Genomic DNA, 57,671 nt, shown 5'->3' on the forward strand with positions numbered 1-57,671 from the left:
ACCGCTGCTGCGACGGGAACGGCAGGAATAAATACGTGCCGCCAATCAGCGAGCAGCGTTCGTTTTCTATAGAGGATGAACCCCAGCCAGATAGCGAGCGTGAGTTTCAGAAACTCAGACGGCTGCGCTTGAAACCCGCCGATGTTGATCCAGTTTCGGTTTCCGTCGTTCTCAATTCCGAGCGGGGTGAAAACGAGGAGCTGAAAAAGCGTCGCGAAGATGAGCGCGGGCCACGCGATTCGCTTCCAGAACACGAGAGGAAGTCGCGAGCAGATGAACATCAAAGGCACGCCGAGAAGGGCGAACACCCCCTGCTTTAGGGCGACAACGTATGGGTCGGCAGCGGCTGATGTCGCCGACAGAATCATGACGAGTCCGAAACCCGTCAACAACAACGCGGTGGAGGCGATAAGCAAGAACTCGCTCGGAACGGGTGCGAAGACGCGCCCGAGAGAGACTCGGGCTGCCAGACCGCGTTTCGTCGGGGGCTCAGTCGATGAGGCCGGGCGTGGCGCTGTCGTCGTCACCGTCGGCCCCTCCCTTTCTTTCCTGCACCGCCTGCGCAAATCGTCGCCCACGGTCAGCGTAAGAAGAGAACTGATCGAATGAAGCGGCGGCGGGGGCGAGCAGAACTACGTCCCCATCTGCCGCAATTCCCGAAGCAAGTTCGACGACTCGCGCCATGATGTCCTCAGTCTCACTGTGGAACACCTCGAAAACCGGCACTGCGGGCGCGTGTCGCTCGAACGCCGCCACGATCTGCTCGCGATCGATTCCGATCACGATAGCCGCGCGAGCCTTTGAACCACGGTCCGCAATCAGTTGGGCGAGATCGACGCCTTTGAGGAGGCCACCCACCACCCAAATCGCACCGGGGTACGTCGCGAGCGACGATGCCGCTGCATGAGGGTTTGTCGCTTTCGAATCGTCGACCCATAAAACTCCGTCAGCGCGTGAGACCACTTGAATGCGGTGCGGGTCGAGTTCGAACTCGCGAAGCGCCGTGCGGATCGCCGCCGCATCAACGTCGAGGGTCCGGGCCAGCGCGCTCGCGGCAAGAATATTCGACACGATGTGCGGTGCCCCCAATCCTCGTTCGTCGAGTTCGGCCAATGTGGTGAGCTCCTGAGCGCTCGTTCTGCGCTCAGCGACAAAGGCGCGATCGACAAGGATGCCGTCGACGAGGCCCATATCGCTCGGCCCGGGAATACCGAGATCAAACCCGACAGCGCGCGCGCCTTCAACGACCTCGGCGTCCTCGACCATGAGCCGCGTTGCTTCGTCTGCTTTGTTGTAGACACAGGCGATCTTCGTGTTGTCGTATACGCGCGCTTTGGCATCACGGTATGCCTCAGCTGAGCCGTGCCATTCCAAGTGATCATCGGCAAGGTTGAGGCAGACACTCGCATGCGGTGACAAGCGATCCGGGCCGCTTTGGTGACCCAGGTACCAAAGCTGATGGCTCGATAACTCAACGACGAGCACGTCGAATCCACTCGGGTCGCGCACCGCGTCAAGCACAGGCACGCCGATGTTTCCGCAGGGCGCGGCTCTGAGGCCGCCCGCCGTCATCATCGTCGCCGCGAGACGCGTGGTCGTGGTTTTGCCGTTGGTGCCTGTGACAAGAACCCATGCAGCAGGCTCCCCCTGAGGAGTGAGTACTTTGTCACGCACGCGCCATGCGAGCTCGATATCGCCCCACAACGGCACCTGGTTTTCACCTGCCCACTGAATGAGCGGATGCCGCGGCGAAAAGCCGGGTGATGCGATGACTACGTCGGGTTCGAATTCGGTGAGCACAGCCGGCGGACACTCAAGGGACCCGAGCCACAGCGTGGCACCGATAACCGGCACGAGTCGTTCGTACTCCTCTGCCGCCGTCTCACTGATGACAAGAACGTCAGCGCCGAGTTCGGTGAGGGTGTCGGCAACGGAAAATCCTGTCACCGAAAGCCCGAAAACCGCGACCTTCAGCCCTTTCCAGTCGGAGTGCCAACTGGTGAGTTCAGAAAGGGGTGCGCTCACGTTCGCGACAACCATTCCACGTAGAACAGGCCGACTCCGGTGAGGGCAAGGAGGCCGGCGATGATCCACATTCTGACAACGATGGTGATCTCGGGCCATCCCCTCATCTCGAGGTGATGGTGAAGCGGACTCATGAGGAAGAGACGTTTACCGCGGGTGACCTTGAAATACAGTCGCTGCAAGATCACCGATCCGGAAGCGACGACGTACACACCTGCGACGAGCACGAGCAGCAGCTCGACGCGCATGAGGATCGCCATAGCTGCGACGACTCCACCGATTGCCATCGATCCAACGTCTCCCATGAAGACATCGGCCTTCGGAGCATTCCACCAGAGGAACCCAACAAGAGCGCCAACAAACGAAGCCGAAATGATAGCGAGATCAAACGGGTCGCGAACGTCGTAGCATCCTGGTTGGTTAACAGGATCAAGCGCGGTTCGAGCGCAAAGCTGCTGGAACTGCCAGAACGACATGAGGCTAAAGCCACCGACAACAAAGATCCCGGCTCCCGCAGCGAGGCCATCAAGGCCGTCCGAGACGTTTACCGAGTTGGATGCCGCTACCCCAATGAGCGTGATCCACACCGTGTAAAGAATCCATCCCGCGATCGCGCCGAGAGCCATGAAAGATAATGCCGGAATATCTCGGAAGAGCGAAACATAAGGGCTTGCGGGTGTGGACCCCGCGGCGTTGGGGAAATTCAGGGCGACAACCGCAAACGGCACCGCGACAACAATCTGGCCGAGAATCTTGCGCCAACCTGACAGCCCAAGGCTGCGTTGCTGACGGACCTTCATATAGTCATCGATGAAGCCGACTGCGCCGAACCCCACCATCATCCAGAGCACCAGGATCCCGGAGATCGTCGGTGGATTATTGCCAACGTAGGTGCCGATGAGATAACCGACGATCGTACCCGCGATGAAAATCGTGCCGCCCATTGTGGGGGTTCCCCGCTTGGCCTCGTGCGCGGGGATATTGCCGTCTTCGGGGGTGCGAATTACCTGGCCCCAGCCCCACTTGCGAAACAGGCGCAGGAAAGCTGGCGTGAGGAAGAGCGTAAACGCGAGGGAGATCGCAGCAGCAGTTAGGAGTGATCTCACGAGAAGAATTCTCCCAGACGATCGCCGAGAAAACGGAGCCCGGCAGAATTGGACGACTTCACGAGCACACGGTCACCGTCACGAAGCTCAGTGGTCAAGTAGTCGTATGCGGCATCAGCATCGGCAAAGTACACCGCTTCGCCGTCCCACGAGCCCTGCGCAACAGCTTCGAGGAACATGCGTCGAGCCGCGTCACCGATAATCACGATGCGCTCGATACCGAGTCGCACAGCCAGCAGCCCAATGCGGTCGTGCTCCTCTTCGGCATACTCGCCGAGTTCGCTCATCGCGCCGAGCACAGCGACACGGCGCTGGTCGGGTGTGGTGATCTGCGCAAGAGTCCGCAACGCCGCAGACATCGAGTCCGGACTCGCGTTGTAGGCGTCGTTGATGATGCGAACGCGGTCGGACCCGAGCGGCTGCATGCGCCAGCGCTCGGCAATCTCCACCTGTTCAAGTCTGTGAATGGCATCCTTCCCGCTCACGCCGAGCGCCGTAGCCGCCGCGAGGGCCGCAAGCGCGTTCATCACGTGGTGTGCGCCGAGTACGCGCAGTCGCAATTGGGCACTGACCCCATCAACTGAGACGGTACAGAGCGTGCCTTCGCCCGTGACTTCGACATCAGATGCGTGCACGTCGGCTTTCGCTGCGTGGCCGAACCAACGCACCGCTACGTCGTTCTCTTGCGCGATCGGACTCATCGCGACGACGCGGCCATCGTCGGCGTTGAGCACGGCGAGACCACCGCTTCGCACAGCACGCACAAGTTCTGACTTGGCTCGGAAAGTCTCTTCTATGCCGCCGAAGCCCCCGGCGTGCGCCATCCCCACCATCAACACGATGCCGACATCAGGGGCCACAAGGCCCGCAAGCTTCGCGATTTCTCCGGGTCCGCTCGCACCGAATTCGCTCACGAGATACTTCGTATCGTCGGTCACCCGCAGCATAGTGAGCGGCGCGCCCACTTCGTTGTTGAACGATGCGTGCGGCGAAACAGTGTCGCCATCGGCTGCCAAAATGTGCGCCAGCATGTTTTTGGTCGTCGTTTTGCCGTTCGAACCGGTGATGCCCACAACGCGCAATTGACCACGTGCGCGCACTCTTCCAACAACTTCGCGTGCGAGGTCAGCGAGAGCCTCGACAGTGTTCTGTACGACGATCTGCGAAATGGATGCCTCGACCACGTGTTCCACGATCGCAACGAGTGCGCCCTGCGATGCCGCAGTAGGCACGAACCGGTGGCCATCTGTGGTTTCGCCGGGCTTTGCGACAAAGATGTCGCCGGGCCCGATGTTGCGCGAATCAGTGTCGACGGTACCTTCGACCCGCGTGTCAGCCGTGGCAGATCCGTCAAGAACGAGCGAGCCGTTGATGACACCGGCAAGGTCAGTGAGTGTAAGAGAAATCATGATGGGGAGGCCACTGGTGTCAGCGCCGCTCAACCAAACTTCGAAAGAATGGTGGGCTGGGTGTCGCTCGGCATGACGCGGAAGGTCTTGAGAACCTGCGTCATGGCCTTCTGGAAGGCCGGCGCTGTGGCCGCAGATGACGTTACCTTAGTGGGCTCGTCGAGGGTGACAGCCACGACATATTGCGGGTCGTCAGCGGGGGCGAAACCGATCATCGTCGTGAAGTAAACACCAGCTTTGTAGCCGCCATTTCCATCTGACTTTTCACCGGTTCCGGTCTTGAACGCAATGCGATATCCCGGCACCTGAACCTGATCCGACAGATCGCCCTGGATTGCGACGTTCTCCATCATCTGCTGCACGTCCTCCGCGGTTTCGGAGCTGATGACCTGCGTTGTGTCGCTCGTATCCGGCTTCGTGACTGTGCCATCTGCACTCGTGCACGAATCCACGAGTGAGAGCGGAATCTTCACTCCATCATTCGCTATTGCCTGGTAGGCACCGACCAATTCGGGGACTGTCGTCGTGAGGCCTTGACCGAAAGCTGTGTTGTAAAAAGTCTGCGTGCCCCACTCGTCTGCGGGGTAGATCAGACCAGATTGTTCACCCGAGAACCCGATCGCACTTCCGATGCCGATTCCAAACTTCTTCAGGTAGTCATAACGCGTTTCTGCGCTTTCAAGTTCAGCAAATTTCGAGATACCCGCATTCGACGAATCCACCAAGACCCCGGTCAGGTGGTAGTTATATGCCGGATGCACGAAAGCGTCTCGCACGCGGGCACCGTCGGCGAAGTACTCGAGGCTGGACGCTGAGACAGTTGTCTCCATCGTTGCGGCACCAGAATCGAGCAGACTCGCAGCAGTCAATGGTTTGAACGTCGATCCGGGCTCGAACGTGTCTTTGAAGATGCGTGAATACCAGTCATCAGATGATGAGGCTTCAATGTCGTTGGGGTCGACTGTGGGGTACTCAGCGGCAGCCTTGATCTGGCCGGTTTTGACGTCAACGACCGTAATTGTGCCGCTTTGCGCGCCCATGTTCTGTGTCTGCTCAGCGATGAGTTGTTGCATGTACCACTCGAGATCACGGTTGATAGTGAGTTTGAGTGTTCCACCGTCAACGGCAGCTGTTTCAGTCTCTGTGCCCGGGATGACAACACCGTCGGCGCCCTTCTGATACAGAACCTCACCGTCTTCCGACGCGAGGCAGGAGTCCTCGGTTTTTTCCAGACCCGCGAGCGCTGCGCCGTCGCTACCAACGAATCCGACCAGGTTCCCGCCGACGGCACCATCGGGATATGTGCGCGAAGGGTGTGGTGAGAAAGTCAGGTATGAGTACCCGAGATCTGCGAGAGCACGGTACTGCTCTGTCGTGAGGCTCTGTGCAAGATAAGCGAACTGGGAGTTGGGATTTTCGGCAAGAGCATCCGTGATGATCTGCTCGATCTCGTCCGCGGTCTGCCCGGTGATTGCAGCCATCTGGGCCGCTTGGTCGGCCACGGATGTGGTGACTGTCTTGCCGTCCACTTCTTTCTTGATCGGAGCGACATTCATTGGCGAGAGCACACCGTCATACAGCAGAATGGAGCCCGCGAGGGTCTGCCCTTCATCGTCAACGATCTCGCCGCGCGCGCCGTAAAGTTTCTGCGCGCTTCCGAGGCTCAGTTCCATCGAGTCTTCGATGTGCTGGTCGGCATTGACGACCTGAATATCTACCAGCCGCACCACGAAACCAGAGAGCACAGCGAGAACTACAGCGAGCGCGACGACGGTTCGGCGTCTGGGACTACGGGTGCTTCGCGTCGTCATAGTCTCAGTGTGTCTGCGGCGTCGGCAGGCCGTCGGTCAATGCCGGGGGTGTCGCGGAATCGGATGCGGCAGAGTCGGATGCCGCAGAGTCGGATGCCGCAGAGTCGGATGCGGAACCGCTCTCTTCTTCGATCGTTGCCGCGGGAGGTCCCGTGATGGTCGCATCGGGGGAAGTCACAAGAGGCGTGTCAGTGATGAGTGCGTTGGGCACGGAGGCCCGCGACAGCGCGTCAACCGATGAAGAAGACACCGAGGCCTGCTGCATTCCGAGTATGGCGCCGTCACTCAACCGCAAATAGCTCGGCGACTCATTGATGACCATCCCGAGAGCCGAAGCATTCGCGGCAAGGTACTGCGGTGAGCTGAGACCCGCGACATCGTCGTAGACCATTTGCTTTTGATAAGTAAGGTCGCGCTCTTGCTGCGTGAGCGAAGAAAGCTGATAGGTCGTCTGCGTGGTCAAAATCGAGAGGGTCATTTGTGCGCCAGCAATAGCGACTGCTCCCGCAACCGCGACGATTCCGTAGAGCAGCCGTGGGCGACGGCGACGGTGAGGTGCAGTGACGACTTCAAGACGCCGCTGCGGGAACTCGTGCTCGAACTGTTCGAATTCGACCGGCGTCGTGATCGATGTCATCGCTGTGCTCATAGCGCCGGCCTCACTCGTTCTGCAGCGCGCAAACGTACTGGCGTTGCCCGTGGGTTCTCTGCGCGTTCTTTTTCCGACGCGAGTTCAGCGCCTCTGACGAGAAGCTTGAATTTCGGCGCGTGCTCAGCCAGCTCAACGGGAAGCCCCGGAGGTGTGGCCGAACGCACTGCATTCGCGAAGACCCTCTTGACGAGTCGGTCTTCCAGCGATTGGTAGGACATGACAACGATGCGCCCACCGACTCCGAGCGCACCCATTGCTGATGGAATTGCTGCCTCAACAGCGGCAAGCTCGGCGTTCACTTCGATGCGCAGGGCTTGAAATACCCGTTTGGCCGGATGTCCACTGCGCTGGAGAGCAGCGGGGGTTGCATCGTGCAAGATCTTGACGAGAGCACCGGATCGCACCAGCGGCTCCTGAGCACGAGCCGCGATGATCGCCCGGGCGTAGCGTCCAGCAAGTTTCTCTTCGCCGTATCGCTCGAAAATTCGGCGGAGATCACCCTCGCCATACGTCGCGAGGACATCAGCCGCTGTCATACCCTCGCTCTGGTCCATCCGCATATCGAGCGGAGCATCCTGCGAGTATGCAAACCCGCGATCGGCTTCGTCGAGCTGAAGCGACGAGACTCCAAGGTCGAACAGGATGCCGTCAACCTTCGACATCCCGAGGTCAGCGATCGCGTCGGCGATGCCGTCGTACACCGTGTGAACAAGAGTGACGCGCTCGTGAAATGGCGCCAGTCGCTCCCCCGCGATGCGGAGTGCATCGCGATCGCGATCAAGACCAATCAGCCGGATGTTCGGGAACCGTTCGAGCAGGGCCTCAGAGTGTCCGCCCATGCCGAGAGTCGCGTCAACGACGACGGCGCCGTCGGCCTGAAGAGCCGGTGCGAGAAGCTCGATGCACCGCTCCAGCAGTACCGGTGTGTGAATGTCACGAAGGTTCATGATGTAGCCGGGTGTCCGTCGGTCCTGATCCCCCTCCGCGTCGACCTGGCACCGGGGAAGTGTGTCAGGGCGGCCGGTGGGGTATCACGACCGAGGGCTCAGAAAAGTCCCGGAATCACCTCCTGTTCCATTTCTGCGTAAATCTCTTCGTTGCTCTCGGCGTAGGTGTTCCACGCGTTGGTATTCCAGATCTCGGCGTGGGCTCCCACTCCGGTCAAAATCAGTTCTCGCTCAAGACCTGCATAAGCGCGAAGCGGCTGCGGGATAGTGATGCGGTTCTGACTGTCGGGCTTTTCTGCGCTCGCACCGGAAAGGAACATGCGCAGGAAATCGCGGGTCTGTTTGTTGGTGAGAGGAGCTTCTCGGATGCGCTCGTGGATGCGCTCGAACTCTTCGGTGGAGAAGACGTACAGGCAGCGCTCCTGCCCACGCGTGATCACGACCCCCGACCCGAGATCGTCACGAAACTTCGACGGGAGGATGACTCGCCCTTTGTCGTCGAGTTTGGGAGTGTGCGTGCCCAGCAGCATTCGAGCTATCCACCCCCTTCGTCCGGCCCCGCGAGGATATTCACCACTTTACTCCACTCTCCTCCACTTTGCTATCAAATCGTGCTCTTTCGCCACTATTCGTGCGATTTGATGCCCCCTTGCGAACGCCACCGCGCGTGAAAACGCAAAAAAACACCGACCCTAAGGCCGGTGTTTTTAGAGAGGGAGGAAAGTGGAGGGTTATCGCCCTTCTTGGCGACGGTCCCATCGATCATTCATACGGTCCATGAACGAAGCGGACGCCTTAGCTTTGGGCGCTCGCGATGTCTGGGGAACAGACGACGACGTGCTCTTGGAGCGGGTTGGCGTGACAGCAAGCACAACTCCGCCCAGCATGACGACGAAGGCCACAACGCCCACAGCGATGATTTGCGACGACACACCGACAACAAGCCCGCCTAGCCCCACGAGGACCAGAATCGAGCCGTACACGATGTTTCGATAACTGAGCGTGCGGCTGCCGTTTGCGGTGCTCACGACGTCGGCGTCGTTGCCCATGAGATGGCGTTCCATCTCATCTAGCAGGCGCTGCTCCTGTTCGGAGAGTGGCATGCGTCCCCCTCGTTCTGTCTGACACGATAATTCTACCCGTGCGTTAGAACACTAGGCTAGGCCTGTGTCGAGCTTCTCGGATCCGAAAACGGTGGTTTCTCAGCGTCTCGACACCTTTGTCACATCTCAACGCTCACATACTCGCGAAATGGGAAGCGAAGCGGCACAATTTGTGAATGCCGCTGCAGCAGCGTTTGACGGTGGCAAGAGGTTGCGAGCACGTTTTTGCATTGCTGGTTGGAAAGCTGTCGCAGAAGCTTCCGGAAGAACGGTGCCTCTCACAGGCGCCGTTGTCAGCGCCGCGGCATCCCTCGAGATTTTTCACGCCGGTGCGCTCGTTCATGACGACATCATCGACAATTCGGACACACGTCGTGGCGGTCCGGCAGCGCACCGGGCGCTCGAGGCCGCGCACGTTTCGTCGGGCTGGGTGGGCAATGCCGCGTCTTTCGGTCGCGCCGGAGCAATTCTGCTCGGTGATCTCCTCGTCGCGTGGAGCGACGATCTCTTAGAAGAGGGTCTCAGCGACTCAGATTCCGTCACTGCGGCGAACGCCCGCGCCGAATACGCGCGGATGCGCCGCGACGTCACAGTGGGTCAATTTCTCGATGTGGCAGAGGAGTCAGCGTTTCACTCGGCCCCCGACTCCGAGCATGCCGAGCGCGCGCTGCGCGTGGCATCACTAAAATCAGCGCGCTACAGCATCCAGCAGCCACTCTTGATAGGCGCAGCTCTCGCCGGCGCCGACACTTCACAGCGACATGCGCTGAGCGCATTCGGTCATCCGGTGGGCATGGCCTTCCAGCTGCGCGACGATGTACTCGGTGTCTTCGGCGACGAGGCGATCACCGGGAAGCCCTCGGGAGACGACCTCCGCGAAGGAAAACGCACTGTATTGATTGCCTACATGCGCGAGGCACTCGATTCGGGTGCACGACGAGTGGTCGATGAGCTCATCGGGGATCCCGAGCTGACACCAGATCAGATCGCTTCACTGCAGCAAACAATCATCGACACCGGAGCGCTCGAGCGCACCGAGAAGCTCATTGCTCAGTTTGCGCACGACGCTGATCGATCACTTTCAGGCTCTCGGCTCAGCAATACCGCTGTCGGAGAACTACGCGACCTTGCGCGCGCAGCCACGGCACGCACGGCCTGAGCACATGAGTGTTGCACGTCCCCTCAGATGAGGAGACTGGCGACGTCCGGTTAGGCCAGCACCCGGGCGACGCGACGCACCTCGTGCTTGCGGCCCGCACGCAAGGCTTCGATGGGCGCAACGCCAAGGGAGTCTTCGGCCGTCAGCAGCCAATCGATCGCTTCATCATCACTTAATCCGGCATCATGCAACACGATCGCGGTGCCGCGCAGCGATGAAAGCGGCTGGTCGTCCAAGAGGAAGACCGCGGGAACACGCAACGCGCCATGCCGACGTGAGGCGATGAGCTGGCTCTCATCGAGACGACGCTTCACGCGCCCGAGTGTTTCGCCCAGAACCTCAACGAGTTCGGGGAGGCTCAACCATTCGGTCGGGGTCTGGGGACTGTTCTCGGCACTCACTCTGCCATGATCTCATCTCTTACTGACCGAACGCGACGCGAGATTGTGATTCGTGGGAGGTGAGGCGCTCCGCTTCTGGCGGCTGAGCATCCGTAGACTCTCCTCGTGAGCACGAGTCAGCAGGCGGACCCGCTGATCGGCCGTCTAGTTGATGGTCGATACCGTGTGCGCGCCCGCATTGCCCGCGGGGGCATGGCTACCGTTTACGTCGCAACCGACATGCGTCTCGAGCGCCGCATCGCGCTGAAGGTAATGCATGGCCACCTCAGCGACGATGCCGTCTTCCAAAGCCGTTTCATCCAAGAGGCGCGAGCCGCAGCACGTCTCGCCGACCCACACGTCGTGAACGTGTTTGACCAGGGTCAAGACGGCGACATGGCGTACCTCGTCATGGAGTATCTGCCCGGCATCACGCTTCGCGATCTTCTTCGCCAGCAACGACGGCTGACAGTTCCCCAGACCATGACCATCATGGACGCTATCCTTTCCGGCCTTGCAGCAGCCCATCGGGCCGGAATTGTCCACCGTGATGTGAAGCCCGAAAACGTGCTCCTTGCCGAAGACGGTCGCATCAAAATAGGTGACTTCGGACTCGCAAGAGCAACAACCGCAAATACCGCAACCGGTCAGATGCTGTTGGGAACCATCGCGTACCTCGCTCCTGAGCTCGTCACGCGCGGCACAGCAGATGCCCGCAGCGACATCTATGCACTCGGGATCATGCTCTACGAAATGCTTACGGGTGATCAGCCCTATAAAGGTGAGCAGCCCATGCAGATCGCCTACCAACACGCCACCGACTCTGTGCCGCGCCCGAGCGTCAAGAACCCCGACGTCCCGGAAGCGCTTGACGAGTTGGTGCTGTGGGCAACCGAACGCTCCCCCGATGGTCGTCCCGATGACGCCGATCGGATGCTGGAGCGCCTTCGCGATATCGAACGTGAGCTAGGCATTGCACCGCAGGTCGCGCGAACACTCGCTATCGGCACGGCCGTCGCCGACGCTGGGCTCGATTCTGGTGAGCTCACTCGCACCCTGCCCCCGGCGGTGACGTCGCCGTCAACCGTCGTCGCCGAAGTCGACAACGCGACACGACTTCGCCGCGCCGCTCGGCGAAGATCAGCAAAGGGCGGCTGGCTTTTCGTCCTCGTCATGTTGCTGACGGCACTCGCCGGCGGCGCTGGCTGGTGGTTCGGCTCGGGTCCTGGTTCTCTCATCTCGGTGGCACAGGTGGCCGGCCTCACCTACGACGAAGCAGCGTCCCGGCTCGCCCAAGATGGCCTTGTGGCGTCCGAAACTGGGCAATACACCCTCGATGTCGCAGCGGGTCAGGTGATTTCTACCGATCCTGGTGCGGGACGATTTGTCGAGAAAGATGCGGCGATCGAAGTCTTCGTTTCGCTAGGGCCAGCGCCCCATGACATCCCCTCGCTGACAGGAGTCACCGAAACGGATGCCCGAAATGCCCTCACCGCGGCACAGGTTGACGTTGGCGACAACGAATACATCTTCACCGATGCCGACAGAGACATCGTTCTGAGCGCAACCGTGACGCCTGGTCTTGGCGGCGATGCCTACGACTGCACAAACGGCTGCACTGTGCTCGAGGGCGACAGCGCAACGTTGACCGTGTCCGCAGGCCAGGTGCCCGGCGTTTCTGGACTGAGCGTCGGCAGTGCAACATCGACGCTGCAGGATGTCGGACTGCAAGTCTCAGAGAATCAGGTCACCACAACGAGCGATTCCATCGCCAAAGGCGACGTGATCGGAATCGGCGATCGCGACAGTGGCGGCGACTGGCGCCCAGGAGATACCGTGACGCTCATCGTCTCTGATGGGCCACCGCTGTTCCCGGTGCCCAACGTTGTGGGGATGACGCGCGACGAAGCTAGATCGGTGATCGAGAACGCCGGATTCGAAGTGAACTTCGCCGTGTTTTGGAATGCACTACCCGACGGCTTGACCGAGGTAACTGCGACCGACCCGACCGCAGATTCTCAAATCGTCAAGGGTGCGACCGTATATCTTCAGATCACGGCATCCGGCTAAGAAAAGAGCGCGCGGTCTGCGAAGGGATCTCACATGGTGACTGCAGCATTGACCGTGATTCTCGCGATTCTGTCGGGCCTGCTGATCGGCTTCGTCGCACGCACGGTATTGTCCACTCCCGCAGGTTGGCCACGCAGCATCATCGTGGGTCTGGCTGTTTTTGCTACGGGACTTCCGTTCGCGACGTGGATGCTCGATCAGACCGGGCTTCTCACAGACGGCGAAGTAATCGATGCACCGGCCGCCTTCGCGGCGCTCGCCGTCGTGATGCTTTCTACCGGCTGGGTATTCGCCCTCGGACTCGCGCTGCTCGTGGCGATCGAAACCATCTTTCCCACCCGTCACCTCCAAAACCCGATCGACATGGTGCGGGCGGCTATCAAGCAACGCAAACGAACACGCCGATACCTGCAGATCATCGGCATTGCGTCGCGTCACGGTGCAGGCTGGCTCGTAGAGGGCAGGTCACGCGTTCGCCAAGACTTGACGACGAGCGAACAGCGCGCTCGTGCCGTCATCGCGACGATCAACGATTCCGGCGTCACTTTCGTCAAACTCGGACAGGTGTTGTCTACGCGGCGTGATCTCGTACCAGAGCCCTATCTCAGCGCTCTGGCGACACTGCAGTCCGAAGCCACAACACTCCCCTGGGACGACATTCGCTCTGTCATTGAAACAGGTCTTGAAGCGCCCATCGACACAGTGTTCAGGTCGATTAACCCCGAGCCGCTTGCTGCCGCATCCGTCGCGCAGGTACACGAGGGCGTGCTGCACGACGGCAGTGTCGTCGTCGTGAAGGTGCAACGGCCCGCGGCCCGGGCACAGGTCGAAGCGGATGCCGACATCATCGTTCGCCTAGCCGAACGAGCCGAAACGCACACACGTTTCGGACGAGATCTCAATCTTGCCGCGGTAGCGCGGAGCTTCACAGCGACACTGCTCGACGAGCTCGACGAGCTCGACTACCGCGTCGAGGCCACAAATCTCGAGATGATCCGCCATACGCTCAAGGAGCAGCCGAATCATCCCGAACGGCTACAGATCGTCGTGCCGAAGGTCTACCCGAAAGCTTCGGGGGCCCGAGTGCTGACGATGGATCTCGTGGCCGGGCAACCACTTAGCCGAGCTTCGGCCCGCATTGCCGATATGCAGCGGAGCGAGCGGGAGTCCCTCGCACGTGGGCTCATGGAGATTGTTCTTGAGCAGATTTTGGTACACGGGGTCTTTCACGCCGATCTTCATCCCGGCAATGTCATATTGCGCCCCGATGGATCTCTCGGCCTGATCGACTTCGGCGCCGTCGGCGTCATAGAACGAAGCCGGCGACAGCGTCTCACAGCCGTTATGCTCGCAGCCATCAGCGAAGACGATATCGCCGCGACGGAAGCTCTATTGCTCATCGTCGATGTTCCCGACGATGCAAACGTCGATTCCCTCCGGCACGATGTCGGAATCGTCATCACTACCGAGCGACACCGGCCGCGTGGCAACGGTTCGATCTTCACGCGGCTCCTCGACGTCATCCGACAGCACCGCATTGCGCTTCCGGGCGACCTTGCTGCCGCTTTTCGGAGCTTCGCAACACTCGAGGGATGTCTGAAGACACTTGACCCCGATTTCGATATGTTCGATCAGGCGCTGCCGATGGTGCCTAAGCTCCTGCGCCGCTCACATTCGCTCCAAAATTCAGCGGTGAGCTTGCAGGCTCAAGCGAGCGTGACTGCGGCTCTTTTACGAGGCATACCGCGCCGCCTCGACTCGCTGCTGTCAGGACTTGAAAAGGGCACAGCGGGTGTGACGCTCCGCGCGCTCACCGACGAACCGGCGCAAAGTTTCTTACAGAAAATCACCGCCGAAATTGTGGGCACGTTCATGTCCATCGCAGCCGTCGTCATCTCCGTCGTGCTCATCGTCACAGACTCGGGCCCGGTGCTTTCGGGAGGGATCCGACTTTTCGACCTTTTCGGCGCCCTGATCGGCTTCTTCGGCTTCTTGGGCGTATTGCGAGTACTGCGACAGACGGCTATTAGGCGCCGAAGACAGCGCTAGTCCCACTCGAACATCGCAGGCAGATGCGTCTGAAGGTACGGGTTCTTCACACGCCGCAGCTTGCTCAGCGGTGTTCGAGTTCTTCGGCCACCAGAAACGCAAGCTCGAGCGACTGCATGTGATTCAACCGCGGGTCACACAGTGACTCGTAGCGGGTCGCAAGAGTTGCTTCGTCGATCTTCTCGGATCCGCCCAAGCATTCGGTGACATCGTCGCCGGTCAATTCAACGTGAATTCCACCGGGGTGAGTCCCCACGGCGCGGTGCGCCTCGAAGAAGCCGCGTACCTCGTCGACCACGTCGTCGAAACGTCGTGTCTTGTATCCCGTGGGAGTTGTGATGCCGTTTCCGTGCATCGGATCTGTCACCCACAGGGGCGTAGCTCCCGAGTCTCGCACGGCTTCAAGCAGGGGTGGAAGAGCATCGCGGATTTTTCCGGCGCCCATTCGCGTGATGAAGGTAAGGCGGCCAGGCTCACGTTCGGGGTCGAGTTTGTCGATGAGCGCGAGAGCCGTCTCCGGGGTCGTGTTCGGGCCGAGCTTCACGCCGATGGGGTTACGGATCTTGGAGAAGTAATCGATGTGCGCACCGTCAAGGTCACGAGTCCGCTCACCTACCCACACGAAGTGGGCCGAAGTGTTGTAAGGCGTTGCGGTGCGGGAGTCGATTCGCGTCATCGGACGCTCGTAGTCCATGAGAAGACCCTCGTGGCCCGTGTAGAACTCAACTCGACGCAGATCATCAAAATCAGCGCCGGCGGCCTCCATGAACTTGATCGCGCGGTCAATCTCCGCGGCGAGACCTTCGTAGCGCTGATTCGCGGGGTTCTTAGCGAATCCCTGGTTCCAGGAATGCACTTCACGGAGATCGGCGAAACCACCCTGCGTGAACGCGCGAATGAGATTGAGAGTCGAAGCGGCTGTGTGGTACCCCTTCAGCAGTCGCTGCGGGTCAGCCTGGCGAGAAGCCTCGGTGAAGTCGTAGCCGTTGACAATGTCACCCCGGTAGGCGGGAAGCGTGACATCGCCGCGAGTCTCGGTGTCGCTCGAACGCGGTTTCGCAAACTGACCTGCCATTCGCCCCATCTTGACGACCGGCATAGAAGCGCCGTACGTCAGGACGACAGCCATCTGCAGCACCGTCTTGATGCGGTTGCGAATCTGAGACGCTGTCGCGCCAGCGAATGTCTCAGCGCAGTCACCGCCCTGAAGCAGGAAGGCACGCCCACCAGCGGCCGCGGCAAGGCGGTCGCGCAACATGTCTACCTCGCCTGCGAAGACAAGAGGTGGGAGGGTAGCCAACTCGTCGGAGACGGCGGCGACAGCATCCTGCGATGACCACTGCGGTTGCTGCTTGATGGGGAGGGTACGCCAGTGATCGAGCGCGTCCAACGGCTGAAGCATCCGTTTAGTCTAGTGGCGCTCAGCCTCGAGCCGCGCCTTCGCTGTCGACGCATATACGTCCTTGTAGCGCTGTTCGCCCAAACGCTGCAGCGCGACCATAATCTCGTCCGTCACGGAGCGCAGTACATACCGATCACCCTCCATGCCCGCAAACCGCGAAAAATCAAGGGGCTCACCGATCACCATGCCCACACGGCCGATGCGCGGAATACGTCGCCCGATCGGCATAACGGTGTCGGTGTCAACCATTACGACAGGTATGACCGGCACGCGGGCTTCGAGGGCCATGCGCGCAATACCGGTACGGCCGCGGTAGAGAGTGCCGTCAGGGCTCCGCGTTCCCTCCGGGTAGATCCCGAGAAGCGCACCCCTACCAAGCACTTGAAGTCCGGTATTGAGGGATGCCTCCGAGGCCTTGCCGCCGGAACGGTCGATAGGAATCTGGCCAGTTCCTTTGAAAAACATGCGTGTGGCCCAGCCTTTAAGACCGCGCCCCGTGAAGTAGTCGCTTTTCGCAAGAAACGCCATCGGACGATCAATTACGAGCGGCAAGAAGACCGAGTCGGCGAACGAGAGGTGGTTGCTCGCGAGGATCGCCGCACCCTCTCGCGGAATGTTTCGACGTCCGACGATCCACGGACGAAAAATCGCTTTCACGATGGGGCCGATCGCGACGTACTTCATCAGCCAATAAAACATCGCTACACGCTTCCCGCGGCGAGATCCGCGACGCCGATGATGCCGGCATCATTCACGAGCGCTGCAATAGCGAACTCAGCGACGGGACGCTTCCCGTAACCGGGGAGCGACGTGCGGTAGGCGGTGCGCATAGGCGTCAGAAGATCCTCGCCAAGTTGCGCGACTCCCCCACCAATAACGAACAGCTCGGGATCAAGTACCGCCTGAAAACCACCGCATGCCTCGCCGAGCGCCGTGGCGACTCGCCCGAGCGCTTCACGCGCACCCGGATCGTTCGCCAACACGAGGCGAGAGATGGCGGGTCCTGGAATCGTCCCTTTTTCGGTGCGAAGCTCGGCCAGGGCACGCCCGATCCCACCCTCGTCCGCGATGGAGTTCGCTTCGCGCTGCAGTGCGCGACCCGAAGCATATTGCTCGAGGCATCCGCGTTGCCCGCACCCGCACGGAAGACCGTTCCGGATGAACCGCATGTGTCCGAGTTCACCCGCGACACCATGACCGCCGCGGTACAGCTCGCCGTTCACTATCACCGCGCCACCCACACCAGTGCCCATCGTCAACATGACGATGTCGCGGTATCCCCGGCCCGCACCAAAGCGGTATTCAGCCCACCCAGCGGCGTTCGCGTCATTCTCGATTGTGACGGGCATACCGATGCGCGACTCAAGCTTTGCCCGCAACGGCTCGTTCTGCCATGCGATATTGGGCGCGTGGATAACAGTCGCACGGTCGCGGTCGATGAACCCCGCGGCAGCGACGCCAACGGCACCAATCTCTCGATGAGCCGCGAAGTGACGCACCATGTCAGAGACCGCCTCGGCAAGCAGGTCCGGGTCTTTGGGTGTGTCTACTCGGGTCTTCTCGATGATGACGCCTCCGGGGTCTACAACGCCCCCCGCGATCTTGGTTCCACCGATATCGATTCCGACTGTGAGCACTGAGCTGTCCTTCCGCCACACCAAAAGCCTTGTGAAGTCTAGCTACCCGGCGACGGCGGGACTGAGTGTCATCAACTAGTACACTTGAGTCTCATCCACACGCTACGGTGCCAAAGGAGTTGCCGACATGAGCGCTTTACAGTTCGACGTCCCCGCAATCGTCCCAGCAGATCCGACGAGTAACGTCGCCGATCTTCTGGCCGAACGAGTTGCTGCCACCCCCGACAGGCCACTATTCGCTGTGCCCGACGGCGCAAACTGGCGCGATATTTCAGCATCAGAGTTCGAGAAACAGGTCATCTCGCTCGCCAAAGGCTTCGCCGCCGCGGGCGTCCAACCCGGCGAAAAGGTGGCTTTCCTCGCCCGGACGACGTACGACTGGACCCTGGTAGATTTCGCGCTTTTCTACACCGGCGCGATCATGGTTCCGATTTACGAAACCAGCTCATCAACCCAGATCGAATGGATACTCTCAGATTCCGGCGCAGTCGCCTGCATCGTCGAATCAGCAGAGCACTCCGAACGACTCGCAGCGGTGCGGGCGAATCTCCCGCTTGTTGAAAAGGTCTGGGAGATGCAAGCCGGCGATCTTGATCGAGTTTCGGCGGCCGGAACCGACATCACCGACGCCGAAATCGCACGTCGACGATCGATCGCCCAGGCTTCCGATATCGCGACCCTGATCTACACGTCGGGTTCGACAGGACGCCCCAAAGGCTGCGTTCTCACCCACAGCAACTTCGTCGAGCTCTCGCGTAACTCTGCGAAAGCACTCCACGAGGTCGTGGAAGTTCCTGGCGCCTCCACGCTCTTGTTCATCACAACGGCGCACGTATTCGCTCGCTTCATCTCGATCTTGAATGTGCACGCCGGCGTGAAAACCGGGCACCAGCCAGACACAAAGCAGCTGCTGCCCGCCCTCGGGAGTTTTAAGCCGACCTACCTTCTCGCTGTTCCGCGCGTGTTTGAGAAGGTGTACAACTCTGCCGAACAGAAAGCCGAGACCGGCGGCAAGGGCAAGATATTCCGCGCTGCGGCTCACGCAGCTGTGGAGCACTCGGCGCTTTTGCAAGAAGGCAAGCGGATCCCCCTTGGGCTACGTCTGAAGTTCCGGCTATTCGACAAGCTGGTCTATTCGAAGCTCCGCGAAGCTATGGGCGGGCGAGTTGTCTACGCCGTTTCGGGTTCTGCTCCACTGGGCCCGCGCCTCGGCCACTTCTTCCATAGCCTCGGCGTAACGATCTTGGAAGGCTACGGCCTCACCGAGACAACCGCGCCTGCGACGGTTAATCTTGCGCACACCTCAAAAATCGGCACGGTCGGACCGGTACTTCCCGGAGTGGGCGTGCGTCTCGCAGAAGACGGCGAGATCGAAGTTCGTGGTGTCAACGTGTTCAAGGAATACTGGCGCAATCCCGAAGCGACGGCCGCAGCATTCGACGGAGACTGGTTCAAAACCGGCGACGTTGGCACATTTGACGACGCCGGCTTTCTCACAATCACTGGCCGCAAGAAAGAACTCATCGTGACCGCAGGTGGCAAGAACGTCGCTCCCGCGGTCCTTGAGGATCCCATCCGCGCGAATCCGATCGTCGGTCAGGTCGTTGTCGTCGGCGACCAAAAGCCGTTCATTGCTGCTCTGATCACCCTCGACCCTGAGATGCTGCCGACATGGCTTGGGAACAACGGGCTTGCGTCAGACATGTCGCTGGCGGATGCAGCAACCAACAGCAAGGTCCGCTCGGAAATTCAGGCAGCCATCGATGTGGCCAACGGCCACGTCTCGCGAGCAGAGTCGATTCGTAAGTTCACGATTCTCGACAGCGAATGGACTGAAGCCACCGGGCACCTCACCCCGAAGCTCAGTATCAAGCGAAACGTCATCATGAGCGATTTCGCCGACGAGGTGGAGGAGCTCTACGCGGCCCCCATCAACACGACGAACATCTCGCTGCCGTAGGACGGCTTAGAACCAGTCACTCTCGCGAACCTCACGCATCGCCTCACGGCGCGTGGGAGGCGTGAGGCGATCGAGGTAAAGCTTGCCGTCTAAATGATCGGTTTCGTGCTGGAGGGCCTGGGCCAGCAAGCCCTCCCCCTCCAGCACGACCTCGTTCCCCTCGAGGTCGATGCCGACGGCTTTCGCCCAAGGGTAACGCGGGGTGTCATGCCACAATCCTGGCACCGAAAGGCATCCTTCGCCGATGGGCTCAGGCTCGCCGCGCACTTCTACGAGTGTCGGGTTAAGGATGTAACCAATATCGCCGTCGATGTTGTAGCTGAAAGCGCGAACGCCGACGCCGATCTGTGGCGCGGCAACACCGGCTCTACCCGGAAGCTCCACGGTGTCGAGCAGATCTCGCACCAAGGCATGGGTCCCGGCGTCGATCGTTGAAATCACGGCGCAAGCAGACTTTAAAACCGGGTCGCCGAAGATCCGGATACTTCGAACTGCCATTACGCGACCGGAGCACCAGCGCGGAGGCCGGTCACAACACTCGCTGCCAACGCGCGCGCAGCCTTCCGCGTGGTGGGCTGCAGGCCTCGGAACGAGATCGTCGTGCCCCGTGCGATGAGCGGATCGTACGGCAATCGAATAACGTCGCGCACGCGCGTGCGGAAATGAGCTTCCAGTTCGTCAGCGCGGATGAGAGGAACTCCGGGCCGGGCTGTGTTGAGAACCACGACAGCTTCGCGAGCCTGCTCTTCGAACCCGTTCGTTTCAAGCCATGTCAGAGTCTCGGATGCGAGTCGCGCCTCATCGACGCTGAGTCCCGCCACGACCACAATTCGGTCCGCGCGCTCAAGCGTTGCTGACATCACGGAGTGCACGATGCCAGTCCCCGTATCCGTCAAGACGATCGAGTAGTAATGAGCGGCGAGCTCGGCGACATCGTTGTAGTCGGTGTCGCTGAAGGCTTCATGGACTGTCGGGTCGGCATCCGACGAAAGCACGTCTAGCCGGGTCTCGTCTCGAGCCACGATTGTCGAGATGTCGTTGAAGCCACTGACATCGCTTCTCGTACGCGCAAGGTCTCTTACTGTGCGTCCGCTTGAGCGCTCAAGACGGTCAGCGAGAGTGCCGCGGTCGGGGTTAGCGTCGACCGCGATGACGCGATCATCCCGTGCATCCGCGAGAGCCATTCCCAACAGAGTCGTCACCGTGGTTTTACCGACACCGCCCTTGCGCGAAAGAACCGGCACAAAACGTGCACCGCCCGGCAGCGGCGCGCTGATCACGGCGTCTACCTCTTTTCGCGCACGCACAGCACGACTGTCGCCGAGATTGACGCGATGGCGAGTCAACGAGTACACGAGCTGGCGCCATGCTCCTTCTGGCTCGGGAGCGTTCAATTTACCGTGGTCAAGCAGCCTGTCGTCAGTAAGCAGGTCAGCGCTTTCACGGTCCGACGCACGATCGTCGATTCGCTTTGCGGCGAACGTCACAGCACTCGTGTTTTCAGGTGCGGCGTTCACACGCCTATCCATCGCAGTGGATGATTCAGGAGCTTTCTCATTTGCGGCCACAGTGGCCTCCGTTATGTGTTTGGGTGACGCGTCGAAGGGAGTGGCGTCGACAGCATCTTCGTCGTCTTCAAGGTCTTCTAGCTCGGCGGCAACTTCTGTCGCGGGGATCTCTTCTGATTCGAAGACATCGCCTGGCTCAACTTCGCCGTCGAGCACGCCTTCATCATCGGCATAGTCGTCATCGGAAGAGAACGGCATCGCGACGCTCACCTGCTCGGTCGTTGCCCCCAGCATTCCAATGCTTGTGGTGTCGATGATGGCTGGATCGTCGAGTACGCCGTGGTCATCATCGATGACGGCTTTCGAATCTGTGGGGTCGAGGGTCACTGCAGTTGCTCCAAACGGGCGACGAGAACGCACGTCGCCCGCCTCAGGTTACTGCGGTGGACGGACCACGAGCAAAAGATCGCCAGCTTCGAGCTGTTGTGTGCCCACCATTGCGGTGCGCTCAACGACACCATCTACGGATGTCGTGATGGCCGCTTCCATCTTCATCGCCTCGATTGAAGCGACAGCTTGGCCTGCGACAACCTTGTCGCCCACCGCGACCTTGAGCGTCACAGCGCCCGAAAACGGAGCTGCGATCTGTCCGGGTTTCGAGGTATCAGCTTTCTCGGCCGCGCGACTTTCGACTTCAATGCTTCGATCCCGCACGAAGACGGGTCTGAGCTGACCGTTGAGGGTCGTCATGACGGTACGCATGCCTTTGTCATCAGCTTCACCGATCGCTTCGAGACCAACGAACAGCTGCACACCGCGCTCGATCTCGACGACATGTTCAGCGCCCTGAACGAGCCCGTAGAGATAGTCAGAGGTATCGAGCACGCTGAGGTCACCGAACTGATCCCTCGCACTCTGAAAAGTGCGTGTCGGGATCGGGAAGAGAAGGCGGTTGAGCGTGGCGCGGCGCTTTTCGCTCTCACCGATGAGTTCTGCCGCGTCTTCTTCGGCGAGATCGACGAGACCGGTTTTCACCTCACGACCGGCAAGCACCTTCGAGCGGAATGGCTCCGGCCACCCGCCCGGCAGATCTCCCAGTTCACCCGCCATAAAGCCGACGACCGAGTCGGGCACGTCAAAACGCTCCGGGTTCGCTTCGAACTCCGCGGGGTCTGCACGGACCGCCGCGAGATGAAGAGCCAGATCACCAACGACCTTGGAGGATGGCGTCACCTTAGGCACACGACCGAGAATCTTGTTCGCGGCCGCGTACATGTCCTCGATCAACTCGAAGTCCTCGGAGAGGCCCAAAGCAATAGCCTGCTGCCGGAGGTTCGACAGTTGCCCGCCAGGAATTTCGTGGTGGTACACACGTCCTGTCGGTCCCGGAAGCCCCGATTCGAATGGGCGGTACATGTGCCGCACGGCCTCCCAGTACGGCTCCAGATCACAGACGGCGGCAAGGGAAATTCCGGTGTCACGCTCAGTGTGAGCGAGCGCTGCGACGAGAGCAGACAGCGACGGTTGACTCGTTGTGCCAGACATTGGCGCGGCGGCCGCGTCAACGGCGTCCGCTCCAGCGGCGCTCGCGGCCAGCAGCGTCGCAAGCTGGCCGCCTGCGGTGTCGTGGGTGTGAACGTGGACCGGAGCGTCAAACTCTGCCCGGAGGGCATTCACAAGACGACCAGCCGCCGCAGGGCGAAGCAGACCTGCCATATCTTTCACAGCAAGGATGTGCGCTCCCGCATCCATCATCTGCTCGGCGAGACGAAGGTAATAGTCGAGCGTGTAGAGCTCCTCGGTTGGGTCAAGCAGATCACCCGTATAGCAAAGAGCCGCTTCAGCGACAGCTGTGCCAGTGGCGAGCACGGCATCAATTGCGGGCCGCATCTGGGAGACATCATTGAGGGCGTCGAAGATGCGGAAGATATCGACGCCGCTCGCGGCTGCTTCGGCAACGAAAGCGTCTGTCACTTTCGTCGGATATGGCGTGTAACCAACTGTGTTCCGGCCCCGCAGCAGCATCTGAATAGCGACATTGGGTAGCGCTTGCCGCAGAGCGTCGAGTCGCTCCCAGGGATCCTCTCCGAGGAACCGCAGGGCGACGTCGTAAGTCGCGCCGCCCCAGGCCTCGACCGACAAAAGTTGCGGTGTCATCTGCGCCACGTAGGGCGCCACAGCTGCGAGGTCACGCGTCCGGACGCGCGTCGCTAGGAGCGACTGATGAGCGTCGCGGAATGTCGTTTCGGTGACTGCAAGAGGTGTTTGCAATCGCAAGTCAGCAGCGAAACCTGCTGGTCCTAGATCTTGGAGACGCTGGCGGGACCCGGCCTGAGGCGCCGTTGTCGACAGGTCAAGCGCCGGCAGTTTGACGCGCGGGTCGGTGCGAAGCGGATTTTCACCGTGCGGCTTATTGACAGTGACGTCAACCAGCCAGTTGAGAACTTTGGTGCCACGGTCTTTGGACTCACGGCCCTTCAAGAGGTGCGGTCGCTCTTCAATGAACGAAGTACTCAGATCTCCTTCGGCAAAGGACGTATCGTCGAGCACGGCTTGAAGAAAAGGAATATTTGTCGCAACGCCGCGAATTCGAAACTCAGCAAGCGCTCGCCGCGCACGGCGGACTGCTGCCGGAAAGTCTCGACCACGACAGGTGAGCTTTGCAAGCATCGAGTCGAAGTGCGGGCTGACCTGCGAACCGGCAGCTGTCGTGCCGCCATCAAGCCGGATGCCAGCGCCTCCCGGGGACCGGTATGTCGTGATCTTTCCGGTGTCTGGGCGAAAACCCTGCGTCGGATCTTCTGTCGTGATGCGGCACTGAAGGGCGGCGCCTCGCAAGTGGATGCTGTCTTGCTCAAGACCAAGTTCAGTGAGACTCTCCCCCGCGGCTATTCGCATCTGCGACTGCACGAGATCAACGTCAGTCACCTCTTCGGTGACAGTGTGCTCCACCTGAATGCGCGGGTTCATCTCGATGAAAACAACCTCGCCGGTGCGAGGACCTGCGGTCTCGAGAAGGAACTCCACGGTTCCGGCGTTCTCATATTTGATTGACTGCGCAAATGCGACGGCGTATTGATGAAGTGATGCGCGCGTTTGTGGATCAAGATTCGGAGCAGGCGCGATCTCGATGACTTTTTGATGCCGACGCTGCACTGAACAGTCTCGTTCGAACAGGTGCACTGTGTGACCAGACTTGTCAGCAAGAATCTGTACTTCGATGTGACGTGGGCGCTGGACTGCCTGTTCGAGAAACATGCGGCTGTCGCCGAATGCGCTCTCAGCTTCACGCATGGCTTCAGCAAGCGCCGGAGCAAGCTGTTCCTGCGACGCCACGCGACGCATGCCGCGGCCGCCGCCGCCCGCAACGGCCTTTGCGAAGAGCGGAAAGCCGATATCGCCGGCTTGATCGAGTAGCGTGTCGATGTCACCGGATGCCGGCGTCGAGCGCAGCACGGGCACACCCGCAGAGATTGCATGTTCTTTCGCTGTCACCTTGTTGCCGGCCATTTCGAGCACGCTGGCCGACGGGCCGATGAAAACAATGCCGTTCGCCGCGGCCTTCTCAGACAACTCCGGGTTTTCGGAAAGAAATCCGTAGCCCGGGTAGATCGCGTCAGCTCCGCACTCTTTAGCGATTCGGATGATCTCGTCAACGTCGAGATAGGCGCGTACCGGATGGCCCTCTTCTCCGATGCAATACGCCTCATCCGCTTTCAAGCGGTGCAGCGAGTTTCGATCTTCGTATGGGTAGACGGCAACAGTTCGAGCACCGAGCTCGTATGCGGCACGAAACGCCCGGATGGCGATCTCACCACGGTTGGCAACCAGGATCTTTCGGAACATACGGTTCGGCCCTTCGCTGGGCGCGCAACCGGCCCGAGCGGAGCCGTGCGCGTGGCTGAGTGTGCTCACAGCCTAAGGGAAGGTAACGTAGACCCTTGTGCACGTCCTTTCCGTCAGCTCGCTCAAGGGAGGGGTCGGCAAAACGACCGTAACTCTCGGACTCGCGTCAGCGGCTTTCGCCCGCGGTGTCCGTACGCTCGTCGTCGACCTCGACCCGCAGTCCGACGTCTCTACGGGGATGGATATTCAGGTCGCTGGGAGGCTTAACGTCGCCGACGTCCTCGCGAACCCGAAGGAGAAGGTGGTCAAACAGGCCATCACCTCCAGCGGTTGGGCGAAGGTTCATCCCGGAACAATCGATGTCATGATCGGCAGTCCGTCTGCGATCAACTTCGATGGTCCGCATCCAAGCGTTCGCGATGTCTGGAAATTGGAAGAGGCCCTCGCCACCGTCGAGGCCGACTACGACCTCGTGCTCATTGACTGCGCCCCGTCTCTCAATGCCCTCACCCGTACGGCTTGGGCTGCCAGCGACCGCGTCATCGTCATCACCGAGCCCGGGCTTTTCTCTGTGGCTGCCGCAGATCGCGCTCTTCGCGCCATCGAGGAGATCCGCCGTGGTCTCTCGCCCCGACTTCAACCGCTAGGAATCGTCGTCAATCGCGTGCGACCGCAGTCGATTGAACATCAGTTCCGCATCAAAGAGTTGCGCGACATGTTCGGTCCGATTGTTCTTGCGCCACAGCTACCCGAGCGAACCTCGCTCCAACAGGCGCAGGGAGCGGCGAAGCCACTGCACGTATGGCCTGGAGACTCAGCGCAAGAACTTGCAGCAGACTTTGACGCTTTGCTGGATCGCGTTATCCGGACCGGTCGCATCGAACTCCCTGAGGCCTAAACAAGGCCCGTAGGCGCAAAAAAGGCGCACTTTCCGGAATCGGGAAGGTGCGCCTTTTTTGACTGTTTCGCTCAGAAGGCCAAAAAACCAACTGAAGCTAAGCGGTGCGCTTCGCGCGTCGAGCAGCAAGTTCGTCAACGGGATCGGGCAGCTGCGCTTCGAAATTGACGAGCGTCGACTCCACCTCGCGCAGGACCTTGCCCACAGCGATACCAAAAACGCCCTGTCCGCGGCTCACGAGGTCGATAACTTCATCGTTAGATGTGCAGAGATAAACCGATGCACCGTCGCTCATGAGGGTCGTACCGCTCAGGTCGCGAATGCCGGCAACCCGGAGCTGTTCAACAGCTGCACGAATCTGCTGAAGTGAAATCCCGGTATCGAGAAGGCGCTTGACGAGCTTCAAGACCAGGATGTCGCGAAATCCATAAAGACGCTGCGAACCAGATCCTGTCGCGCTTCGAACGGTGGGTTCCACGAGCTCAGTGCGAGCCCAGTAGTCGAGCTGACGATAGGTGATGCCTGCCGCGCGAGCGGCTGCAGCCCCTCGGTAGCCAACTTCGTCGTCCATACGTGGAAGACCGTCGGTGAATAGAAGGTCAGAAACGAAGCCACGTTCGCCGGTCGCGTCATCAGCGGTCACGGTCTGACCCTCCTTCGCTCGTTGTGGTTTCCCTCAACGCTAGAGGAGGGAATGCCCTCCGGCAATGACATCCGCGACACGAAATTGGCGTGTCGTTTCTAAGACGTAAGTCGTGTGACACCGGAGCGCACAATTGCACTGCGGACGTCGTCCAGTCGACGCGCGAGTTCCGGAGCGACGTCTGCCGCCCGTGAACGCGACGAGCTATCGGTACGACGAAGAAGCGGCGTGAGTGCGGACTCGATCAACCCGATATCACGCTCAGCGCTCTGACGGAGCCCACGCAGGTGTCGCGGCTCGATTCCATGGCGCTCTAACGCGACAAGGGAGCGCAAAAGTGCAACATCTTGCTCGGTGTAATTCTCTGCTCCCGTGAGCAACCCCATGCTGATCGCTTCGTTGAAGAGCTGAGGCGCGGCGCCCGATGCCGACAACAGCTCGTCACGACGGTAGCGACGAACAGCTGGGGCGATCGATGGCGGGGCGGCAGCCGGAAGTGTTGGCGTTCGCCCGGCATCCAACTGCTCAAGATAATCGCGAATCATTGCGAGCGGGCGAAAGTGATCCCGCTGCAGAGTGAGCGCGAGCCGCAAGCGATCAACGTCTCGAGCCGAGAATTTTCGGTACCCGGACTCCGTACGTTGCGGCGTGACGATCCCCTGCTCTTCAAGAAATCGCAGCTTACTTGCTGACAAGCCTGGGAATTCTGGACTCAACCGAGCGAGCACCTGGCCGATGCTGAGAACTCCCCCGGACGCAGCACGACCGTGGGCGGATGCGGCCGCCATCAGCCTTCCGTCGTGCCGGGAAGATCTGCCGGAGAAACAAAAAGCGTGAGGCGGAACTTGCCAATGCGTACTTCGTCGCCGTTTGCTAGCGCGACACGATCAACGCGCTCGCCATCAACGTAGGTGCCGTTCAGCGAACGCTGATCGACGATCTCGAAAACTGCACCTACACGGGTGATCTCAGCGTGACGACGTGAGACTGTCACATCGTCGAAAAAGATGTCGGCATCCGGGTGACGACCAACTGTCGTGACGTCGGTATCAAGAAGGTATCGGGCTCCCGCTGTCGGGCCGGAGCGCACGATCAAGAGTGCCGCGTTGCTCGGCAGCGCCTCGATCGCTTCCATCTCGGTGGCACTCAAATCGGCGCCGAAAGGAACGAAAGAGAGATCGGCCTCGTGACCGAATGTCTCTGTTGTGTCGCTGTTCTGCGATGCGGGCCCAGGCTCGGGCCGAAGATTCTCTGTCACGCATGCCTCCTCTCGGTTCAGACTAGCCGAACATCTCTGTGCGAAATTGAAGAAATTCGCTACGGCATCCTTGGCATTCATTTTTGCTCAACGCAAAAACGGGCGGTTACTCGCCGCGTCCGGATGGGGTCATTCGAACTTACGCATCTGAAGGCTGCTGTGTCCACTCCGCACACCAATTTTGTACCGGAACTGTCTTTTAGCGCGCGGGTACAGTTGGAGGCGTGATATTTCCCTCTCGCGCTCGTGCCGGATTTGCCGGCGTAGCCGTCGTAATCGCTTCGGTTTTACTGTTCGCCTCTCCCGCTGCTGCGCACGACGAACTTGTCGCGACCGATCCTGTTGCCGATTCGACGCTCGACGAGATGCCCACGGAGCTCACACTGAGTTTCAGCTCCGAGTTGATCAATGACGGAAATTCAACGGTGGTGGAAGTTACCGACGGTGCAGGCACCGATCTGACCGGCGGAGACCCCGAAGTAACAGGCGAAGTGGTGCGGCAGCCGCTCTCGGGAGAAGCGAGTGGCGATGTAACTGTGCTGTGGCGAGTGGTCTCGAGCGATGGTCACCCCATTTCGGGCGAATTTCGCTTCACAGTGACGGCCCAGCCGACCTCATCTCCACGCGCAACTACCCCGGCACCAGAGGCCAGCGTGCCCGCAGAATCAGCTACGCCCGAGACCAGCGTTTCGGAGTCAAGCACGCCATCCGCGACAGACACAGCACCGACGTCAAGTTCGTTCGTGCCGTGGATCATCGTCGGTGTTCTGCTTCTTGCGGCAGTCGTCGCAACGGTGGTCGTGATCGTCTCTCGGCGGCGTCCGAGCAAGTCTTCCGAACGCTAGGCTTAGACCATGCCTCACTACGACGTCGTCATTCTCGGCGCGGGTCCCGGCGGATACGTCGCGGCCGTGCGCAGTGCACAGCTCGGACTGTCCACCGCCATCATCGAAGAGAAATATTGGGGTGGTGTCTGCCTGAACGTAGGCTGCATCCCCTCTAAGGCCCTGCTGAAAAACGCGGAGCTTGCCCACACCCTCAAGCACAAGGCGAAGCTCTTCGGCATCACTGGCGAAGTATCGATGGACTACGGCGTTGCGTATGACCGCAGCCGCACAGTCGCTGAGGGCCGCGTCAAGGGTGTTCATTTCTTGATGAAGAAGAACAAGGTCACGGAATACAACGGCCGAGGTTCTTTTGTCGATGCGAACTCCGTTGAAGTTACGGACGCCGACGGCAACAAAGAAACGATCACCTTCGACAACGCGATCCTCGCGACCGGTTCGACGGTGCGTTTGCTTCCCGGTGTGACACTCAGTGAGAACGTCGTCACCTACGAAGAGCAGATCATGACACGTGAGCTGCCGAAGTCGATCGTGATCGTCGGCGCTGGCGCGATCGGCATGGAATTCGCTTACGTCATGAAGAACTTCGGAGTGGAGGTGACGATCATCGAGTTCCTTGATCGCGCACTTCCGAACGAAGATGCTGACGTATCGAAGGAGATCCAAAAGCAGTACCGCAATCTGGGCGTGGAGATCCTGACATCGACGAAGGTCGAGTCGGTTGTAGATTCCGGCGATAAGGTCACTGTCACCTACACCGGCAATAAGGACGGCGTCCAGTCGTCGATCGAAGCCGACAAGGTGCTGATGTCGATAGGATTCGCCCCGCGCGTTGAGGGCTTCGGACTAGAGAAGACCGGCGTCGAGCTCACCGAGCGCGGTGCCATCGCAATCGATGACTACATGCGCACGAACGTGCCCCACATCTTCGCCATCGGCGATGTGACAGCCAAGCTGCAGCTCGCGCATGTGGCAGAGGCCCAGGGAGTCGTGGCTGCCGAGACGATCGGCAAAGCAGAGACTATGCCGCTCGGCGATTACCGCATGATGCCACGGGCAACATTTTGCTCACCCCAGGTCGCATCGTTTGGCCTTACCGAGGCGCAGGCGAGAGAGACCGGCCGCGAAATCAAGATCTCGACGTTCCCGTTCATGGCGAATGGAAAAGCCCATGGTCTCGGGGAGCCGGTGGGCTTCGTAAAGCTGATCGCTGACGCTGAGCACCTGGAGCTTCTCGGTGGGCACCTCATCGGTCCCGATGTCTCAGAACTTCTGCCTGAATTGACGCTCGCTCAGAAATGGGATCTGACTGCCCTCGAGCTCGCTCGAAACGTCCACACGCACCCCACGTTGAGTGAGGCGCTTCAGGAAGCTTTCCACGGCCTCGCGGGCCACATGATTAATATGTGAGTCGTACCCGACACAAAACATTGACGCCGCCCCCAACGAAGCCGGGGGGCGGCGTCAATGTTTTAGCTCCCGGTTGCCGAAGTTAACGCCCTAGGGCTCGTCCGAGCTTCGAATCGGATGCCGCGGCACGACCGCCGACACTCGCAACGAGAGCATCGACGTGAGCGAAGAATGCGTCACTGTCTTTGGGTGCTGCCGGACCAAGCTCCACTTCCCACTCTCGCCACGAAGTCTCAACGCCCGTGCGCTCAGCGCGTGCTGAGACGCGATCATCAACGACCTCCGCGACCAGCCTGCCATTCGCGTCGCACAGCGCGTACGCTGTGCGACTGTTGCGAATTCGAGCAAGCGGCAAAAATTCGCCTGCGGCCCACTCCCCTGCTGCTGCCGCAACGGCTGGTGGAACGACGGCCGAGTCAGCATCTTGCTCATCAAGCGGCCAATGCGACTCGTGCCTTCCCTCGGCAGCCGAAGCCTTAATGTGCCAGCCTGCATCCGGACCGCCAGTTCGCCGTCTGATCGCAACACGCGCGTGAGAGAGCGCCATATCTGCGGTATCAAAATATCGAGCGTCGAGCTCGCGCACTTCAGGTTCACCCACGGATTCAACACCGGGTAGAAGATTCCACGCCGGCAGCGGTGTGGAATCTTCTACGTCGTACGTGTTTTCTATCTCAAGCGACCGTTTCGGTTCTTTCGGTGCTCCGTCGCGCACTGTCAGTCGTTTCGGTCGTCCGGGTTCGGGTCGATGGGCTCGGTCGATTCCACGAAAGAAAAAGCAACCTCGGTCGGGCCGTCGTGGTCGCCCGTGTTTACGGGTTCGCCCTCTCGTCGGTAAATGACCTGTCCCTCGCTGTAGGGAACGATGAGTGAATCTTCAACTCCCGGTTCGAGGGGCATAACCTGCCCGTCGAGCGGGCCTCCAGATAGTCGCGCAATAGCCATGCCTTCAGCCTAGTCCGCACCCTAGGCTGTACGGATGAAGCCGTTTGTTCTGCTAGCGACTCGCGCAGAAGACGTACCCGCAGACGAGGAGTACGAACTTTTCCTTCGCTACACCGGCCTAGCGCCGAAAGAACTACAGCGCGTGCGTCTTGAAGCAGACCACATGCCCGCGATCGATCTAGACGCGATCTCGGGCATTTTCCTCGGCGGCGGGCCTTTCAACTCGTCTGACGCGGAGAGCGAGAAATCCGTCGTGCAACGCCGGGTCGAGTCAGAAATCGCGACGCTTCTCAAAAGGGTTGTCGCGTTAGATTTTCCGTTTCTCGGTGCTTGCTACGGGGTTGGGACGCTCGGTTCACAACAGGGTGCCGTCATCGATAGACACTTCGCTGAGCCCATCAGCGTTGTGGATATCGCCTTGAGCGACGCTGGCGAGCGTGACCCGCTGTGCGCCGCGCTTCCCCCGAGCTTCTCCGCGTTCGTTGGCCACAAAGAGGCCATCCGCAGGCTGCCTGAGACAGCAACTCTTCTTGCCTCGTCGGCAACGTGCCCAGTGCAAATGTTTCGCGTCGGCGAGAATGTTTATGCAACCCAATTCCATCCGGAGCTCGATGTCGTCGGCATCACGACCCGCATCCGCGCGTATGCGTCGTACGGCTACTTCGGGCTCGATGAGATAGATATGACTCTCGCGGCCGTAAACCGTGCTCCCGTGACCCACCCGACAGCGCTGCTCAGTGCGTTTGTTGCTCGTTACGCGCTCTGACTCTCAGCCTTTTCAGCTTCGCGGGCTTGGCGCAGTTCCTCCGTCGCAAGGATCACGACCTTCTGTGCACGATTCACCCTCCGCTGCGCGAACGTGGCGGCGCGCTGACGAGAGTAGGCACGATCGCTTTCATCTTCGACGCCGGTGATGATGTACGAGGCGGCAATCAGAATGACCTGGGATGACAGGTTGATCCAGAGCAGAAGCGCGATCAGCGAAGCGAACGATGCCAGCAGAGGATTTGAGCCCGCGCCCCGCACGAAAAGTCCGGACAGTTCTTGCAGGACGAGCAAGCCAATGCCGCCCAGCAATGCACCCGGCCAAAGGGCACGCGCTGACGGACGAAGTCCCGAGAGCACCCGGAACAAGACCGCGATTATCGCGGTATCGAGCAAGAGGACCACGAGCAGCGAGACCGACTTCGTCGCCACCGTCGTCACTGGGTTCTCGTCTCGGATCCCGATCAAATCAAGCAGGGTGCCTATCGACGCGGTGCCGAGCACGGTCGCTGCGGCTGACGCGAGGAGGGCTGCCCCAATTCCAACCGCTAGCGCGAGGTTTCGCAAGATCACCCAGTAGAACGCGACATCATCATGCATCCGGTCGCCAAGCTGCCGAAACGCGATCCTGAGCGATGTAATCGCACCAATAGCCGCGCCAACGAGAGCTACGACAGATATCGCCCCAGCGATAGACAGGCCCGCTGCGAGCTCAATATTCTCGGGGTCGATGAGCTTGTTTTTTCCGACGAGTCCCGGCACAACTGAGTTGACAGCAGAGATGAGGGCATCCCAGGCTTGCGGGTTCCCTTGCAACCAGAGGCCCGCGACCGAGAACCCCAAGAGCACAGCGGCGAAGACGCTAAAAAGTGCGCGGTAGGTGACCGAGTCCGCGAGCTGAATACCGCGATGCTCTGTGTAGAGCAACAGGGCACGCACAAACTTCCGTGCAAGTACCCAGGCGATCACCCGGGCAACGAAGGACTCTTGAGTCGACGAGGTTGTCTGTTCGGATGCCGTCATACCGACCAGAGTAACCGTGTACCTCAGCGCCCCAGCGCGGTTGACAGCAGCAGGCCAGATCTCCTAAGTAGTGACGCCGCCGGTCTGCACATAGCTGGTGATGCCGAGCGCGATCCCGCACCACGCCCCGCCCAGAAGAAATGGGCCGAACGGGATGCGGGTGGCCCCAGTCACACGGCGAAGGGCCAGCATCACGAGAGCAAACACGCCTCCGAGGAAGAACGCGGCCGCTGCACCGACCACGAACGGCACCCATCCGAGAAACCCGAGGATGATTCCAACAACGCCTGCGAGCTTCACATCGCCGCCGCCCATCCCCGCACCGGGAAGCGCTCTCAGCACCGCGTAGAAGCCGAAAAGTACAGCTCCGCACAGCAATGCTCGCAGCACCGCGCTCCACGGAGCACCCGCCACGCAACTCAGCATCAGTAGCGCTACGAGAACGGGATAGGCCGGAAGCACAATCCGATTCGGTAGGCGATGTGTCCGCACATCGATCGCCGCGAGCACACAGCTAAAGGCTGCGAAGCCCACGAGAACAACCACGAAGATCGCAATGTTCATGTCTTACCCCGACACCCGTTCGGCTAGGCCGAGACGACGACAAGTGTTCCCGGCCGAAGCTGAGCAAGTCGATCGATGGCTTCAGGGGCGAGCCTGAGGCATCCGTTGGAAATCGTTCCTGATCGTGCGTCGTGATAGTGGAAAGCCGTGATGGCGACACTTGCGTCGGCAAAGCCCGCGAGAGTCGGCGACTGTGCAGAGAGGTACACGAGCGGGTGGCCTCGGGTGTAGCCGAATTCCGGCACTGTACGCGTCATCATGATGAACATTCGGCCCGTCGGCGTCGGCGTCTCAGCAGTTCCGGAGCCGAAATCCGTCGCGATTCTCTCGCTTCCGGCATCGCTCACAATGTCGATGGTGCGCGCGCTCAGGCTGACTTCCACGTGTGTATCGACCGGGGCCAGGGCCACATCCGCTGCGCGCAGCCAACCGACGGTTTGTGCGGAGCTCGCTTCTGGCGGCACACCGGCGCGCCCGACAAGGAGCACTTTAACCCAGTGATCTTGCTCTTCAATGACGGGGACGATGGTGCCCTCAAACGTCTGGGTCTGCGGCAAGAAAGCGACCGGACCCGCGGTGGGGTCAGCGAACACAGCTGCACCGGCAGCGACCGGTTGCGCGACGAGGCCCGTTGATTCGCCGAACGGGTCATCGTCACGAGGCAGCGCCGGGTTGACCGAGAAGACATCTACCGTCTGCAGTGATGAGGTGTCGTATACCTCGGTGTTTTCGGAAAATCCGGTGTCAACGGGCGTGGGTGTCGGGCTTGGCATCGATGGTATTGCCGTTGGAGTGGGTGTTTCAACGGCCGTCGTGACACTCGCGTCCGGGGACGCGGCAGCGAAGAATCCCACCACCACCGCCCCGGCGACAAGAATCACGACGACGATCGAAAGAACCAGCACAACGATTCTTCGAGGCCGCGCGCGGGGTGGGATTGCCGTCATGAATCTATGCTCCGGGGCGAGCAGCGTGCGCGCAAGAGAACGCGTCGCCCGGCGATATCTATACCTGTTGTCACCGACGCGGCAACAACGTAAACCGCAAGGTCGCGTGTGTCAAAGACGCCGCCGAAGACCAGTCCCAGAGGTCGAAATTCTGCCGCCCATTGCACGGGTAGACCCGTGAGTTGGAAGAACTCGACACCCACAGACCACACCGCCGCAATTGCCCCGACAACGAATGACGACACGCGAGGCATAACGACAACCAGCCCCGCGTACGCAGCCACCACGTAAAGCGCATCGCCGACAACATCAGTCACCGCTGATTCAGGCAGCGACACCGCAACGAGACCAGCTGCGATGGTCACCGCCAAGGCAACGAGTGCCGCAAGCCGGCGCTGGGCGTTGGCTACCACTGCGGGTGAATCTGCGCCCGCAGTCGTGCGTCATAGACCGAGTGCACTGCCGAGTCGAACGATGCGATATCGAAATCGGCACCATCGAGAAGCAACCCTGCGTCAGCGTTACTGCCTGCCTGTGCCTCATTGCGTGCGCCAGGAATCACGCTCGTCACGCCAGGCTGAGCGGCAATCCACGCGATTGTGGCCGCAGGCAATGACACACCGTTCGGGAGCGCCGCCGCGAGCTCTTCCGCTGCGGCCAGTCCAGCTTCAAAGTCGACCCCGGAGAACGTCTCTCCCTTGTCGAATGCAGATCCGTCTCTGTTGTACGAACGGTGGTCGTTTGACGCAAAGGTCGTGTTCGACGTGTACTTTCCCGACAACAAGCCGGATGCCAGAGGCACACGTGCGAAGATCGCTACGCCCGCGGCCGAAGCCGCCGGCAGCACCTCATCGAGCGGCTTCAGCCGAAACGGGTTAAAGATGATCTGCACGTTGGTGAGTGCGGGACGGGCTATTGCGCTCAGCGCCTGGTCGCATGTTTCGACCGAAACTCCGTAGGCCGCAATGGCCCCCTCTTGAACGAGGGCGTCGAGGGCGTCATATGTCACGTCGGCATCGATCACGTCGCTTGGCGGGCAGTGAAGCTGCACGAGGTCAAGAGTCTCCACGCCGAGATTTCGACGTGAGCGTTCCGTCCACTGCCGAAAATTTTCCAGAGTGTAGTTTTCCGAAAGCTGCTCTTCACGCCTTCCCATCTTGGTCGCCACCGTGACCTGGTGGTTTTTTTGGCCGGCGAGGAAACGACCGATGATGGCCTCCGACCGACCATCGCCGTAGACATCTGCCGTGTCGAAGAATGTGACACCGGCATCGACCGACGCCGCAAGAACGGCCGTGGCATCCGCTTCGTCTACCGAGCCCCAGTCGGCCCCGAGCTGCCATGTGCCAAGACCGACGGCCGAAACCAAACGGCCAGTGGATCCGAGAGTGCGTTGCTGCATGAAGAGTCCTTTCGGCGGGGTGCTGTCGTTGCACCCAAACCCAACGCTATCCGTGTTCTTGGAGCGCAAGAACGATCTCTGCTACTCGATCGTTCACAGCAAAGACACCCGGGATGTCGTCGACCGTGGTCGAGTTGAAGATCACCGTGAACGCGAGCTCACGACCTTTTGCCGTTGTCATGTACCCAGAAAACGCACGCGCCAAGTAGAAAAGTTGGTCTGTCGTGGGGTAGCCGAGAATACGTGTGCCTGTCTTTGCGCGAATCTTTCCGACCGCACTTGTGCCTTCACCCAACGACGTCAAAGACCCATCGACACCAGAAATCGGTTGTAGATCGACGAACTGCTCACCCCACGCCTGATCCTGCGCTCCGATAAGAAAGTCGACATGTGCCCTGGCGCTCGTGCGATTCTCGTCTATGCTCCCGGCAGGGTCGAACAGCCTGATCGCCGCTTCTGACCCGCCAACGTCATCGACGACACCGAGTACTGCGGTCACACCATCGACGCAGTCTTTGCTCTCTTCGGAGACCGCGATGAGGCAAGCCAGAAGGTCCGCCCCACGGTTATAGCTGATCTTCTGAACGACCCGAGCGAACTCGCTCATCGGGGCCGAGGTCCATTCGGCTAAAGGCGCACCGCCCACCACGGCTTCGGATACGGACTCGCCGTCGTAGACGCTCTCTCCGGAAACGCTGATTCCTTCGTCGGCAAGAACCTCACGGAAAGCTACGGCCGCGAATTCGACAGGATCGGGAACCCTCGCGTTTCGAACGGTGAGGCCAGCATCTTGGCCGATGGTTCCGCTCGCGGTGACTGTCATCCCCTCCATCGAGACCTCGACGTCGACCTGATCTCCCGCGATGACCTCGACGCTGTTGATCAGGTCGAGAGACGCAAGTGCGGGAACCACACGGATGTCCGGAGCATCGCCGACATCGCTGGGGGTGAGTTCGACATCTACGAGGTTCTCGTTCACCCAGATCGAATCGATACGGCCGTCCGGCCACTCACGCATGGTGTCGAAGTATTGGTTGTCAACCAGGATATTTCCTGAGACGGCACTCACTCCGGCAGCGCGAATATCGCCCGCGAGCGACCGTAGTGCGCCGAGCGGATCCCCTGAATTCAGCTCAACCGGCAGCAAGCCGGTGTTTGCCTCGTTGTGGTCGAAGGAGGTGATCTCAAGTGTTCCATCAGACAAATCTCGCAACCCGAAACTGAAGTCACCACGACCTGAAAGCACGAGATCACCTTCAACGGTGCCGTTCACCACATCACCGGTCGCGAAGACCGGCGTCGTGGCAATCGAATCGGCACCAAGGAGGTCGAGAGCAGCTGCCGTCGTGAACGATTTTTGGATAGAGCCCGGAACGAAGGGCACTGTCGAGTTCAGCTCGTAGATCGTCTCGCCCGTATCGAGGTCAATTGCGAAAATCCCCCACCCTCCGCCGGCAAACATCGGGTCATCGGTGACCTCATTGATTGCGGAGTTCAACTCACCGTCGACGGATGCTGTGCACCCGGAGAGAACGACGACAGTGCACACGAGCGCCACAGCGCCTGAATTCAGGCGTGAAGGTGAAGTCATTTCAGTACGGCTCATGGCTGCCCTCTCGGCGCTTCGGCTTTCGTCCAGTCAATCGCACACGGGAGTTGCCTCCAAATGCGTGTGGCCACCCGGGCGCGACCGCGGCGGGAGTCAGGAAGTCGACGTATTGCGGACGATAAGTGACGAGAGTCCTTCGACCAGCACCAAGACTCCGCCCGAGAAGCGTTCGTCTTCGTCGCGATAGTTCGAAAATAGCGCCGCCGTGCCACTTGGCGCGCCCGTCCGCCCTTCTTCGGCGCGGGCACGACCCATCATCAAAGCGACGTGACCGGTGACGAAATCGTGCAACGAGGCGTACCCCCAGACCGCTTCCTTCTCTGTGAGTCCGGCGTCTTTCAGGGAATTTACTATTCGCACGACGAGAGCCTCAGCGCCTGGGCCATCGAGCGCTGACTGTCGATGTGCTTCCAAAACAAAAGGATGCTCGTACAGCAATTCCCGAAGTCGCCACGCGAACGTCTCTACGAGAGCGCGCCAGTCATTTTCTGGCCATCGCACATGAGCGAGGGCAACTCCAATCTGTGCGCTGACAAGGGCTGCCCGCAGTGATTCGCTGCCCCCGACCGTGCGATGAATCGTCATGGGAGACACTCCCAGGGCATCTCCCACCGCGCGCAGCGTCACGGCGCCCAGACCATGGTCTGCGGCCAATCGCGATGCTGTCGCGACGATGGCAGCACGAGAAACAGCGCGAGGACGCCCCGAACGAGCAGATCGAGGGTTGTCAAATGACACCGCCTCACAATAACGTTACATGTAACGAAATAGCCAATATGAAGGCGTTAACTTTGCTGTCGCCTCTCATCGCGCGCCACGAAAGTGACAGAAGGACAGCCGATATGGATGATCGCACTGTGGATGTCACAGTCTCGACGGGAACAATCCGCGGAGTCGGACACGACGGCATCCTGCGGTATTTCGGTATTCCTTACGCGAAGGCCCCCGTGGGTGAGCTGAGATTCGCGGCGCCGGTACCCCGCGCGCCATCGACCGGCGCGGTGAACGCAACTGCATTCGGTGCGACTGCACCGCAAAGCCCTTACCCAGGAGAGCTCGGAGATTTACTCGCCTCCGTCGATATCCCCGGAGACGACGTTCTTACGCTCAATATCTGGTCGCCGGAACACGCGCAAAGTGCGCCCGTCGTTGTGTGGATTCATGGCGGCGCTTTCGAACGGGGGACGTCGGCGCTGCCGAGCTATGACGGCTCAGCATTCGCTCGAGATGGCGTCATTTTTGTGTCGATCAATTATCGACTCGGCGTCGAGGGTTTCGCAGTTCTTGAGGGCGCACCGAGAAATATCGGACTCCTCGACGCAGTGGCAGCTCTAGCTTGGGTGCGCAACGAAGTTGCCGCTTTCGGCGGTGACCCTTCGCGGATCACCATCATGGGAGAGTCCGCCGGCGGCAGCATGGTCGCGGCTCTGCTCGCGCGGTCAGAGACACGAGAACTCGTCGCGGGCGCCATCATCCAATCAGGTCCACTCGAAGTCCCGCCTGACGATAAGGCCGCAAGATCGACGATTGCCCTGGCGAAGAAGCTGAAAATCCCCGCCACCCGCGACGCTTTCCTCTCGATCTCTCCTGAGAAACTCGTAGCAGCACGCGCCGAAATCACACGTGGCGGCACAGTTTTCAGCGGCACTCCCGGATTTTCGCCGAGCCTCGATCCTTCCTCGCTACCGCTCTCGCCGCACGTTGCGCTGGCGCAGATAGAGATTCCGCTACTCATCGGCACGAACACCGACGAATATCGACTTTGGCTTGCCCCACGCGAGTTGGCGAAAATCGGAGGATTCAAAGAGTGGGTCGCGCGAATCGCTCTCCGAATTCCACTAAAAGCGGCGCGTGCCGCCCACGCTGCGTGGCGGAGCGCACCTCGTGGCGAGATTCTTGGGCAGTTACTCACCGACAAAGCTCTCCGGGCACCGGCCACCGCCGCTGCCCGAGCAAAGTCGTCTCCTACCTATATGTACGAGTTCGCTTGGCAAAGCCCCGTCCGTGGCCTGCGCGCGGCGCACGCGCTAGAGATCGGGTTCGTTTTCGACACTTTGGATGCCTCGGACTCGGTATCTCTCGCCGGTGAGAGCGCTCCGCAGTCACTCGCCGAAGAGATGCATAGCGCCTGGGTCGCTTTCATCGCTGATGGAGACCCAGGCTGGCCTACCTACCGGCCAGAACGGCTCACGCGCGTATTTGATACATCGTCAATGACGACCCCGCAACGACGCGCGGCGATTGTCGACGCGCTCTCTTAATCACAGGAGGCGTTCTCTTCTGCTTCAACCGCCTCAGCTACTTCGGTCGATGACGGCAAGCCAGACGTTGCGGTCTTGTTCCCTTCGGTAATCCATCGAACGGGTGACCATCTCAATCAACGCCAAACCGCGCCCGCTTTCCGCTGTGTCTTCTGGCATCACTCCTGCTCCGGCTTTCGCAATCATCGCAATACCAGTGTCGCTCGTCCGGAGCCGGAGCTCGAGGTTGTCCACCGTCACGACAACATCACACAACACGTCGCGCTTGGGGTTGTTTTGAATGATATTGCTGACAAGTTCGCTCAGCACCAGCTCCATCGCCATGCGATCCGTGGCGACTACGTCCGGATGCTCCTCCCAGACCGCTTCGACGAAGTTGTGGGCGTCTTCCACGCTGTCGGGCGGGCAGCGAATCGCCGCGACGTGCTCAGCCGGAGAAGGCTGACTCGGCGTGTTCATAAGGCTTCAAAATCTTGTCGACGTTGGATAGCCGCAGAACCATCATGACTTGCTCGGCCGGCTCCGCGATTCTTAGATCTCCACCCGCTTCGCGGGTTGTCTTGAGTGCGCCGATGAGAGCACCAAGACCCGATGAGTCCATGAATGTAATCTGCGAAAGCTCAACCACAATTCGTGATCGTCCGCGCTCAACAGCATTGCTTACCGCTTCACGCAGTTCCGGAGCGGTGACCATGTTCAACCGCCCATTTCCGCGGACGATTGCGATGTCTGCCCCGTGATCATCAGTCTGAAACGCCGTCATTATTTCTCCTCATCATTTTTGAAACCCCGGTACCGAACTGCGCCAATCAAAACGCTGAAGGCGAAGAAGTCATAAATTACCCACACGACATTCACCACAGTGCCCACCGGCTCATCGCCGAGGATCACTAGGCGGAAGATACCGATCACGATAGCCACCAGCAAGACGACAACGGTGATGATCTGTATGCGGATCCGACGCAGTTGAAGACCGTGCACTCGTTTTCCGTCTTTGGGCGTGACAGCAAACGTAAGCGAGCGGCCAAAGATCACGTTGGCCGCGGCGCTCACGCACGCGTGAATCCAGAGCGGAAAGAGCGCAAGCGTGTACTGCTGGCCTCGCCACGTCGGGAGCCCGTGAGAAGCGACGAGAAAAAGCAACTGGTTCGCCGCCAGAAAGGGCAGAAAATGCCAGAAAAAGTCAGCTGCGAAGCTTTGCACCGGGAGGATCCCGGCGGTGAGGAAAATCACTGGAGCAACAAGATAAATCACGGACATGAAGCCAGATATATAGCTCCACATCGTGGAGAAGTACATCAAGCGCTGCGGGATCGATAGCCCCTTTGTGAAGAGTGGGTTTTCGGCCAAAAACACCTGCATTGTGCCCTGCGCCCAGCGAAGCCGCTGGGTCAGCATCGTACCGAGATCCTCCGGAGCAAGGCCGTCGGCCAACAACTCGTTGTGAAAAACGCTCTCCCACCCCAGCGCATGAAGCCGCATCGAAGTCGACATATCTTCCGTCACCGAGTTCGTGGCAAGAGGAAGAATGACCTGTGCCTCGCCCGGGCGGTTGATGTCGATATCACGCAGCGTGCTCTGCACCGCCTCAAGTGCATTCAGAGGAGACAGCTCACTGCCAGAAAGACGTGTGACCGCCTCGTCGTGCCCGACGGAGAACGCAGCCAAGTCGTCTGGACTTAATCCGAGTGACGCGAGGTCTTCCGTCATTTTCGCCATGTCGCTTGCGACAATCAGTCGAGCCGCCGTTGCCACCCTCTGGTGAAGCGCATATGTGACTTCACTGTATGCCTCGCCCCGCGCGAGATCTCGCCGAGCTGTGCGAATCGCACCCGCCGTTTCAGCGAGCACGACGGCGGCTTCAGGAGAAGTGGGCTTGCGCCGCTCATGCTGCACGATCGAACCCGCCCGCCCGAGTGCCTTGAGTACCGCGTCTTCGGTAGCACTGACGTAGCCCAGGATGCCGAGCTGCATGAGGGGCTCTCGGCGGAGTACTGCGTTCGAACCACAGAAAAAAGCGGCGTTCCAGCCGTCTTTCCCCTCCTGTATTGGACCGTAAAACAGTGGGGCCTGGCTGCCAAGCGGATCCCCCTGCGGAACGTTGCTGAAGATCTGGGGGGTCTGTACCAGCGCTACTTTGTCGTCACGAAAGTAACCAAGTGTGCGGTTGAGAATGTCAGGACGCGGCACCATATCGGCATCCAGTACGAGGATGAACTCCCCGCCGGTCTGCATAAGCGCGTTGTTGAGGTTGCCAGCTTTGGCGTGGCGCGGCTTGCCATGCCACTCTTTTCCTCTGGTTATGTAGCCCACACCGAGACTTTCGGCCTGTGCCCGCAGTTCTGGTCGAGCGCCGTCATCGAGAATCCACGTCTCGTGTGGGTACGCAATTTTCCGTGCCGCTCGCGCTGTCGTCATTACGAGGTCTATCGGCTCGTTGTAGGTCGCTATAAACACATCGACTGTGACATCTGCAAGCGGCGGCGGCGCTTCTCCTCGCCGACGAGATCGCCACATCGTGAAACCGAAAAGGCACAGATCGATAACGCTGTAGGTTTCTGCGATGACGAGTGGAACGCCAATCCACCAGTTTTGCCAGTTGACAGAGGCAAACCAACGCCAGCTGACGTAGTTGATCCCCAAAATTACGGCACCAACGATGACGATGCGAAGCAGCCACAGACGCGGAGCCTCGCTCCGCTTCAGATTCTCGTTGCGACTCAAGGGAGACCCTGACCTGACTCGCGCCGGAATACAACAGCTGTCACATCATCAATGTTCATGACGTCTTCTCCGCCCGCGCCGAGCAAATCGATCAGCGATTGAGGGCTGCCGTCAGATTTTTTCGCGCACGCTGCCACAACATCATCGAAAGTATCGACGTCCCCACCCCAGCGGTCGAGTATGCCGTCGCTCAGTAGCAACAGCGAGTCGCCGTCTGCCAGTTGCGGACTCGACTCACTCCACCGCGAGTCGAGTCCGAGGGGCAGATCCTCAGAAATGATCCTCTCGACACTTTCTCCATCGGCTCGAACAATGAATGACAGGCCATGTCCGGCGTCGATAAGACGCACCTGCCCTGAGTTCAAGTCGATCACGGCGTACGCCATCGTGACGAAAGCCCCGGTGCGACGCAAATCCCAATCGAGCAGGCTCGCGGTTCGAATCATGACGTCTTTAGGAGAGTCCGAAACCTCGACTGATCTCAACGTTGCTCTGGTCGCTGCCGCGAGCATTCCGGCGCCCACGCCTTTTCCCATCACGTCGCCTAGCGCAATGATGGCTCGTGGCCATGAGATTCGGACATCGTAAAAGTCCCCGCCGACCTGTTTTGCCGGTACTGAAAGTGCAGCAAAGCCCCAACCAGGAATGGGCGGGAGTTTTCCTGGTGAAAGAGCACGTTGCACTTCGCCCGCCCTATCCAACTCTTGCTGTTCGAGTTGGCGTGCTCTTCTCGCTTCAGTGATGTCAAATATCTGGAGCGCGAAGGTGTCATCGTTTGCCCGCGACCCCAGCGTCGACAAGCTGACTTCGAAGATCCGACCGACGTTGGTTTCGAGAGTCAGACGCGCATTTCCGTCGACAAGATTGGTTGCAGCTGTGGCTACTTCAGCGTGAGCGTCAGCGCCCAATATTGAGCGAAGATCAGTGGCGCCCTGATTAATTGAAGGCAACATGGATCGAGCAGAGTCGTTGGATTGAATGACAGACAGGGCCTCGCTGTCGCGTGTGACAATCAGCATGCCTGCAACTGACGTGTCAAAGTTGCGTCGAAAGAGGTCTTCACTCTCCACAAGTTGCGCGCGCGTATCCGCCTCGCGACCGTTTGCGAGCGAGAGCAGCAGAAACACGACCACCATAGAGAGCTGAAACACCTGCAGCACAACCGCGCCTTCGACGCTGTCGAGACGATCGAACGAAAACGGCCCTTTGCCGATCGAACTCCCGTATGTTGCGACGACGCTGATGACGAGTGTTTCGACAAGAACAAGTCGCGTCGACATCCGCATCGCTGCCCACACGAGCGGAACAAAAGGCAGAAAGGCCAGCGGCAGCGTCGCGTTGCCAACGAAGACATAGATGCTCAAGCCGATTGCCGCAACGAATTGCACAACGCTTTCGGCGCCACTCGCGCGCGAGCGGCGTCGCGGCATCTTCATGAATAACGGCGCAACAACCAGCATCCCAGCTGCGTGACGCGAGAAAACGGTTGAAAATCGCTCGAAAGCCCGTTCCGGCGTGGTGAAAATCAAGTCAACCGAACTGATGAGGATGTCGAAGACGGCAGCCGAGAGCACTATCGCGAGAACAAGCCTCCCGATATCACGAGGCATTGCGAGCTCCGGCAGCGCATCGCGCTTACCACGCATGACCAAAGCACCAACCGCTAGCTCAACACCCACGCACAGCGAGATAGCGATCGCATGCGGAAGTGAGTTGTCGATCCACAGCGCGAGCGGCAGAGTCAAGGCCGAGACGGCGACGGCCAGCATCCAGACAAAGCGAATGCTTACGCGCGTGGCCATCCCGAGTGCGACACCAGCAGCTGGCCACCACGCGACGGAGGCAGCAGCGGCAGGTCTCGTCACGAGCGAGATCGTTCCCAGCAGGAAAAAGCCGATCAGGCATCCGCCCACGACAAGGGCAAGACGCATCCATGCGGGCCGCTGTGACGTCGCCGGCGCAAGACCTGACGGGCTCATACCCCCACTATTCCATCAATTGTCTATGAGGTGGGAGGTGGGTCCGAGATGAGTCGATGGTTGCTCCGAGTTCATCTCGCTCATAGAGTCAGGAAGTGAGAGAAGGGACTCTCAGTGGACACTATCGACCAGGTTGCGCTCGTCACCGGCGGGGCTTCGGGGCTGGGGCTTGCCACAACACTCCGACTCGTCGCGCACGGCGCACTTGTGGTCGTGTTAGATCTGCCGTCAAGTGACGGTGCTGACGTTGCCCGGGCTCACCCAGGCCACGTGCACTTCGCGGCGGGCGACATCCGGGATCCTGCGAGCGTCATGTCCGCGCTCGACTTGGCAGGCACGATCGGCGATCTCCGAGCGCTGATCAACTGTGCGGGCGTTGCGCCAGCGGCAAAAGTTGTGAGTTCCCGCGGTCCGCACCCCCTCGATGAGTTCCAGCGCGCCATCGACATCAACCTCGTCGGCACGTTCAACGTCATCCGCCTGGCTGTAGAGCGGATGCAGCAGCTCAGCGTTCGCGCAGACGGTGAGCGCGGTGTCGTGATCAACACCGCGTCGGTTGCAGCTTTCGATGGGCAAATCGGTCAGGCGGCGTACTCTGCGTCAAAGTCCGCCATTGTCGGCATGACGCTACCAATAGCGCGAGAGCTCGCAGCCTCCCAAATTCGTGTCGTCACGATCGCGCCAGGCATCTTCGACACTCCCTTACTCGCGAGTCTGCCGGAAGCTGCACGCACCTCGCTCGCGGGCCAAGTGCCGCATCCGCAACGTCTCGGCGCACCGAGTGAATTCGCTCTCATGGTGACGCAGATCATCGAGAACCCCATGCTCAATGGAGAGACGATTCGACTAGACGGCGCAATTCGCATGGCGCCGCGGTAACGACGGATGCCAGAGAAAGAGTGATCACATGATTGAAGCCGTCATCGTCGACGTTGTACGCACAGCATCCGGAAAAGGAAAGCTCGGAGGTGCTCTCTCGGTTCTGCATCCGGCGGATTTGCTCGCGAGCGTGCTCGATGCCCTTGTGACACGGAACGGGTTGGACCCGGCCCTCATCGACGATGTGATTGGTGGCTGCGTCAACCAGGCATCGGAGCAGTCGACGAACATCACGCGGACGGCGGTGCTGGCGGCGGGTTTTCCCGAGCACGTTCCTGCAACGACGATTGATCGACAGTGCGGTTCCAGTCAGCAGGCAGCGACGTTTGCCGCACAGGCCGTCATGTCGGGAATGCACGATGTCGTCATCGCGTGCGGAGTCGAGTCAATGAGTCGTGTGCCGATGGGAACCTCAGCGCAGGGGAACGACATCTACGGCCAGAAACTCCGAGCTAGATATCCCGACGGCCTTGTGAATCAGGGGGTGGCCGCAGAGTTGATCGCCGCACAGTGGGGGCTGAGCCGTGCAGAACTCGATGACTTCGCTGCCCGTTCTCACGAGCGAGCAGCCGATGCCGCAGCAGCACATGCCTTCGACCACGAGATCGTTCCGCTGCGACTCCGCACAGACGCAGGCGGGGCTTTTCTTCACTCGCGTGACGAAACCGTGCGCCCAGCAACGACCACTGAACGACTCGCCGAGCTGCCGGCATCCTTTGTCGATGCCGGGATTGCCGCTCGTTTTCCGGAGATCGGGTGGAAGATCACCGCCGGAAATTCATCACCGCTCACAGACGGGGCTTCGGCGGCGCTCATCATGTCCCGAGAACGTGCCACAGAGTTGGGCCTTCGACCTCGAGCGCGGTTCGTTTCGTTCGCCGTCGTGGGCGATGACCCGATCATGATGTTGACGGGGCCGATCCCCGCGACTCAAAAGGTTCTCAATCGTGCTCGGTTGTCAGCTGATGAGATCGACGTGTTCGAAGTCAACGAGGCCTTCGCTCCCGTCCCTCTGGCATGGGCGAACGAAATCAACGTGCCAGAAACAAAACTGAATCCGCGCGGCGGCGCGATCGCTCTCGGCCACGCGCTCGGCTCGTCGGGAACCCGCCTGTTGGCTACCCTCGTCAACGAACTTGAGGCGAATGGTGGACGCTATGGCCTCCAGACGATGTGCGAGGGCGGCGGTATGGCTAACGCAACCATCATCGAGCGCCTCTAGCAGCGCAGTCGTCGCAGTAACCGCGTGATGCGTCGTGCAGATCGACATCTTTTGGTGCCGAGCCCGTTAATTTCGGAGCCTCCGCGAGCTTGAAGGTGACAGGCTTGTGGCGGGGTCACCACGGCGTCGCGATTGGACATCATGCAGAATAAGAAAACGATCATCATCACCGGCGCATCAGATGGAATCGGTGCCGCGGCCGCACGACAACTCAACGAAGCGGGCCACACTGTCGCGGTCGTTGGGCGATCACCCGAAAAGACGAAGCGCGTGGCAGAGAGTATCGACGCCGACTACTTCGTCGCCGACTTCGCCGACCTTGGCCAGGTGCGAGAACTCGCCGCATCGTTGAATGAGCGGTACTCGACAATCGATGTGCTGGCGAACAACGCGGGCGGCATCATGGGTGACCGAGAGCTCACCACAGACGGCTTCGAAAAGACATTTCAGGTCAACCATCTCGCCCCGTTCTTGCTCACGCAGCTCCTCATGGATCGGCTCATCGAGTCGAAGGCATCCGTCATCAACACCTCGAGTGTCGCGAACTCACTTTTTGGACGCCTTGAGCTCGACAACCTCAACGGGGAACGCTCTTATCGCGCGACTCGCGCATATGGTGCGGCGAAGCTGGAGAACATTCTCTTCACAAAAGAGCTTCACCGGCGCTACGCAGCTCAGGGAATCTCGACGGTCGCATTCCATCCCGGGAATATTGCCTCTAACTTCACGAGTGAAGCGAACTCTCTCATCAAGCTGGTCTACCGCTGGCCGCTTCGGAATATCTTTCTGACGAGTTCTGAAACCGGCGGCAAGGTGCTGTCATGGTTTGCCGAAGGCACCCCGGGCACCACCTGGATCTCAGGCGAGTACTACAACAAGACAGCGCACGCGGCTCCCAATAAGCAGGCGGGCGACGCCGAACTCGCCGAAGCACTCTGGGCTCGCAGCGCTGAATTCGTCGCTTCTTCGTAGGTCTGAGTCAACCCCGTCGCGACTTGCCCATTTTTGTCGGTTCTCAGCTCGCAACGCCCGCAAATTCGGGCAAGTCGCGAGGGGTTTTTCAGCACGATGCGAGGTGTTCGGAGCGGGAAAAACGGTTGGCGCTCTCACGCTTCTGCCAGCGAACACCGGGGTTTCGTCCAGAAGAGGTGAGCAGAATCGATTCTTTGTGCCCGACCCGAGGGCGCAGAGCCGTGAGATTGCGGCATCCATCTCCCAGGAAATCTGACATGCTCCACTCCCCTGTATTTTCCCCTGCCCGACGCGCCAAGCAAGCGGGCATCGCCCTTGCGACCGCTGGCGCTATCGTCTCGGCAGGCATTTTCACCGCGAGTCCGGCGCTAGCATCTACCTCGGATGCCGCGCCTGCGGTTTCCGTAGCGACGTCGACAACGTCCGACACGCTCGAAGACATGAAGACGAAAGCAGAATCTGCACTGGTCGCAGCACGGTCCGCCGTCGCTGAATCAGTCGCAGCAACCATCGAAGCGAATGAAAGTGGTCTCGACCTCGGCGGAAAGCCGACTGCTATTGAGACCGCGGATCTTCTCGACAGCATCGATGAAATGTCGAATCTCGAGATCGTGCCCACGCTTCTGCTCCCAGACGACACCGCCACTGCGATTGCTGAAACGAAGCGAGTGCGCGCCGAGACTGCAGAGCTGACTGAGCGCGTTGCCACGGCGGCCGCTGAGAAAGCCGCGAAAGAGGCAGCTGAGAAAGCCGCGGCCGAAAAAGCCGCAGCTGAAAAGGCCGCAGCTGAAAAGGCCGCAGCTGAAGCTGCCGCCGCCGAGGCCGCAGCAGCTGAGGCGCAGCAGGAAGAAGCCGCAGCGGCGACCGCACCCGCGCCCGCAGCGCCGACGAACCCCTCCGGCGCTCAGGCCACCGCTCAGCAAATCGCGGCGTCCAATTACGGGTGGGGCGACGACCAGTTCGCGTGCCTCGTCTCGCTGTGGAACAAGGAGTCGGGCTGGAACGCCCAAGCATCAAACGGGTCGAGTGGGGCCTACGGCATCCCGCAGGCACTACCCGGCAGCAAGATGGCTAGCGCTGGCGCCGACTGGGCAACCAACGCGACGACACAAATCGTGTGGGGTTTGGGTTACATCGCCGGTAGCTACGGTTCGCCGTGCGGCGCATGGTCGCACTCACAGTCGACAGGCTGGTACTAAGAACCGGTCGACCGCAAGCGCTACCGCGTGGGGGCCGTCGAAAGCGTGACGGTTCTCACGCTGTTGGGCTCGGTTCAAGAGCGGCGATGAGATCTGCCTTGTTCATGCGGGAATACCCGGTAATGTTTCGCGCCTTTGCCTGCTCGCGAAGCTCAGCAACAGTCAGCGACGTCGAAGAAGGCTTGGACGGAGCTGACTTGGCGGGAGCCTTCTTGGGCTCCGAGGCCGCCTCATTCTCTGATTTCGCTACTTCGAGAGCGAATTGCTGCGCTGCTTCTGCGTGCTTAGCGGCAAGCTTCTCGGTCTTCTTGGATAGCACAGCTGCACGCTTACGCAGTTTTTTCTTCGAGTCCGCCACGGCTTCGAGAGCTGTCGCCACGGAGTCTTCGGCCTGAGCCAGTGCTTTCTTGGCTTTCTTCTCCGTCGCCTTCAAGTCGTTCTTCTTGCTTGATGGCTTCTTTGATTTCTTTTTCTGCGCCATTTTTTGCACCTCCAATAGGTCGCGAACGATGGGACCTTCCGTACTGGTAGTGAAGCACATCGAGACTCTTCGCTCAGCCCGTGAGCCATCGCTTTTGGGCACGCGACTTGCCCGTTTTTGTGGGTTTCGCTTGCGAAACACCCACAAAAACGGGCAAGTCAAGAGCTGCCGGGCGCTGTCAGCGGCCGCGGCGGCCCGAGAAAAGGGCGTGCAGCAACGGAAGAACGGATGCCGCCATCAACACGGTGCCGAAAACCACATCGTCCGCCCGGAGTACAGCACCGGCCACAAGCAATGCGGCGAACAGCACGGCCGAGACCGCGCGACGCACAACCCGTTCCAACCGAGCGACGCGCTTATCGAGGCTTGAACTGCTGACATCGACGTTGCCTTCATCGAAGCGTGTGATGAGGCCATCGAGCTGCTTCGGCAACCGCCAGGCGATCGCCAAGTTCTCCCCTGCCTGCTTGGCAAGATCTTGCACCACGTTGCCACGCTCATCCCGAAGAAGCTGCGAAGCGTAAGGCTCGACAGAATCCCAGAGATTGAATGTGGGCTCGAGCGCACTACACACTCCTGATACGAGCGACATGGCTCGAATGACGAGCAGGAAGTTCTCGGGCAGCTGAAACGGCAGCGAACGGATGACGTCACCAAACTGCACGCCGAACTCACGAAATTCGCGTGGGTCGACTTCGCGCAACTCCGCGAAACCCATGCCACCGAATCGGGCGAAGAGGTCGGTCATCGCTCGCTCTAGGTCACGAGTGTCAGACGAAGGCAGCAGCACGCCCAAATCGCGCGCCGCGTTCACGAGGCCCTTACCGTCACGCGATGCCGCAGCGATGAGCATCTTGCGCAGGCCGCTGCGCGTGGTGGCTGAAACCTCGCCCATCATGCCGAAGTCGATAAAGGTGAGTTTCCACCCGAGCTCGCTCGAGCCGCCGGTCACCGGCGTCACGAAGATGTTGCCCGGGTGCGGGTCAGCGTGAAAGAACCCGTTTGTGAACAGCTGGTCGAACATCACCGACGCGAACACGGGTGCAACATCGGCAGGGTCGATCCCGGCTGCGGCGAGAGCTGCGGCATCCGTGATCTTGATTGCTGTCACGTCTTCGAGGGTGAGTACTCGACGCGTGCTGCGCTCCCATACGACCGCCGGAACGCTTACGCGATCGTCGTCAGCGAAGTCTGCGGCGAAGCGTTCCGAATTGGATGCCTCGTGCAAGTAGTCGATTTCTTCAAGACTTGTCTGCGCAAACTCTTCGACAAGAGCGGGCGCGTCGACACGCGAAGAAACGAGGCGCACGTGGCTCAACCATCCGCCTACCCTGCGAAGGGCGGCGAGGTCGACCTCGACAATTTCGTCGATGCCGGGCCGTTGCACCTTGATGATGACCCCGTCTAACCCGGTATCTGCCGCTCCCGTTGGCGAAAGTCGCGCACGGTGCGCTTGTCCGAGGGATGCCGCGGCCACCGGCGTCTCGTCTACCCACTCGAATGCACGAGCAAGCGATACGCCGAGCTCCGCTTCGGCGAGAGTGCGAATGGCCGCAAACGGCACCGGGGGCACTTCGTCTTGCAAGCCCTCGAGCTCTCTGGTGATTTCCGGTGGGAGCACGTCGAGGCGCGACGACATGAATTGCCCCACCTTGATCATGAGCCCACCGAGATCGACGGCGAGAACGTGAAAGCGCCGAGCGAAGCGGATCATCCGCTTCGCTCGGGTTCGCTCTGCAATTTTGGCAAGCCCAATGCGTGGCAGGACTAACTCGTACCACCAGGTGATGGCGAGGTTCCAGCCGGCGAAGCGAAGTATGCGCCGATAGCGCGCACGAGTATCTCCGGCGGCCGACGCCACGTCTACGCGGCGCCGGCGAGCGGGCGGCACTCCCGTCAGTCCTGCGCGAGGATCGCGTAGAGCTTGCGACGCGCCTCGTCGAGAAGCACGACTGCTTCTTGCACCTGCTCGGGGGTCCCAGTGCGGCCTACCTGGGCGGCGGCCTGTGCAAGCTCAACGCCTGCTTTTGGGAGCGCGGTGAAGCGTCCATTGTCTGACGATTCCTCGGAGTCCCACGGTGTCGATGGGTCGGAGCCGGCGACTTCTTCGCGCCCGGCTTCGGTGAGCGCGTAGGTCTTTCGACCATTCGACTCTTCAGCGCTGATCAGACCCTCATCAGCGAGCAGCTGCAACGTGGGGTAAACCGAGCCGGGGCTTGGCTTCCAGCTGCCGCCGCTGCGCTCTTCGATTTCGTGGATGATCTGGTAGCCGTGCATTGGCTGCTCGGCGAGCAACGAGAGGACGGCTGCGCGCACGTCACCGCGACCCATACGAGTGCCTACGCGCTTTTCGAAACGCGAGCGCAACTGCTCCATTGCCTGCCACATGCTTTCGGCGGGGTTGCCAGAACCGAATCCACCGGTCGGGAATGAACTGCCCATGATGACCTCCTGTAGAAGAACGAACGATAGTTAACGATATATCGTTGAGCATCTGAGCGATACAAGATTCATTTTGATATTCGCAGTTCTCTGGAGACTCACAAGAACGGATACCTCACACTTGGGTCACCGTGTCAGCGCTACATCAGCACAACATTTGGTGGGGCGCGCGGCGGCTACTCGATTTTGAGCACTCGCGTTCGCAGCCATCTACCCGCTTGGCGACCCGCTCGATCCATCGGGCTACCCAACGGATTTGCGCTCATCATGTAGGTCCACGTGGCAGAGGGTCGACGCAACTCCAGCGCCTCAAACCCTGCCAGCAGCTGGTCTGTCGTGACTTTTTCGAGGATGCCCACCGCGTTTTCGTAGGCTGCATCAAAGAATCCTTGAAACTCTTCGAGGACTACGCGATGAAACTCCTCTCGCGGGTTGACGCCTGCAAGCGCTTGAAGATGGATGCCGTCGCGCACCTCACTCATGTGCGCCAGGTGCTCGCACCACTGCTCGTCAAGACACCAGAGCGCGACGCGGCGAGTGAGATCTGCGACGAACTGGGGAGAAGACGCTTCCTCGAGGCTCGCAAGCTTTGTGGGCATACGAGTCTCGAGTGCGACGGAGGTGAGATCACCACTCAGAATCTCGCCGCGAAGCGCAAGAACCTTCTTTCGTTGGCGCGAAAGAGCGCGGCTGAAATCCCATGTATCGCGGTGTTGGTCACGACGGATGCCTTCAGCGATGCGCTGCGCTCGATCAACAATGTCGGCGAGGGTGCGTTGGTCTAGTCGTGAGCCACTGCGACGAACCTTTTCGAGAAGATGCGCGGGCGCGTTGGCCTGCACAACGTCATCGTTGGTGCTCACAAAGACCAGAGTGCTGCCGGGGTCGCCCTGGCGTCCTGAACGCCCGCGCAGCTGCGCATCGAGCCGCTCCGAAGGGCTGCGTCCCACAAGCAGAACGGCGAGGCCGCCAACCGCTGCCACCCGTGCGTGATCCTGCTCCTCAGCACCGCCGAGGCGAATATCGGTTCCGCGGCCCGAAAGCTGGGTGGAGATCGTCACAGCGCCGAATTCACCGGCGCGTGCAATCACGGATGCCTCGTGCGCATCGTTTCGGGCGTTGAGTACAACGGCGTCGATACCCACCTTCGCGAGTGCCCGACCAAATTGCTCCGACTCAGCAACGCTCTGTGTTCCGACCAAGATGGGTTGCCCGGCGCCGTGTCGTTCGCTGACTTCGTGCACGACGGCATCCATGCGCTCTCGGTCATCAGTGAAGACCCGCTGGGGCTCGTCTGTTCGACGCTGGGGAAGGCGTCGTTCGACTCGTCCAGAGCGCACGGAATAGAACTCAGTCAAATCTTCGGCTACAGCAATGACAGTGCCGCTCATGCCGACAAGAGTCGTGTAGCCAGCAAGCAGATCCTGCACGGTGATCGTGTCGAGCACAATGCCGGGAGCTGAAACAGCGAGTTGTTCTTTAGCCTCGATAGCCGCGTGGAGTCCGTCAGGCCAGCGCTGCTGCTGAGCAACGCGTCCGCGAGCTGTGTTGATCAGCTTGATTTCGCCCTCAACCACGAGGTAATCGACATCGCGTTCGACCAGCGCATGAGCGTGCAGCGCCAGGTTTATGCGCGTGAACGCTTCAGTATGTTCAGTTTCGTACAGATTCACGCCACCGAGCCGCTGCTCGATGACGTCAATACCTTGGTCGGTGAGCGAGACTGTCGCTCGGTCGTCATCGATGGCGTAGTGCGCATCGGCGACAAGGTCGCGCACGAGCGAATCAGCCAGGGCGAAATCTGCTGGCTCTTCTCGTGAAGAGCCAGCGAGAACGAGTGGCGACATCGCTTCATCGATCATCACAGCGTCGGCTTCGTCGACAATCGCGACGTCGTGCATCGGCCACACCATGTCGGTGTCTGTCGTTCCAAAGCGATCACGAAGAACGTCGTAGCCAATTTCGCTCACCGGCGCATACACGACATCGTGCTGGTAGTTCGCGCGTCGCGTGGCAGGAGTGGTCTGCTGACCGATCCAACCGACGGCGAGCCCGAGCACTTCAAAAAGCGGACCCATCCATTCCGCATCGCGCCGTGCAAGGTAGTCATTCACAGAAAGCACGTGAACCTTGCGCCGGGCAGCCGCGAACCCGGCTGCTGCCATCGCACCCACGAGAGTCTTGCCCTCGCCCGTGTCGAGCTCGACGACGTTGCCGCTCAACAGGGCAGCACACGCAAGAAGTTGCGGGTCAAAAGGCCGCTGGCTGAGCGTGCGCTCCGCGGCAGTTGCGAGGATTGCTAAGAGCTGCGGTGATGCCGTAAAGCCATCAGATCCGGCATCTTCTCGGGCTGTTCGCTGTGCGGCGAGCGCGAGTGCTCTGTCGTCAAGATTCTCGGCCCATTCGAGCCGGGCTTTTGATTCGTCTACCGCGCGTTGCAGATGAGCGAACGAGGCGGACCCCGGAGCCTTCACTGCTCGTGCCAACCATCGCTTCATAGTGCCCATCAAAACACGAGCAGCTACGCATGGCGCACGGCATCGTTCCGGGCGCACCGCACAAATTGCGCGTCGAGCCGCCGGAAATAGCGGATGCCTCAGCGACCTGTGAACCGAAACTGTTGCGCTTAGTGCAGGCGCTCAAAGTCGGTGATGATCGTCCATGTTGTTTCTAGTTGCAACGTTTCCATGAGCGCCAGCGCGTGCCCCTGAGCCACTCCACGGCCCTCGACAGCATGAACGTCGATCGTGAGCGGCGGCGGCTCGCCGAACTTCGGAATTTCAATCACGACCCACACATCGTCTGCGAGGAAGATTCTCGGTTGCGAGGTCGCGGGCCCCACGATCGGCGCACCGACAGCTCGCGCGACGGCATCGAGTGCTGACAGCTTGTCGACAGCGTCGGATGCGACCAGGGTGGCAACTGCGGATTCGCGTTCTGATGCGAGCATATGCTCAGTCAACCACTCCCCGGACGGCACAGGAACATCCTGTTGAGGCATTCGGCGATGTCTCTATTCGGCGCACCTCGATGAGCATGAGGTAGAGAGTTTTGACTTCGCGATCAGGCTGCCCCCAACGGAGACGGGTCAGGAACATCGATGGTCGGACCAAACCTCTATAACGCGGTCGATATCGGGGTAGCCGGCCGCATCGAGTTTGTCTTTCACCTGCAATGTGACAGTGAGCATGTACGCCTCACTGTGAAGTTCTACTTCTGATGTCTGTTCGCGCTCGTACTCGTTTTTTGAGAGCTCCAGCAGACTGACCGATGAGGCAAACGTTTCCGGGGTGACGTCGGCTTCAGCGAGTGCCAGTTCAGCCACCGTCTGCGCTTCGGGATCGGTACCCTCACGAAGATCTCCAAGCGACCACGAACCGGTGCAGTCGTGGCCTACGACGACGAAGTCGTCGGTGCGATCGGCCGGGCCATGGATGACTGCGCAACCGGTCATCGTTATGCCCGCAAGAGCAGTGATGCCAACGGCAAGAATTCCATGTCGAAACTTCACTCGTCAAGGCTATGCGGCTGGTCACGCGCAGCCCAGACCTCCGATCACATTCGGAGGTTGAGCTTGTCTACTTCCGCGACCATGTCGAGGCGGGTGACGAGCAGTTCGCCAGCGTTGCCCATGTTCGATATCGCGGTGATTGTGATGAAGGCCGCGATGAGGGTCATTGCGACAATAGCGGGGGGCGCGTATCGAAGTTTGATGGTGAGCACGAGGGCGGTGGCTGCGCTGAGGATCGCGATGGTCTGGCCAGCCACCGTGGCAAAAGCCATCCGGAGCGCACTATCCACAGTGAGTGGGCCGTAGCTGTTCATTGCGACGGAGAGCGCAACGGGGATCAAGATGACGCCCCAGATGAGAATTGTGGCTCGACTGACCCGCCGAGGCTTCTTCGAACTAAGAGGCTGCTCCATCAGGGCCGGCGCGGTCATGATCCCACGATATCGGACGGTGACCAGACTCGATAGAAGCTTGCGCCACATCGTTGAGCGCTCACGGAACACCGCCATCCACCGATGAAGTCCGCGGGTCGTGCCAGCTCCGTCACCCCAACATGTCGTGCGGCGCCGCGAAGAACGCGAGCTCATGCGCCGCAGAGGCACGAAATGCCTCCCGCATTCGCACTCGAGTCGTATCGTCAGCATGCGCCGCAGCTGTCGCCACGACCATCACTGCCCGCTGAGTCGCCGCCGCAAATGCATCGTCAGCGTAGGTGTCGAGCCAGGTGCGATACCGATGGTCGGCGTGCGAGAGCGGATGCAGTCGCGTCCCCACATCTTGATAGAGCCAAAAGCATGGCAACAACGCTGCGATCAACACCGCGTAGTCACCGCGAGCCGATGTCGCGAGCAGGTGGTTGAGGTATCCGCTCGTCACGGCGCTCGGGTACGTCTCCCCCAGCGCGTCGGCGGGTATCCAGCTCTCGTGAAGCTGCATCTCGGTCGCAACCGCGCCGTGGGCGCTCGCCGCCCAAAACGCCTGCTCGTCGCCCGTGGGAGCAAGCCTGCTGGCCTCGGCGAGCGCTCGAGAGTAGTCATGCAGATAGAGGGCGTCTTGCTGGAGGTACCAAACGAACGCCACTTGATCGAGAGTGCCGTCGCCGAGTGCTCGCACAAACGGCAGTTCATCGATATTCTCGCGCAGGTCGCGAATGTACTCCCACCAGTCGGCGATGACGTCGGCGGGTGTCGGCCGCGTCGATGTGCCCCCGCGCTCCCACAGCCCAGCGAAGTGGCTCACGGGGCCATGACCGGCACCGACCTCGAGTGAAGCCCCATGACGGATGCTCTCGGTGAGCCACCGCTTCGACTCCCCCGTTGCGCTTACCCAATCACCGGTGGCCGCATAACGGGTCGCAATCGCCGACGACAGCGAGCACCCGGTGCCGTGCGTATTGGTGGTCGCGATTCGCTCACCAGAAAATTCGACGACCTGACCGTGAGGGTCAACGAGCGCGTCGGGGAGCTTTTCCCCGCCGAGATGACCGCCTTTGGCGAGTATGCGAACTCCGAGCCGTGCCGCAACGCGCTTCGCTTGGCCGATGACCGCGGTCCAATCGGAGCCAATCGGTTCTTCGGCAAGAATCGCAAGCTCTGGAATGTTGGGGGTCAAGAGGTCGGCGCGAGATGCCAGCTGGCGCAATGCCTGCTCAGCGTCGCGATCAAGCAAACGATCACCGCTCGTTGCCACCATCACCGGGTCGAGCACGACGATCTGCGGCGACACCCTGTTGAGCCACGCCGTGACGACTTCGATCACCTCGGTATTGGCGAGCATCCCGATTTTGACGGCATCGATCACGACGTCGGCTGACACAGCGTTGAGCTGTTCCTCGAGAAACTGCGTCGGCGGCACGTGCACCGAGCGCACCCCCTGTGTGTTTTGAGCAACGAGAGCCGTCACGACTGCCATGCCGTAGCCACCGTTGGCTGCGATGCTCTTGAGGTCGGCCTGAATGCCGGCACCTCCGGTTGGATCGGTACCGGCGATACTCAGTACCCGTGGCACGGTGCTCATGCTGACGCCTCCCATGCGTGGCGGAGATCCAATACTGCAGCTGCCGGGTCGGCCGCCGCACACACGGCTGACACCACAGCGGCGCCCGCGGCTCCCGCTGCGCGCAAACCCGGTAGATCGTGGCGAGTAACCCCGCCAATTGCTACCGCGGGCAACGCGCTCGCCGCCACGAGCTGCGCAAATCTTTCAATTCCGAGTGGCGGCGGTGCGTCTTTCTTGGTCGCGGTGGCATGCAGCGCACCAATACCGACGTAGTTCACGTTTCCCGCACCGGATGCCGCAGCCCGCAGCTGTTCTTCGGTCGATGCACTGAGCCCCAGCACCGCGTCGGACCCAATCATTTCGCGGACGGCAGCTACCGGCAGGTCTGACTGCCCCACGTGCACGCCCGCAACCCGGGCACCCGCAGCGCGGGCAGCGAGATACACGTCAATTCGGTCGTTGACGAGAAGCGATGCGTGCGGCGGAAGAGTCTCGGCGATACGCAGCACCGTGTCGAGAAACTGACGGGCCGAGGCATCCTTTTCTCGTACCTGCACCGTCGTCACACCATTTCGTGCTGCTGTGTGCACCAGCTCGATGAGGTCGCGACCGGCATCCGTCGCGATCTTG

Annotated in this window: 54 protein-coding genes (2 of these 54 cut by a window edge); 13 read left to right on the forward strand and 41 right to left on the reverse strand. The window is 60.3% G+C overall.

Going from position 1 to position 57,671, the window contains the following annotated elements:
• The 9 genes from FHS06_RS13305 to FHS06_RS13345 all read right to left on the reverse strand — a co-directional run.
• A protein-coding gene (locus FHS06_RS13305) for a peptidoglycan glycosyltransferase FtsW (protein WP_167050044.1) crosses the window boundary here: on the reverse strand, positions 1-527 show its start. It extends 664 nt beyond the left edge of the window; 527 of the gene's 1,191 nt are visible here — the first part of the coding sequence; its start codon is at positions 525-527; the stop codon falls past the left edge of the window.
• A complete protein-coding gene (gene murD, locus FHS06_RS13310; RefSeq protein WP_310734824.1) occupies positions 490-2,025 on the reverse strand; it encodes a UDP-N-acetylmuramoyl-L-alanine--D-glutamate ligase in 1,536 nt (511 codons plus the stop codon). Before murD ends, FHS06_RS13305 begins: the two co-directional genes overlap by 38 nt.
• The gene (gene mraY / locus FHS06_RS13315) at positions 2,022-3,131 is read right to left on the reverse strand and encodes a phospho-N-acetylmuramoyl-pentapeptide-transferase (protein ID WP_167050048.1); all 1,110 of its coding nucleotides are present in this window, start codon (positions 3,129-3,131) and stop codon (positions 2,022-2,024) included. The genes murD and mraY overlap by 4 nt, the downstream gene beginning before the upstream one ends.
• Positions 3,128-4,540, reverse strand: a complete 1,413-nt coding sequence (locus FHS06_RS13320; protein ID WP_167050050.1) for a UDP-N-acetylmuramoyl-tripeptide--D-alanyl-D-alanine ligase — start codon at positions 4,538-4,540, stop codon at positions 3,128-3,130. The genes mraY and FHS06_RS13320 overlap by 4 nt, the downstream gene beginning before the upstream one ends.
• A 29-nt stretch (positions 4,541-4,569) precedes the next feature.
• The gene (locus FHS06_RS13325) at positions 4,570-6,351 is read right to left on the reverse strand and encodes a peptidoglycan D,D-transpeptidase FtsI family protein (RefSeq protein ID WP_167050052.1); all 1,782 of its coding nucleotides are present in this window, start codon (positions 6,349-6,351) and stop codon (positions 4,570-4,572) included.
• Between the two features lie 4 nt (positions 6,352-6,355).
• Positions 6,356-7,000 carry a cell division protein FtsL gene (gene ftsL, locus FHS06_RS13330; protein ID WP_167050054.1) on the reverse strand — a complete coding sequence of 215 codons (645 nt, stop codon included), beginning with the start codon at positions 6,998-7,000 and terminating at the stop codon, positions 6,356-6,358.
• Complete coding sequence (gene rsmH, locus FHS06_RS13335; protein WP_167050056.1) at positions 6,997-7,950, reverse strand: 16S rRNA (cytosine(1402)-N(4))-methyltransferase RsmH; 954 nt, start codon at positions 7,948-7,950, stop codon at positions 6,997-6,999. Before rsmH ends, ftsL begins: the two co-directional genes overlap by 4 nt.
• Positions 7,951-8,048: 98 nt before the next feature.
• On the reverse strand, positions 8,049-8,480 hold the full coding sequence (gene mraZ, locus FHS06_RS13340) for a division/cell wall cluster transcriptional repressor MraZ (protein WP_167050058.1): 432 nt from the start codon (positions 8,478-8,480) through the stop codon (positions 8,049-8,051).
• 201 nt (positions 8,481-8,681) lie between these two features.
• Positions 8,682-9,053 (reverse strand): DUF3040 domain-containing protein, encoded by a 372-nt coding sequence (locus FHS06_RS13345; protein ID WP_167050060.1) that lies wholly within the window; start codon positions 9,051-9,053, stop codon positions 8,682-8,684.
• 64 nt (positions 9,054-9,117) lie between these two features.
• Here FHS06_RS13345 and FHS06_RS13350 point away from each other — a divergent pair, with 64 nt between their 5' ends.
• Positions 9,118-10,212 (forward strand): polyprenyl synthetase family protein, encoded by a 1,095-nt coding sequence (locus FHS06_RS13350; RefSeq protein ID WP_167050062.1) that lies wholly within the window; start codon positions 9,118-9,120, stop codon positions 10,210-10,212.
• 50 nt (positions 10,213-10,262) lie between these two features.
• Here FHS06_RS13350 and FHS06_RS13355 read toward each other — a convergent pair whose 3' ends face one another.
• Positions 10,263-10,613 (reverse strand): Rv2175c family DNA-binding protein, encoded by a 351-nt coding sequence (locus tag FHS06_RS13355; protein WP_167050064.1) that lies wholly within the window; start codon positions 10,611-10,613, stop codon positions 10,263-10,265.
• Between the two features lie 105 nt (positions 10,614-10,718).
• On the opposite strand from FHS06_RS13355, the gene pknB reads away from it, so the two are divergent.
• Both pknB and FHS06_RS13365 read left to right on the forward strand, forming a co-directional pair.
• Positions 10,719-12,662: a Stk1 family PASTA domain-containing Ser/Thr kinase gene (gene pknB / locus FHS06_RS13360; protein ID WP_167050066.1), complete on the forward strand. Its 1,944-nt coding sequence runs from the start codon at positions 10,719-10,721 to the stop codon at positions 12,660-12,662.
• A 33-nt stretch (positions 12,663-12,695) separates the two neighbouring features.
• On the forward strand, positions 12,696-14,711 hold the full coding sequence (locus FHS06_RS13365; protein WP_167050067.1) for an ABC1 kinase family protein: 2,016 nt from the start codon (positions 12,696-12,698) through the stop codon (positions 14,709-14,711).
• A gap of 64 nt (positions 14,712-14,775) precedes the next feature.
• Here FHS06_RS13365 and FHS06_RS13370 read toward each other — a convergent pair whose 3' ends face one another.
• From FHS06_RS13370 to FHS06_RS13380, 3 genes are read right to left on the reverse strand one after another with little or no spacing between them, the layout of a single operon-like run.
• Complete coding sequence (locus tag FHS06_RS13370) at positions 14,776-16,113, reverse strand: class II 3-deoxy-7-phosphoheptulonate synthase (protein WP_167050069.1); 1,338 nt, start codon at positions 16,111-16,113, stop codon at positions 14,776-14,778.
• A gap of 9 nt (positions 16,114-16,122) precedes the next feature.
• A complete protein-coding gene (locus tag FHS06_RS13375; protein ID WP_167050071.1) occupies positions 16,123-16,812 on the reverse strand; it encodes a lysophospholipid acyltransferase family protein in 690 nt (229 codons plus the stop codon).
• A 2-nt stretch (positions 16,813-16,814) separates the two neighbouring features.
• Positions 16,815-17,750 carry an ROK family glucokinase gene (locus FHS06_RS13380; RefSeq protein WP_167050073.1) on the reverse strand — a complete coding sequence of 312 codons (936 nt, stop codon included), beginning with the start codon at positions 17,748-17,750 and terminating at the stop codon, positions 16,815-16,817.
• 127 nt (positions 17,751-17,877) lie between these two features.
• Here FHS06_RS13380 and FHS06_RS13385 point away from each other — a divergent pair, with 127 nt between their 5' ends.
• Positions 17,878-19,710, forward strand: coding sequence for an AMP-dependent synthetase/ligase (locus tag FHS06_RS13385; protein WP_167050075.1), 1,833 nt, complete (start codon positions 17,878-17,880; stop codon positions 19,708-19,710).
• Positions 19,711-19,716: 6 nt separating this feature from the next.
• On the opposite strand, the gene FHS06_RS13390 is transcribed toward FHS06_RS13385, so the two are convergent.
• Genes FHS06_RS13390 through FHS06_RS13400 form a run of 3 tightly spaced genes read right to left on the reverse strand, consistent with a single transcriptional unit; the run spans position 19,717 to position 25,064 of the window.
• Positions 19,717-20,208 carry a peptide deformylase gene (locus FHS06_RS13390; RefSeq protein ID WP_167050077.1) on the reverse strand — a complete coding sequence of 164 codons (492 nt, stop codon included), beginning with the start codon at positions 20,206-20,208 and terminating at the stop codon, positions 19,717-19,719.
• Complete coding sequence (locus FHS06_RS13395) at positions 20,208-21,638, reverse strand: MinD/ParA family ATP-binding protein (protein ID WP_310734825.1); 1,431 nt, start codon at positions 21,636-21,638, stop codon at positions 20,208-20,210. Before FHS06_RS13395 ends, FHS06_RS13390 begins: the two co-directional genes overlap by 1 nt.
• 15 nt (positions 21,639-21,653) lie before the next feature.
• Positions 21,654-25,064 (reverse strand): pyruvate carboxylase, encoded by a 3,411-nt coding sequence (locus tag FHS06_RS13400; protein WP_167050079.1) that lies wholly within the window; start codon positions 25,062-25,064, stop codon positions 21,654-21,656.
• A 97-nt stretch (positions 25,065-25,161) separates the two neighbouring features.
• On the opposite strand from FHS06_RS13400, the gene FHS06_RS13405 reads away from it, so the two are divergent.
• The gene (locus FHS06_RS13405; RefSeq protein ID WP_167050081.1) at positions 25,162-25,962 is read left to right on the forward strand and encodes a ParA family protein; all 801 of its coding nucleotides are present in this window, start codon (positions 25,162-25,164) and stop codon (positions 25,960-25,962) included.
• 97 nt (positions 25,963-26,059) lie between these two features.
• Here the strand turns inward: FHS06_RS13405 and FHS06_RS13410 are convergent, their stop codons facing one another.
• From FHS06_RS13410 to FHS06_RS13820, 3 genes are all read right to left on the reverse strand, one after another.
• Positions 26,060-26,605 (reverse strand): MerR family transcriptional regulator, encoded by a 546-nt coding sequence (locus FHS06_RS13410; RefSeq protein ID WP_167050083.1) that lies wholly within the window; start codon positions 26,603-26,605, stop codon positions 26,060-26,062.
• Between the two features lie 98 nt (positions 26,606-26,703).
• On the reverse strand, positions 26,704-27,393 hold the full coding sequence (gene ftsR / locus FHS06_RS13415) for a transcriptional regulator FtsR (protein ID WP_167050085.1): 690 nt from the start codon (positions 27,391-27,393) through the stop codon (positions 26,704-26,706).
• A complete protein-coding gene (locus FHS06_RS13820; protein ID WP_310734826.1) occupies positions 27,393-27,863 on the reverse strand; it encodes an FHA domain-containing protein in 471 nt (156 codons plus the stop codon). Before FHS06_RS13820 ends, ftsR begins: the two co-directional genes overlap by 1 nt.
• Before the next feature lie 224 nt (positions 27,864-28,087).
• On the opposite strand from FHS06_RS13820, the gene FHS06_RS13425 reads away from it, so the two are divergent.
• Both FHS06_RS13425 and lpdA read left to right on the forward strand, forming a co-directional pair.
• Positions 28,088-28,708: a copper resistance CopC family protein gene (locus tag FHS06_RS13425; protein WP_167050089.1), complete on the forward strand. Its 621-nt coding sequence runs from the start codon at positions 28,088-28,090 to the stop codon at positions 28,706-28,708.
• A gap of 9 nt (positions 28,709-28,717) precedes the next feature.
• Positions 28,718-30,118: a dihydrolipoyl dehydrogenase gene (lpdA, locus tag FHS06_RS13430; protein ID WP_167050091.1), complete on the forward strand. Its 1,401-nt coding sequence runs from the start codon at positions 28,718-28,720 to the stop codon at positions 30,116-30,118.
• A gap of 82 nt (positions 30,119-30,200) precedes the next feature.
• Here lpdA and FHS06_RS13435 read toward each other — a convergent pair whose 3' ends face one another.
• Entirely contained in the window at positions 30,201-30,833 is a 633-nt protein-coding gene (locus FHS06_RS13435; protein WP_167050093.1) for a CYTH domain-containing protein, read from the reverse strand.
• Positions 30,834-30,835: 2 nt separating this feature from the next.
• Entirely contained in the window at positions 30,836-31,063 is a 228-nt protein-coding gene (locus FHS06_RS13440) for a response regulator (RefSeq protein ID WP_167050095.1), read from the reverse strand.
• A 34-nt stretch (positions 31,064-31,097) separates the two neighbouring features.
• Between FHS06_RS13440 and FHS06_RS13445 the strand changes: the two genes are divergently transcribed.
• Positions 31,098-31,829: a glutamine amidotransferase gene (locus FHS06_RS13445; protein ID WP_167050097.1), complete on the forward strand. Its 732-nt coding sequence runs from the start codon at positions 31,098-31,100 to the stop codon at positions 31,827-31,829.
• Here FHS06_RS13445 and FHS06_RS13450 read toward each other — a convergent pair.
• The 7 genes from FHS06_RS13450 to FHS06_RS13480 form a co-directional block, all read right to left on the reverse strand.
• Positions 31,817-32,851 carry a YihY/virulence factor BrkB family protein gene (locus FHS06_RS13450; protein WP_167050100.1) on the reverse strand — a complete coding sequence of 345 codons (1,035 nt, stop codon included), beginning with the start codon at positions 32,849-32,851 and terminating at the stop codon, positions 31,817-31,819. The two genes, FHS06_RS13445 and FHS06_RS13450, sit on opposite strands and share 13 nt — an antisense overlap.
• Before the next feature lie 63 nt (positions 32,852-32,914).
• Positions 32,915-33,415, reverse strand: a complete 501-nt coding sequence (locus tag FHS06_RS13455) for a prepilin peptidase (protein WP_167050102.1) — start codon at positions 33,413-33,415, stop codon at positions 32,915-32,917.
• Between the two features lie 23 nt (positions 33,416-33,438).
• Positions 33,439-34,362, reverse strand: coding sequence for a L,D-transpeptidase (locus FHS06_RS13460; protein WP_167050104.1), 924 nt, complete (start codon positions 34,360-34,362; stop codon positions 33,439-33,441).
• Positions 34,359-34,775 carry a ribosomal maturation YjgA family protein gene (locus FHS06_RS13465; RefSeq protein WP_341780349.1) on the reverse strand — a complete coding sequence of 139 codons (417 nt, stop codon included), beginning with the start codon at positions 34,773-34,775 and terminating at the stop codon, positions 34,359-34,361. Before FHS06_RS13465 ends, FHS06_RS13460 begins: the two co-directional genes overlap by 4 nt.
• Positions 34,769-35,764: an aldo/keto reductase gene (locus tag FHS06_RS13470; RefSeq protein ID WP_167050106.1), complete on the reverse strand. Its 996-nt coding sequence runs from the start codon at positions 35,762-35,764 to the stop codon at positions 34,769-34,771. Before FHS06_RS13470 ends, FHS06_RS13465 begins: the two co-directional genes overlap by 7 nt.
• A 46-nt stretch (positions 35,765-35,810) precedes the next feature.
• Positions 35,811-37,370: a D-alanyl-D-alanine carboxypeptidase/D-alanyl-D-alanine endopeptidase gene (gene dacB / locus FHS06_RS13475; RefSeq protein ID WP_167050108.1), complete on the reverse strand. Its 1,560-nt coding sequence runs from the start codon at positions 37,368-37,370 to the stop codon at positions 35,811-35,813.
• 96 nt (positions 37,371-37,466) lie between these two features.
• The gene (locus FHS06_RS13480) at positions 37,467-38,111 is read right to left on the reverse strand and encodes a TetR/AcrR family transcriptional regulator (RefSeq protein WP_167050110.1); all 645 of its coding nucleotides are present in this window, start codon (positions 38,109-38,111) and stop codon (positions 37,467-37,469) included.
• A 104-nt stretch (positions 38,112-38,215) separates the two neighbouring features.
• Between FHS06_RS13480 and FHS06_RS13485 the strand changes: the two genes are divergently transcribed.
• On the forward strand, positions 38,216-39,634 hold the full coding sequence (locus tag FHS06_RS13485; protein WP_167050112.1) for a carboxylesterase/lipase family protein: 1,419 nt from the start codon (positions 38,216-38,218) through the stop codon (positions 39,632-39,634).
• A 33-nt stretch (positions 39,635-39,667) separates the two neighbouring features.
• Here FHS06_RS13485 and FHS06_RS13490 read toward each other — a convergent pair whose 3' ends face one another.
• The 4 genes from FHS06_RS13490 to FHS06_RS13505 are packed head-to-tail and all read right to left on the reverse strand — an operon-like array spanning position 39,668 to position 44,337.
• On the reverse strand, positions 39,668-40,093 hold the full coding sequence (locus tag FHS06_RS13490) for an ATP-binding protein (RefSeq protein WP_167050114.1): 426 nt from the start codon (positions 40,091-40,093) through the stop codon (positions 39,668-39,670).
• Positions 40,062-40,397, reverse strand: coding sequence for an STAS domain-containing protein (locus FHS06_RS13495; protein WP_167050116.1), 336 nt, complete (start codon positions 40,395-40,397; stop codon positions 40,062-40,064). Before FHS06_RS13495 ends, FHS06_RS13490 begins: the two co-directional genes overlap by 32 nt.
• Positions 40,397-42,358 carry a glycosyltransferase gene (locus FHS06_RS13500; protein WP_243845447.1) on the reverse strand — a complete coding sequence of 654 codons (1,962 nt, stop codon included), beginning with the start codon at positions 42,356-42,358 and terminating at the stop codon, positions 40,397-40,399. The genes FHS06_RS13495 and FHS06_RS13500 overlap by 1 nt, the downstream gene beginning before the upstream one ends.
• Positions 42,355-44,337, reverse strand: coding sequence for a SpoIIE family protein phosphatase (locus FHS06_RS13505; RefSeq protein WP_208388179.1), 1,983 nt, complete (start codon positions 44,335-44,337; stop codon positions 42,355-42,357). The genes FHS06_RS13500 and FHS06_RS13505 overlap by 4 nt, the downstream gene beginning before the upstream one ends.
• Positions 44,338-44,451: 114 nt before the next feature.
• On the opposite strand from FHS06_RS13505, the gene FHS06_RS13510 reads away from it, so the two are divergent.
• From FHS06_RS13510 to FHS06_RS13525, 4 genes are all read left to right on the forward strand, one after another.
• Positions 44,452-45,216 carry a 3-hydroxyacyl-CoA dehydrogenase gene (locus FHS06_RS13510; RefSeq protein ID WP_167050118.1) on the forward strand — a complete coding sequence of 255 codons (765 nt, stop codon included), beginning with the start codon at positions 44,452-44,454 and terminating at the stop codon, positions 45,214-45,216.
• A gap of 28 nt (positions 45,217-45,244) precedes the next feature.
• Positions 45,245-46,438 carry a thiolase family protein gene (locus FHS06_RS13515; protein WP_167050120.1) on the forward strand — a complete coding sequence of 398 codons (1,194 nt, stop codon included), beginning with the start codon at positions 45,245-45,247 and terminating at the stop codon, positions 46,436-46,438.
• 141 nt (positions 46,439-46,579) lie between these two features.
• Positions 46,580-47,410, forward strand: a complete 831-nt coding sequence (locus tag FHS06_RS13520) for an SDR family NAD(P)-dependent oxidoreductase (RefSeq protein WP_167050122.1) — start codon at positions 46,580-46,582, stop codon at positions 47,408-47,410.
• A gap of 257 nt (positions 47,411-47,667) precedes the next feature.
• Entirely contained in the window at positions 47,668-48,609 is a 942-nt protein-coding gene (locus tag FHS06_RS13525) for an aggregation-promoting factor C-terminal-like domain-containing protein (RefSeq protein WP_167050124.1), read from the forward strand.
• A 55-nt stretch (positions 48,610-48,664) separates the two neighbouring features.
• On the opposite strand, the gene FHS06_RS13530 is transcribed toward FHS06_RS13525, so the two are convergent.
• The 9 genes from FHS06_RS13530 to thiE all read right to left on the reverse strand — a co-directional run.
• Positions 48,665-49,090 carry a Rho termination factor N-terminal domain-containing protein gene (locus FHS06_RS13530; RefSeq protein WP_208388181.1) on the reverse strand — a complete coding sequence of 142 codons (426 nt, stop codon included), beginning with the start codon at positions 49,088-49,090 and terminating at the stop codon, positions 48,665-48,667.
• Positions 49,091-49,268: 178 nt separating this feature from the next.
• The gene (locus FHS06_RS13535; protein WP_310734828.1) at positions 49,269-50,981 is read right to left on the reverse strand and encodes an ABC1 kinase family protein; all 1,713 of its coding nucleotides are present in this window, start codon (positions 50,979-50,981) and stop codon (positions 49,269-49,271) included.
• A gap of 5 nt (positions 50,982-50,986) precedes the next feature.
• The gene (locus tag FHS06_RS13540; RefSeq protein WP_167050128.1) at positions 50,987-51,532 is read right to left on the reverse strand and encodes a PadR family transcriptional regulator; all 546 of its coding nucleotides are present in this window, start codon (positions 51,530-51,532) and stop codon (positions 50,987-50,989) included.
• 176 nt (positions 51,533-51,708) lie between these two features.
• Positions 51,709-54,030, reverse strand: a complete 2,322-nt coding sequence (gene secA2 / locus FHS06_RS13545; RefSeq protein WP_167050130.1) for an accessory Sec system translocase SecA2 — start codon at positions 54,028-54,030, stop codon at positions 51,709-51,711.
• A 128-nt stretch (positions 54,031-54,158) separates the two neighbouring features.
• Positions 54,159-54,482 (reverse strand): hypothetical protein, encoded by a 324-nt coding sequence (locus FHS06_RS13550; protein WP_167050132.1) that lies wholly within the window; start codon positions 54,480-54,482, stop codon positions 54,159-54,161.
• A gap of 138 nt (positions 54,483-54,620) precedes the next feature.
• The gene (locus tag FHS06_RS13555; protein WP_167050134.1) at positions 54,621-55,043 is read right to left on the reverse strand and encodes a hypothetical protein; all 423 of its coding nucleotides are present in this window, start codon (positions 55,041-55,043) and stop codon (positions 54,621-54,623) included.
• Positions 55,044-55,087: 44 nt separating this feature from the next.
• Positions 55,088-55,474, reverse strand: a complete 387-nt coding sequence (locus FHS06_RS13560) for a hypothetical protein (RefSeq protein WP_167050136.1) — start codon at positions 55,472-55,474, stop codon at positions 55,088-55,090.
• A gap of 112 nt (positions 55,475-55,586) precedes the next feature.
• Positions 55,587-57,059: a bifunctional hydroxymethylpyrimidine kinase/phosphomethylpyrimidine kinase gene (locus FHS06_RS13565; RefSeq protein ID WP_243845448.1), complete on the reverse strand. Its 1,473-nt coding sequence runs from the start codon at positions 57,057-57,059 to the stop codon at positions 55,587-55,589.
• Positions 57,056-57,671, reverse strand: the 3' portion of a protein-coding gene (thiE, locus tag FHS06_RS14070; RefSeq protein WP_167050140.1) for a thiamine phosphate synthase. 38 nt of this gene lie beyond the right edge of the window; only the last 616 of its 654 coding nucleotides appear in the window; the start codon falls outside the window, past its right edge — the gene reads right to left on this strand; its stop codon occupies positions 57,056-57,058. Before thiE ends, FHS06_RS13565 begins: the two co-directional genes overlap by 4 nt.

Source organism: Microbacterium halimionae, from assembly GCF_011761265.1.
Lineage (GTDB): Bacteria > Actinomycetota > Actinomycetes > Actinomycetales > Microbacteriaceae > Microbacterium > Microbacterium halimionae.

What these genes read in the sequence shown, in the direction of transcription:
- FHS06_RS13320 (WP_167050050.1), bottom strand. Translation starts at nt 4,540, where the DNA reads ATGATTTCTCTTACACTCACTGACCTTGCCGGTGTCATCAACGGCTCG.
- FHS06_RS13325 (WP_167050052.1), bottom strand. Translation starts at nt 6,351, where the DNA reads ATGACGACGCGAAGCACCCGTAGTCCCAGACGCCGAACCGTCGTCGCG.
- ftsL (WP_167050054.1), bottom strand. Translation starts at nt 7,000, where the DNA reads ATGAGCACAGCGATGACATCGATCACGACGCCGGTCGAATTCGAACAG.
- rsmH (WP_167050056.1), bottom strand. Translation starts at nt 7,950, where the DNA reads ATGAACCTTCGTGACATTCACACACCGGTACTGCTGGAGCGGTGCATC.
- mraZ (WP_167050058.1), bottom strand. Translation starts at nt 8,480, where the DNA reads ATGCTGCTGGGCACGCACACTCCCAAACTCGACGACAAAGGGCGAGTC.
- FHS06_RS13345 (WP_167050060.1), bottom strand. Translation starts at nt 9,053, where the DNA reads ATGCCACTCTCCGAACAGGAGCAGCGCCTGCTAGATGAGATGGAACGC.
- FHS06_RS13365 (WP_167050067.1), top strand. Translation starts at nt 12,696, where the DNA reads ATGGTGACTGCAGCATTGACCGTGATTCTCGCGATTCTGTCGGGCCTG.
- FHS06_RS13370 (WP_167050069.1), bottom strand. Translation starts at nt 16,113, where the DNA reads ATGCTTCAGCCGTTGGACGCGCTCGATCACTGGCGTACCCTCCCCATC.
- FHS06_RS13375 (WP_167050071.1), bottom strand. Translation starts at nt 16,812, where the DNA reads ATGTTTTATTGGCTGATGAAGTACGTCGCGATCGGCCCCATCGTGAAA.
- FHS06_RS13385 (WP_167050075.1), top strand. Translation starts at nt 17,878, where the DNA reads ATGAGCGCTTTACAGTTCGACGTCCCCGCAATCGTCCCAGCAGATCCG.
- FHS06_RS13390 (WP_167050077.1), bottom strand. Translation starts at nt 20,208, where the DNA reads ATGGCAGTTCGAAGTATCCGGATCTTCGGCGACCCGGTTTTAAAGTCT.
- FHS06_RS13400 (WP_167050079.1), bottom strand. Translation starts at nt 25,064, where the DNA reads ATGTTCCGAAAGATCCTGGTTGCCAACCGTGGTGAGATCGCCATCCGG.
- ftsR (WP_167050085.1), bottom strand. Translation starts at nt 27,393, where the DNA reads ATGGCGGCCGCATCCGCCCACGGTCGTGCTGCGTCCGGGGGAGTTCTC.
- lpdA (WP_167050091.1), top strand. Translation starts at nt 28,718, where the DNA reads ATGCCTCACTACGACGTCGTCATTCTCGGCGCGGGTCCCGGCGGATAC.
- FHS06_RS13440 (WP_167050095.1), bottom strand. Translation starts at nt 31,063, where the DNA reads ATGGCTATTGCGCGACTATCTGGAGGCCCGCTCGACGGGCAGGTTATG.
- FHS06_RS13445 (WP_167050097.1), top strand. Translation starts at nt 31,098, where the DNA reads ATGAAGCCGTTTGTTCTGCTAGCGACTCGCGCAGAAGACGTACCCGCA.
- FHS06_RS13450 (WP_167050100.1), bottom strand. Translation starts at nt 32,851, where the DNA reads ATGACGGCATCCGAACAGACAACCTCGTCGACTCAAGAGTCCTTCGTT.
- FHS06_RS13455 (WP_167050102.1), bottom strand. Translation starts at nt 33,415, where the DNA reads ATGAACATTGCGATCTTCGTGGTTGTTCTCGTGGGCTTCGCAGCCTTT.
- FHS06_RS13460 (WP_167050104.1), bottom strand. Translation starts at nt 34,362, where the DNA reads ATGACGGCAATCCCACCCCGCGCGCGGCCTCGAAGAATCGTTGTGCTG.
- FHS06_RS13470 (WP_167050106.1), bottom strand. Translation starts at nt 35,764, where the DNA reads ATGCAGCAACGCACTCTCGGATCCACTGGCCGTTTGGTTTCGGCCGTC.
- dacB (WP_167050108.1), bottom strand. Translation starts at nt 37,370, where the DNA reads ATGAGCCGTACTGAAATGACTTCACCTTCACGCCTGAATTCAGGCGCT.
- FHS06_RS13485 (WP_167050112.1), top strand. Translation starts at nt 38,216, where the DNA reads ATGGATGATCGCACTGTGGATGTCACAGTCTCGACGGGAACAATCCGC.
- FHS06_RS13490 (WP_167050114.1), bottom strand. Translation starts at nt 40,093, where the DNA reads ATGAACACGCCGAGTCAGCCTTCTCCGGCTGAGCACGTCGCGGCGATT.
- FHS06_RS13495 (WP_167050116.1), bottom strand. Translation starts at nt 40,397, where the DNA reads ATGACGGCGTTTCAGACTGATGATCACGGGGCAGACATCGCAATCGTC.
- FHS06_RS13505 (WP_208388179.1), bottom strand. Translation starts at nt 44,337, where the DNA reads ATGAGCCCGTCAGGTCTTGCGCCGGCGACGTCACAGCGGCCCGCATGG.
- FHS06_RS13515 (WP_167050120.1), top strand. Translation starts at nt 45,245, where the DNA reads ATGATTGAAGCCGTCATCGTCGACGTTGTACGCACAGCATCCGGAAAA.
- FHS06_RS13520 (WP_167050122.1), top strand. Translation starts at nt 46,580, where the DNA reads ATGCAGAATAAGAAAACGATCATCATCACCGGCGCATCAGATGGAATC.
- FHS06_RS13525 (WP_167050124.1), top strand. Translation starts at nt 47,668, where the DNA reads ATGCTCCACTCCCCTGTATTTTCCCCTGCCCGACGCGCCAAGCAAGCG.
- FHS06_RS13530 (WP_208388181.1), bottom strand. Translation starts at nt 49,090, where the DNA reads ATGGCGCAGAAAAAGAAATCAAAGAAGCCATCAAGCAAGAAGAACGAC.
- FHS06_RS13540 (WP_167050128.1), bottom strand. Translation starts at nt 51,532, where the DNA reads ATGGGCAGTTCATTCCCGACCGGTGGATTCGGTTCTGGCAACCCCGCC.
- secA2 (WP_167050130.1), bottom strand. Translation starts at nt 54,030, where the DNA reads ATGAAGCGATGGTTGGCACGAGCAGTGAAGGCTCCGGGGTCCGCCTCG.
- FHS06_RS13550 (WP_167050132.1), bottom strand. Translation starts at nt 54,482, where the DNA reads ATGCTCGCATCAGAACGCGAATCCGCAGTTGCCACCCTGGTCGCATCC.
- FHS06_RS13560 (WP_167050136.1), bottom strand. Translation starts at nt 55,474, where the DNA reads ATGACCGCGCCGGCCCTGATGGAGCAGCCTCTTAGTTCGAAGAAGCCT.
- FHS06_RS13565 (WP_243845448.1), bottom strand. Translation starts at nt 57,059, where the DNA reads ATGAGCACCGTGCCACGGGTACTGAGTATCGCCGGTACCGATCCAACC.